We start from the raw sequence: 53,588 nt of genomic DNA, 5'->3' as shown, positions 1-53,588 counted from the left end.
TGAAAAATCGTCGTGCCGATGCGCGCCGCCGCTTCGTGCAATTGCTCCTCGCTTTGCAGGCTGTCGCCGGGCAGATATTCCACCGGTTTGAACGCTTGCAGGGCCGGGGCGCTGACGATGCGGCGGGTCAGGCGGATCGCATCGGCGGCCACGCGCAGGTCTTCGGGATGGCTGAGGTAATTCGGTTGAATCAGCGGTGCTTCCTGCGGGTCTGCCGAACGGATGTCGATGCGCCCACGGCTCTGCGGACGCAGATCACACACCGACGCGGTGAACGCCGGAAAGCTGTGCAACGGCTCGCCAAAGCGCTCCAGCGACAGCGGCTGCACGTGATACTCAAGGTTGGCGGAAGTCTGCTCCGGCCCGGATCGGGCAAATGCTCCGAGCTGACTAGGCGCCATTGACAACGGCCCGCTGCGGTCATACAGATAACGCAGGCCCATGCCCATCTTGCCCCACACGCTGCCGGCGATCTGATTCAGGCTCCGAGCGTTCTGCAGTTTGTAGATCAGGCGCAGTTGCAGGTGATCCTGCAGATTGCCGCCGACCCCCGGCAGCTCATGAATCACCCCGATGCCGAGGCGTTCCAGTAACGGACGCGGGCCGATCCCGGAACGCTGCAGAATGCTCGGCGAGCCGACGGCGCCGGCGCAGAGGATGATTTCCTTGCGCGCCTTGAAGCTTTTCACCCGACCTTCGTGACGTGCGCTGACCTTCGATGCGCGACCGTTTTCCAATAGCACGCGATCAACCTCAACCCCGGTCAGCACCGTCAGATTGGCCCGCTCGCGAACCGGTTTGAGAAAAGCCTTGGCCGCGTTCCAGCGCACCCCGGCCTTCTGGTTGACCTGAAAGTAGCCGCAACCCTCGTTGTCGCCCTGATTGAAGTCATCGATGCTGGCGATGCCGCTCTGCTCGGCGGCGCTGCGAAACGCTTCGAGAATCGGCCACGACAGGCGCTGTTGCTCGACCCGCCATTCACCCTGGGCACCGTGAAATTCAGCGGCGCCGGCAAAGTGATTTTCGCTCTGTTTGAACAGCGGCAGCACGTCGTTCCAGGCCCAGCCCGAATTGCCCTCGGCGGCCCAGCCGTCATAGTCGCCGGCCTGACCGCGCATGTAGATCATGCCGTTGATCGAGGAGCAGCCACCGAGCACTTTGCCGCGTGGGTAGCTCAGGCTGCGGCCTTGCAGGCCGGGCTGCGCTTCGGTCTTGAAGCACCAGTCAGTGCGCGGGTTGCCGATGCAGAACAGGTAACCCACGGGGATGTGAATCCATGCGTAGTTGTCGCGCCCGCCAGCTTCGAGCAGCAACACCCGCTGCTGTTTATCCGCCGACAGTCGATTGGCCAGCAGGCACCCGGCAGGGCCGGCGCCGACCACGATGTAGTCGAATTCTTCAAGGGAAGTCTGCATTCCCTGACCTCGCTTTTTGTTTTTATTGTCGGACACTCTAGTTGTTAGCTTTCGTTAAAAGAATGTTAGTTTTTGCGCAGCCGCTGTGCGTTTTCAAACAGCCTGGATTGACCATAGCTGACAAGGACACCCCATGTTCGACTGGAACGACCTGCGGTTCTTTCTGGAGTTGCAACGCAGCGGCCGCCTGCTTACCGCTGCCCGGCGCTTGAACACCACTCACGCCACGGTGGCGCGACACATCGAGGCGATCGAAAAAAGCCTCGGTACCGCGCTGTTCGTCCAGCACGCCCAAGGCTATGAAATGACCCCGGCAGGCGAGGCGCTGCTCAAGCATGCCGAAGCCATGGAAAATGTCGCGCTGCTGGCCCAGGAAGAAATCACCCAGTCCACCGCACCGCTGGGCAAGATCCGCGTCGGCGTCACCGAAGGGCTGGGGATCAAGTTTCTCGCCAGCCGTATGATCGGCCTGTTCGAACGCTATCCGGGGCTGGAGGTGGAACTGGTCGCTGTGCCGCGCTTTGTCAGCATCCTCAACCGCGAGGCGGAAATCAGCATTCATCTGGAGCGTCCGGCGGCGGACATGCTGGTCACGCGCAAGCTCACCGACTATCGGTTGGCGCTCTATGCCAGCCAACGCTACCTCGACAATGCGCCGCCATTGCGCAGCCGCGAAGACCTTGGGCGGCATGCGTGGATCGGTTATGTCGATGACCTGCTGTTCAGTCAGGAACTGATGTTCCTCAACAGCTTCTGCCGCAGTCCGCGCGTGGTGTTCCATAGCACCAGCGTCATCGCCCAGCAGGAAGCGGCGCGCTCGGGATTGGGCATTGCCGTGCTGCCTTGCTACATGGCCGCGTCGGATCCGGATCTGGTGGCGTTGTTGCCGGATGACAGCATCGAACGCAGCTACTGGATCAGCACCCGGCGCGAGCTGCACAAGTCGGTGCGGCTGCGGGTGGTCTGGGATTACGTCGTCGGCCTTTGCGAGGCGGAGCAGGGCCTGTTACGCGGATAGTCCCGCTCCCACAGGGGGGCTGCGGTGTGGCTTGAATCTGGGGTTGAATAATATATGGATATCCGTATATTCGGTTTTCCATATGTTCGAGCCCGCTTCCATGCTCACCCCCACCGAACTGTTCAAAAGCCTGGCCGACGAAACCCGTGCCCGCGCCACCTTGCTGATTGCCGAGCAGGGTGAGCTATGTGTCTGCGAGCTGATGTGCGCCCTCGACGACAGCCAGCCGAAAATCAGCCGCCACCTCGCGCAACTGCGCAGCAATGGGTTGTTGCTCGATCGCCGTCAGGGCCAGTGGGTCTATTACCGGCTCAACCCGGATCTGCCGGATTGGGTTCACCAGATCCTCAAGATTACCGCGACGGCCAACGCCGACTGGCTCAAGGACAATGCCTGTCGCCTGCACAACATGGACGGCCGTCCTGCCCGCGAAATCGCGTGCTGCTGAACTTCTAATATCCCCGGAGCTATCCATGCGTGTCCTGTTCATGTGCACGGCCAACAGCTGCCGCAGCATCCTTTCCGAAGCCATGTTCAATCATCTGGCGTGCGAGGGTTTCGAGGCGGTGAGCGCCGGCAGTTTCCCCAAGGGCCAAGTGTTGCCGCGCAGCCTGACGACGCTGCAACAGGCCGGTATCTCCATCGACGGTTTGTACAGCAAGGGCAACGACGCCTTCGAAAGCAACCCGCCGGACATCGTCATCACTGTCTGCGACAAGGCAGCGGGCGAAACCTGCCCGGTGTATTTCGGCCCGGCGATCAAATGCCATTGGGGGCTGGAAGATCCCTCCGATGTGACGGGTGACGAAGCCGCAGTGGATGCCGCGTTCCGTGCCACGCTGGCGATCATCGAGCGCCGCTGTGCAACCTTCCTCGGTCTTCCTTTCAAAACACTCAGCCGCGCTGAGCTTCAGCGCGAACTCGATCGCATCGGCTCCCTCTGAGCCGGAGGACGTATGTCAGAGCACCTGCCCAATCTTGATCACACGCTGTTCGAAGGCCGGATCACATCACCTTCGCACGAACACAAACCACGCATCCTGCTGCTCTACGGTTCGACCCGCGAACGCTCCTTCAGCCGTCTGCTGGTGGAGGAGGCCGCACGCTTGCTGGAGCACTTCGGTGCCGAGACGCGCATCTTCAATCCGTCCGGTTTGCCGTTGCCGGATGACGCCCCGGTCGACCATCCCAAAGTCCAGGAACTGCGCGAGCTGGTACTGTGGTCGGAAGGTCAGGTCTGGTGTTCGCCGGAACGCCACGGTGCGATGTCGGCGGTGTTCAAGGCGCAGATCGACTGGATTCCGCTGGAGCTCGGCGCGGTACGTCCGACCCAGGGCAAAACCCTCGCGGTGATGCAGGTCTGCGGCGGTTCGCAGTCGTTCAACGTGGTCAATCAACTGCGCGTGCTGGGGCGCTGGATGCGCATGTTCACCATCCCCAATCAGTCTTCGGTGCCCAAGGCGTTCACGGAATTCGACGAGGCAGGGCGGATGAAACCGTCAGCGTTTTATGATCGCGTGGTCGATGTGATGGAAGAGCTGGTGAAGTTCACCGTGCTGCTACGCGAACGCCAGGATTTTCTGGTGGATCGCTATTCCGAACGCAAGGAAAGTGCTGAGCAACTGATGGCGCGGGTCAATCAGCGCTCGATCTGAAATGCACAAACCTTCTAGCCTCAACCCGCCAATTGTGGATTACTGGCCCCAGCCCATCACCGTATTCAAGCCATGAGCAACTGGATCGACCTTGCCCGCGACCGGGAAACCGGCATCGAAACCCTGCACGCGCATTTCGCCGGGCACGCGCATGCCTACGATCCGCACTGGCACGAAACCTACCTGATCGGCTTCACCGAGCAAGGCGTGCAGCGCTTCAACAGCCGTCGGGCGCGGCATGACAGCACGCCGGGCAAGGTCTTCATGCTTGAGCCTGGCGACATTCATGACGGCGATGCGCCGAGCCCGGACGGTTTCACCTATCGCATGCTCTACCTGCAACCGGCATGGCTGGAGCAGGCGCTGGACGGTTTGCATCTGGGCAGTTATGGCAGCGGCTTGCCGGGGATCGGCAGTGTGCTCAACGATGATCCCGAACTGGCTCGCGCCACCTTGTTTGCCTTTAACGCACTGCATAAGCAGGACGTGCGCATGGTGCGCGATGTGGCGCTCGATGCGTTGCTGGAGCGACTGGCGATTCACCTGTACCGGCGACCGCAACCAACCACCGTATCCCGCGCGCCATTGATCGCCCGGCAGGCACGCGATTACCTGGTGGCCTACCACGAGCAGGACATCAGCCTGCAAACCCTGGCCGACGTCTGCGGCACCGACCGTTTCCGCCTGACCCGCGCGTTCAAGGCCGCTTATGGACTCGCGCCGCACGCGTGGCTGATCCAGCTGCGCCTCAGCCGTGGCCGACAGATGCTTGCCGCCGGCATGCAGCCAGTGGACGTCGCCAGTCGCCTCGGTTTCGCCGACCAAAGCCATCTGGGCCGCTGGTTCGTGCGTGCCTACGGCATCACGCCGGGCGCCTATCAGCAGCGCGCCATTGGCACGTTTCGACGCTGAACAAACGTTCAAGACCACCACGCTGCTCAGCCATCACAGTAGGCCCTGACTTTCTACAGGGCCGTGCCATGCTTGCGTTCATCCTCTTTGCCTTCGTTGCCTCGATCACCCCGGGGCCGACCAATCTCATTGTCCTCAGTACCAGCGCTCGACGCGGCTGGCGACCGTGCCTGCCGATCATTCTCGGCGCGGGGGCGGGCGCCGCGTCGTTGGTTTGGGTGGCCGGGGCTGGCGCCAGTACGCTGATGCTGCCCGGCGTGCGCCCGGTGATCAGTGCTCTGGGGATGGGCTGGATGCTCTGGCTGGCGTGGCAAATTTTCACGGCGCCGGCCACTGCCATCGATCCCGCTGCCGGTGAGGAAAAACCCGAGCTGGGCCTGCTCGGCGCCGCGCTGTTGCAATGGGTCAATCCCAAGTCGTGGATGATGGCGATTGCCGTGATCAGCGTGTTTACCGCGCAAGGGCAGGGCTTGAACGCGTTGTGCCTGGCGTTCTTTCTGGTGTCGTTGCCGTGCCTGGCGCTGTGGGCGTTGCTCGGTCGCGGTGCTGCGCGCTGGCTGAGCAATCCGGCACAGTTGCAGTGGCTGAACCGGATTCTGGCGGTGTTGCTGGTGGTGTCATCCGCCGCTGCGTTGCTGCACAACTGAGGCGATGGTTTGAGTGAGAGAGCAGAGGTTTTTTTCACAAAATTTGCAGGTGAAGTGAGGATAATGAGCGGGCAATCTGCAGGGTCTTGAGGCTGCGAGGGCAGGGTGGTGCAATCGGTTCGCCCTGCCATTGCGACGAGACCGTCGCTCACGACAATCACGAGGCACTTTATGACTCGCGACACCGCCGTCACCCGATATGGAAAACTCTCAATCACCCTGCACTGGCTGATGCTGGCGTTGTTTGTCGGCGTCTACGCCTGCGTCGAAATCAAGGGCTTCATGCCCAAGGGCAGCGAAGCGCGCGGCCTGCTGATGGGCTTCCACGGTCTGTTCGGCACGAGCATTTTCGTGCTGGTGTGGGTGCGCCTGCTCGGCCGCCTGACCCCACGCCCGCCGATCACTCCGAAGCCGCCAGCCTGGCAGACCGGCATCTCGCACCTGATGCACCTGGCGCTGTACGTGCTGATGATCGCCACGCCGATCCTCGCCTGGCTGATGCTCGCTGCCGCCGACAAACCGTTCCCGTACTTCGGCTTCCACGTCCCGGCACCGGTGGCGATCGACCCGGACTTCGCCAAACAGCTCAAGTACTGGCATGAAACGCTGGGCAGCGCCGGCTACTGGCTGATCGGCTTGCACGCGGCGGCGGGGCTGTTTCACCACTACTGGGTGCGGGATAACACGCTGGTGCGGATGTTGCCGGGGCGCACCGAATAACCCTGACCTCCTTCAACCCGCAATCCCTGTGGGAGCGAGCTTGCTCGCGAAGGCGGAGTATCAGCCACTGATGATGTCGGCTGACACGGCCCCTTCGCGAGCAAGCTCGCTCCCACAGTTTTTTGTGGTGTCTGGCAGGACGGGAAAGTTGCTGGAATCGTACTTCGCGTCCACTCTATGGCATGCCGACAAGGAGCGTCGCCGACCCTCCGTCGTGCCCCATGGGAGCTTGCAGCATGAGCGAAGACAACAAGGTAAAAGGCCCAGCGTCGTACTTCCCCTCCATCGAAAAGAAATACGGCCAGCCCATCAATCACTGGCTGAACCTGCTCGCCGGCATCACCGACAAGAAGCACATGGAGCTGGTGGCGTGGCTCAAGGAGGAACACGGCATGGGCCACGGTCATGCCAACGCCTTGGTTGCGCATCATCTGACGGTTAAAAAGTGAGGGCAGGGCAGCGATGAATTTCTCCCACCGGCCAGTGACGGCCGACGACGTCAAAACCCTGTGCGGCTTTCCGCAGGGCGTTCAAGAGTTGTACTTCATGTTCCCGAAAGCGCAGTACCCGCTGACGGAAGAACAGATGCACACCGCGATCAGCCAGCGCTTCGACTCCACGGCTTTTCTGGCCAACGGCGAGCTCGTCGGCTTCGCCAACTTCTACCGTGCCGAGCACGACGGCATCTGCTGCATCGGCAACGTCATCGTCGCGCCTTACGCCCGTGGCCAGGGCGTCGCTCGCTACATCGTCGAAACCATGACTGCGGTCGGTTTCGAAAAGTATCAGGCCAGGGAAGTGCAGCTTTCGTGCTTCAACGAAAACACGGCGGGGTTGCTGCTTTATCCGAAACTCGGGTTTGTCCCGTTCTCCATCGAGGAACGCGCGGCGCCGGGTGGCAGGCGTGTGGCGTTGATCAATATGACCCGCCACCGGCAATAGCCATCCCCCAACCCCTGTGGGAGCCGGGCTTGCCCGCGATGGCGCCAGCCCGGCCAAACGCCCTCCCGAGCCTTGCGCAGAACCTGTGGGAGCTAGCCTGCTAGCGAAGACGCCAGCCCAGTCAAAACGAGTTCCCGAGCCTGACCGCGAACCTGTGGGAGCGAGCTTGCTCGCGAAGACGCCAGCCCAAACGACACCGCACTGCATCCATAAACACGATCATCCAGGCACCCGATGACTCAAACCTCCTCACCCCTAAGCTGACGACTCATCAGATCACAACTCGCCGACCACGACGTCAACCACTCCGGCATCTCCGGCGACTGTTCAGGCAGCCCCAACTCCCTGACAAACTCACCCGGCGCAATCGTGCCTTTCGCCGAACGAAACAGCCCACGCATGACCACCACACCGATCACCCGTCCCTTGCTCACGAAGCGATGCTCCATGAAGCTCCATTTGTCGTCCCAGCCAAGCATCCGGCTGTGAATTTCAAACGTTTCAAACAGCTTCAGCTCACGCCGAAATTTGCCCCACGTATCGCCAACGATCGGCAACGCTTTAGCGCGCAACGCCACCCGAAACGCGCCACTGCGCAACACAAAATCCATGCGCCCGACATCAGCCATGGTGAAGTAGCGACCATTGGTGACATGCCGATTCAAATCGAGATCCAGCGGCCACACGCGCATGCGGATCACGGTGGATTCCAGCGCATTGACCGGCTTGCGCCACGGTCGGCGAAAAAGCATGCAGAGCAATCGAAACCACAGATTCATCAGTACGTCAGCCAGTTGAAAAGAGCGCTGCACTCTAGCGAGCCGGGCGATGGCGAGGTAGGTGCGTAAATGACTTTTTTGGACGGAACAGTGCATTCCGATCATTGCCGGGTGGGTGCTGGATCGGTAGCCCGTTCAACCGGCGGATAAACAGGAAATAATCGGGATGTTTATATGAAGCCTGCCGTTACCACCGAAGCCCTACAACGCCTTGCGCCATCGCCTACGAGTACGCCAGAATCCGCCGGCTTGTGCGTCTAGAGCGCGGGTTCTATCGTCTGTCGGTCACTGAAAATCAGTGATCGGGTTTGGTAGCCCTGAGTTCTCGTAGATTGCATAAGCATCATGATTTGCAGTGTCTGTTCGACACGGCTTTATGGTGGTCATGCACAGGGCGTCTTCGGGCGCGCCGGTTTTCTACGTCCCGGTCTACCAACCTGCGCATGGCCGCCACCCTCGTTTGGTAGCGAGAGTGATGGCTCCCTTTTTTGACGTAGGAGCTTCACCATGATCAAACCAACACCCAACCCGCCAGAAACCGACCTCGCATCCCCCTACGAATCCCTCGATTCGAAAAAACTCCACGAAGCCGCCGAACGCGCCCTCGACCATTACCTGTCCCCGGCCACCCAAATCATGGCCAGCCCCCACAAACCCGAACCCATGTACCTCGCCAACCCGAAGTGCGACACCGAATCCCTGCTCGCCAACGCCAGCGAAACCCTCGGCTCCGCCAGCGAAATGCTCAACAACTTCGCCGCCATGCTCGACACCTCCCACCGCAAAACCGCACTGGGCATCGCCCAAGTCGTCATGCTCGGCGAACTCGCCGTAAACCAGGCCCTCGACAACGTCGAATTACAGGGATAGGCATTAGCCAACTGTGGCGAAGGTGTAAGCGTCGCCACAGTGGAGTGCTGCCGGTTACTAAAAGTTGTTTTTGTCCGTCAGCTATTAATCAAACTGTATTTGTTCTTTTTCAGGTCGCTCTAGTGCTATATCTGTGGGTGGCTGTTCTTTTATCGGGTCTGTTTTAAGTCTTATTTCTCCCGTGACTTTTGCAAGTCTCAACGCGATTGCCGCACCGAGTAAAATTGACGCTGCGTATTTTATTATGTCAAAGATTTTTTCGAAGTGCCTGAAGTCGGATCTTGCTTTCTCAATTGAGTCGCTTTGTATTACATATTTGGCGTGATCTTGGATTAGGTCGTCAAATCTTTCTTTTATCAAAGGGTTGTTAAATCTAATTATTCCTTTGTTCTCATCGGTAAAATAACGGACGATTTTCAAGTCAATTTGCGTTTTAGTCGGCTCATCAGGTCTGATTTTTCTAAACTCCTCGCACGCCGAAGCCAGCTCTTTGGAAAGAGCTGTCACGTGATTGTTTGCTGACGGTGGGAGACAAATCGGGGGGTCGCTAAGCCTCGCAGCTGCCATGTTGAGATTTTGGCTCGTGAGCCGACCGATGCTTTCTTCCATGTTTATAGTGGATTGATTGATCGCTGTTCCCGCTTGGATTGATTGGATGACAAATCCAAAAGCTCCAATTGTAATCCACCAATAATCAGCTTTTTTCCAACCAATATCATCCAGGCGCGTCGGAAGGTACTTGGTTTTCCTGACAAGCCACCAGTAAAAAACATAGTATAGAAAGGCTATGCTTACTGCGATGATGCATGCAATTAACATCATTTGCATGATCGGATCGTACCCCATGTTAGTGCTCCTTTGTTCTTCGAAAATTCGGTAGTTCTCCTTATCGGCAGAGATTTATTTTGCTACAGGCATAGATGCAGATATGGTGCTGTCATCCAGTGGGTGGTCGTTAAATGTAGGTCTCATTAATTGGGGGCTGGGCTGACTTTTCTGAAGCTAAAAAATGATCTGAAGTACGACACCGAATCCATTCTTGCCTACGTCAGCGAAGCCTTCGACACAGACGGTTTTCTCAACTGTGCTGGCACAGAGCCACGCCTTGCGCCTCCAAGCCTCGGCTGTCACCCTTCGGCCCGTTCTTCAAGGATCAGAACAAGGAATCAAGGATTGAGTGGCTACGTTCCCAACCCCCCGAAAAACTACCGCTACGAAGAAGCCAAACCCGTCGATATTCATGCCCAGCGTTGGGCTGAGTATGAGAAACATGGGAAAGAGCCTGCGCGCGAGCCCGAGAAAATCGGGATTGCGTTGAGGATTGGGGTTTTCTTTGATGGTACTGGCAACAATGCGAACAACACGGCAGCAGGGTTGCTGTGTGGTGCGCAGCATCCGATTGCGCCGCAGGATATTCCTGCTAGCTGTCAGCCCTATATGGGGGATCCGGACAGCAGCTATGGTGCTGGCCCTACCAATGTTAAAAAACTGAGTGAGCTTTACGACGCCCCAGAGGGAGCCGAAGGTGAGGGGCTCCGAAAGCAAGCTTTCCGCATGATTTATGTAGAGGGCATTGGTACCCAAGCGGGTAAGCAAGATAGCACCTTCGGAGGTGGCACTGGGCGAGGTGAGACCGGAGTTGCAAGTAGGGTTCAGTCTTCGTTTGCATCGATCAAATTACGTATCAAAGAACTCTTGAACGATAACCCGGGTAGCGAAGTGACTTCGCTGACCTTCGACACATTTGGATTTAGCCGGGGTGCAGCTGCTGCCCGGCACTTTTGCAATGAAGTCGTGCGTGGCAAGCAAGGTCCCTTAGGTGAAGTGCTACGTAGCAATCCTGAAGCGTTCAGCAAGACCTTTATTGATCAATACAATGCCGATATCAGAATGGGCTTTATTGGGCTGTTCGATACAGTTCCGTCTATAGCTGGCTGGTCCAATTTCGGCAACGTGAAAAGCCCCATTGCAACGGGCATCAAGCTTTACCTGGATCGTCGTTTTTTCACCGATGTCGTCCATTTGGTCGCGCGTGATGAATGCCGAGGCAACTTTGCCCTCAGCCGTGTAAAACCTGCTCATCTGGAGATCACTTTGCCAGGTGTTCACTCCGATATCGGAGGTAGTTATCTCGACGAAGCGCAGGAATGTGTGCTTGTCAGCCCTATGCAAGCACTAGAAGTCCCTCTCCAAACGGATGTTCTCACCACTTCGATTTACCGCGATGCGGTGACAGTAAAAAATCAGTGGATCGCGGATGGCTGGCCGTCCGAGATGCTGGAAATCGTCACGCCACCTGCGCTGCTGATGCCGAACAGTCCGCAAGACCGTATGAGCCCACGTGTCAAACACGTGTATGCCGCCGTACAGCTCAAGCGTCCGGTCAGTGGCTTGCTGTCCCGAGTCTATCTGCGTGTGATGCATAAAATGGCGAAGGACAAAGGCGTTCGGTTCAACGACATTTCAGACACGCCTGATCTGGCGCTACCGTCAGAACTTCAAGCTATGTGTGATCGATTTGTCTCTGGTGACTACAGAACTACGCCAGAAGAAGAGCGAATGCTCAAACTCAAGTACATTCACACGTCCGCAAACTGGAACCATCCACTAGGCCGAAGAGATGGAAGCGGTGTGAGAGCGGTGTACATCAACGCCCCCACCCCTGACGGCATACGCGTACAACATCCCCACGTACCCGACTGGACGCTTTTTTGATGAGACTTCTAACAAGCCTGCTCTGTGCAGTCCTCATGACCGGTTGTCATGCCGATCCGCTTTCAACAAAAAATGATCCGAAGTCTCCATGGTGGGAGCTTGCGTTCACCGAGCCTCATTACATGAAGGTTTGGGTAGAGGACACCGCCGTAGAAGACATCAAGGGCGAGACGTTCTTGCACACTGGCGGAGGATCCGCATCAGGCGGCCAACCGGAAGACGGCACCGACTCTGCTCGTGGTTGGCACGGCGTTGGAAGCACCGGAAAAAGTGTTGTTGGTGCGGATCTTCCCAAACGGATCTATGTCCGTTGGCAATCAATTGTTGAACCCCAAACGTACAAGGCCTGGGTAGATATCCCAGAGGAAGCCAGACAACTCATGCTCGAGTCCGTCAATCAGCGCTGCGCAAAAACACCCGAACAAGAGGGGCGCTATAACGCGTCTCTCTACTTGGGTCTGGCGCCCGGTGGTGTCGTGCAAGTCTGGGTTCGAGACTCATGCCACCATCCTGTCAAAGTCGCCAGAGCACAGGCAGAGGTCGAACCGCTGGGGCCTAGTCAAGGTAAGAACCAAGGGCGCTATGCGTATCCCGTCAGCGAAAAGTCCAGGCGGTATATCGATAAATTCGGCATCCCGTACGGGAGTTGGTAATCCTTAAGCCAATGAAACAACTCATAACGATACTTTGCGTTTTGCTGATCTCAGGGTGCCAAGAAACTGATCCACTCTCAGCCAAAAATGACCCGAAGTCCGAATGGTGGGAGCTGGCGTTTATTGAGCCGGACTACATGAAGGTCTGGGTTGAAAACAGTTCTGTTCAAGACGTTAACAACCGGATTTTCTACAAAACCGGCGGCGGCACCGCTGCAGGGGGAGAGCCTGAAGATGGAACAGAGTCAGCCCGGGGATGGACTGGCGGGGTTGGCGGCAGCGGGAGGAGGGTGATAGGAGCAGACCTACCCGTTCGCATCTGGGTCCGTTGGCAATCAATCGTCGAACAGAAAACCTGGCAAGCATGGGTAGATATTCCGGAAGAGGCCAGGCAGTTGATGGTGACGTCCGTCAATCAGCGCTGCCCGCGAACTCCTGATCGGCAGGCAAGATTCATGGCATCGGTTTATCTCGGCCTGGCTCCCGGCGGTGTCGTGCAGGTTTGGGTAAGAGACTCATGTCATCACCCAGTTAAGGTCGCGCGAGCACAGGCGGAAATTGAGCCACTGGGGCCGAGTCAAGGTAAGAACGAAGGGCGGTACGCCTATCCTGTGAGTGAAAAGGCTAAGCGGTATATCGACAAGTACGGCATTCCATATGGAAGTTGGTAGTCGTGACAAATACTTGAATGGATCATTTGTAATGAAAGCAACGATTGCACTGCTGGGCGCATTATTGTTGTCCGGCTGCCAAAGCAGTGGCCCAGAAACAGGCGAAAATGACCCTAAATATCCATGGTGGGAATTAGTGTTCGTTCAGCCGAATTACATGAAGGTCTGGGTAGAGGACAGCTCCGTCCAAGACATCAATAACAGAGTCTTCTTTAGAGCTGGCAAGAGCACTGCAGCCAGCGGAGAGCCCGATATCAGCACAGAGTCTGCCCGTAGTTGGGGGACCGTGTCGGGGAGTGGGATACCTGTGACGGGCGCCGACCTTCCAAAACTGATCTTTGTCCGCTGGCAATCCATAACAGAGCAAAAAACCTACAAAGGCTTCATCGAAATTCCGGAAGAGGGCAGGCAACTGATGGTGAAGTCAACACACCAGCGTTGCCCGGAAACACCGGAGAAAACTGCTCGCTTTATGGCGTCACTCTACGTAGGGCTCGCTCCGGGCGGCGTGCTCAAAACATGGGTTAGAGATTCATGTCGAAAACCGGTTGAGATTTCTCGCGGTCAAGGAGAGATAGAGCCTTTGGGGCCGGAACAAGGGAAGCACGGTGGTCGTTATGCCTATCCGGTAAGTGAGAAGGCTAAGCGGTATGTCGAAAAGTACGGCATTCCGTATGGGAGTTGGTAGGCGACACTTCTCTTGCTTGCCTTTCAGGACGTTTGTCTTGAGTGAGTCACCTTTTTGACAGCTATCGCGTCAATGCTGAGCTCAACGAAGGTTCGCTTTCGGCCAATAGCTGTCTGTCGTAATCGACCGAAACCGACCCAGAGCGGACGTTGTCACTGCACCCTGCGTCTAGTAAAAAGGTCATCTCCAGTTCCAGGCACTGAAACGAATTATGACTACTGACTATGGTCAACGTGTTTGTACTCGATGCGGCGATTCAATTACTGGTTACTGTCCATCAATTGAAACGCTCGCGATCATCGGGGCTTTCCACGAGAAGGGTGATCAGGCAGTAGTAGATGAGATAGTCCGCCGAGAAAATATTGATCCTAATGTTGTCTGGGAATATTTCCGCCATCGGATGAGGCCTCTTTGCGAGCAAAAAAATGCTCGATGCTCATTCTGCGGAGGGCAGTTGAGGACTTGGCGTGCGCGTCAATGCATGCACTGTTTTAGGGAGTGGCACTGACGCACGGTGATTATCGAGCTGAATTTTCAGATTCTGAACTGCATTTGTACGACTTTCGACTGACCGCTACGTGGCCGGAAGCCGCCGTACCTGGCCTACCGTTTTCGGCCAAAAGCTGTACTTGCAAAGGCTAGTGGCAAAACAGTAATTTTAAGATAAGGCCGACGGAAAATGGCCGCCAGCGGGTCATTCGATGGGGATGCCACGTATGCCCACTTCTCTAACCTTTAGGTACCACAATGAGGTCGTATCGCAAGTTGATTTCAGCAATAGAGGCGTTTGATCGCTGGGAGCAGCCATGGGAGTTTTATGAGTCGATATCATCTGCACCATCACTCGACACAAATGACCTCGAACAACTGCGGCGTGCCTGGGGTACTGCGATAGAGAGAGAAGGTTGGCTTGCGAGCAAGGACTTTGCCGATGGCTGCTCGCTTGCAGATGCTCGTCTTGCGTCGCGATTCCCATGGCTATCGAACAAAGCACGACAGCAGCTTGTCAACGGCGCTTCCTACCAATGGCTGTAACGCTTAACAGCTCGCCGAAGGCTGGATAAATGTTGGTGCATCTGGTTCAACAGTCAATTATCTGAATGATAGTCATGGTCGGTTCCAGCCCTTCGCTACAAGGGAGAAACTGGCAGAGATCGGCCAGAAGCGGAGGTTCACAAGCGGCAGCTACCGACCTATAACTGGCTTTCGTTCGGGGCAGCAATCGGCCATAAGCGGTCGTTCGCAAGCGACCGGTTGAATCCGCAGCCATAAGCGGGCAGTTACGAAATATCATGAGAAGTAATGACGGGACTGAGATGGGGGTGGCCTGCCAAAAATTGGACGATTCAAACATTCCGACTACTCTCTCGAAGTGATATCACTTCGATATCTTCTAATCGAATGGAGGCAGCGATGGCATCAGTCTTGATAACGTACGATCTAATTACCCCAGGAAAGAAATACACAGAGCTTCACGATGCAATAAAGGCGTTGGGCTCCTGGTGGCATTGTGTCGATTCAACTTGGATAGTTAAGTCAGATTTTTCACTTGTGCAGATCCGTGACGAGCTAAAAAAGCATATCGATTCGAATGACAAGCTGTTGGTTTTAGGGCTCTCAGGTGCCGGGGCATGGGTTGGATTAGACAAAAATTGTTCTGATTGGCTTACCAATAATCTTTAGATTATTTTGCCCTCTTTGCAGGGGGGATTACCGATGCAAGAACGTATTTTTTCATTATGAAAGCAGCCTCAGAGCAGTGGCTTATGCAGGAGGGGCGTAACTGCTAGAAGCCGACGATTTGAACGCGAAAGGGAACTCCCATCCGCACTCAGCCATCAAGCGTTTAAAAAGTTTTTGCTGATCGTCTAACTCCTTATGGTCAGCTAAATCTAAATAATAATTCAGTCCGGCATGTTCATAATAAACTAGCCATTCTCCTGTTAACGCGCCTCTATTCTTTCTTGCCTCAAATCCTTCATAGACGAGTGCATGGGATATACGATTGGCCTTAGCTATCCAGTAACTTTCGATGTCTGTATCATCTTCGTCCGTCATCAAAACCTCATGTAGTTTCGTCTTCAGCAACCCCTTTTTACTGCGTAATCGCCGAACCATTTATTCAAAAAATTTTGGGGTAGATGCTTCGCGTCGAAGTAATGCTTGTGCCAGAAACTTCCCAGAATGGGCCCTCTGAATTTTTCAGCTGCTTTTGTTCCCGTAGGGCGGCTGGTTGGCGTTTTTTCGAGCAATGCTATCTCATCTAATACCGAAAATTTATTGATCATTCTGCGCGATGAGAGGTATTGGAGTCGCAATGCTAGACATTGACTCATGCGATATGCGTAAGGCTGCGATAGACATACATTTTTTTTCAACAATAGTGATTCATATCGATGCAGCAAGGGCATTAAATTGCTCCTGTCAGTATTTGCAAAGAAGAAAATAAAATATAAGAAAGGGGCTGATTTATTTCTCAGATGCGGAAAATAAATTAGCCTTCTTTTCTTCGTCCAATTTTCTGTCATAGACAGCGATTAACCAAAGCAATCTCGGGAAATACTTCTATCGTCAAATCATATTAGGCCGTGCTTGAGCTGACTACTTTTTCTCTATAGTAATTCGCCAATAGCTGGTTTGCGCTTTCGAAGCGTTCCTTATCCTCACTATCTTGTATTACAGCGTGCCTCAAAGAAGAGATTTCATCTGCAGAGTAATACTGCGACAGTATCTCAAATAATTTATTGTCCTCAAGAAGTTCCTTGAACGTGCTTCTTGAAGAAATCAGTGCCCCCCCACCATGCGGCCTGGTTTTAAAGGTGTCTTCAATTAGTTTGTAAAAAACTTTAATATTGCCTTTTTTACGCTCGCTAAGCGCCAAATAATTCCTGAAGAGGGTTAAGTCCCTCTCAAAACTTCTTTCATGGGCTCTTATAAACTTTGCACACAAATGGTACTGACCTGAGTAGTATAGCCACTGTATTTTATAGATAAATCGATCCCTATCCAATTCGTGATGATTTAACACAAGAGCTTGCAGCAGGGAAAACAACTTATAAATTTCGTAAAAATTACGACGCCGATAGCTTAAAGATGGATCAAATGGACGGAGTATCTGTCCACCAATATTTACCTCACAATCCTTTTTGATATGGCGCTCACTGAAATGGTATATGCGAATTTTTTCCCTTATACTCTCAAGAAGAACAAGCTCTTCAGCGGTGGCGTATGTATGGAATACAAGTACTTTATTACATAGCTCGTCAATATTCATTGAGCGATCCAGTATATCCTCGCCTACGACAAGGAGAGCATCCCTCGTGCGAAGATCATAAAGATAAGTTTCGTTAAGGCATTTGTTCTGAAGCCCTAGCTTTATGTCGTCCTCGGACAGATTTCCTGAACGTATTTTTGCTTGGAAGAAAGAAGGGCTGTGTAAATTATGAGCCATTATTAAATCAAACAATGAGAAAAGCTTCTTATATGTTTCAAACAGCGTCAGCTCAATGATCGGTCGTAGTTTTTTACGTCGCTTCTGCTCTGGCTGATAAGAAAACACCCACCAAAAAATAATTGCCGCGATTACTGATAGAAGAATCGGGAGCAAAATGTTACTTTGCTTCGCCCATAGGTCAGCTGCTCCGAACCACTCTCGCCACTGGTCGTAATTCATTTTAACCCCTCTCGCTCAGTGATCATCTCTGCTCCATTTTTTTAATTTACAACAAAAAGGGGCTGATTTATTCCTCAGCAAATAAATCAGTCCCCTTTTCTGCACTCAAAGATGTGAATGATTGCTTCTGGCTGTTAGCGGTCGCTTGTGAGCGTCCGCTAATGTCCGTAAGCAGCCAGTGGCTCATGAATGCTTTCGGCCCATTGCTACCCTTCACAGAGGACAGCTATGGGCAAAAGCAGTCAGAAGAAAAAATCTAAAGCATCAACTAAACTTGGAGCGATTCAAAGCGCCATAAATTAATAATTAAATTTATTGTAGATGCTTCCATGTTGCGGTGTCTATTACTATAGACAGCTCTTTTGATGTGAACTCAAGATTTTCCAAGTCAGTTGTATCCATTGGGATGTTATTTTTTACCGATATCAGCCTTTGCCGAATTGACACTAAAGAGTAAATCATAGCTTTTTCTGCGGAAAGGATTCTTCTGTGGTACCTGTTTTGATCGTCCTTGCTGAAAGATTCCCCATTATATGCCTTGTTATGAGCGGTATCGCGCATATCCTCATAAATCTGAGTTATTCTATTCTCGATCTTTGATACATGAGAAAGCCCGGAAATAGCTATGTCGATTGAGTATTTTTGATTCTCGGATAATCTCGTATAGGATTTTTCGACATCGTCTTCCATTTTTGAAACTTTCAAGTAAGGCTGCATGAAAGCAGTATCATCATTTTTTTCTTTTTTTATATATTCTTGTCGATCGATAGACGTTTGATTCAGTGTTTTAATTGCCGTACCCAAACTACGTATTGCGCTATCAATCTTAACCATTAGTTTCTTCTTGCAAAGCCATGTCTCGATGTATTTCTTAAGAAGCTCGTTCAGTGGTGATATCATAAAGCCCACGAGCGCAGCAAAAAGTACCTTATATGTCTCGTCCATTTTCTTCCTTGAGAGTTTAAGTAGTGATTAGGTTTCTGGTTAGGATTTATGCTTTCGGCAACAAAGTCAATAGCGTTCTTCTTGACGGCGTGGCAAGGCGTGATTGAAAACTAGTAAACGGTGAGTACTTATCATCCGGGAGAGGTGTAAATCGCTTTCAGGTAGGGGGCCTTTAGTGGCAACTTTACATGAATAATCGGATTGTCCGCTTCTGGCCGAAAGCAGCCCATCCCTAATTCCCTATCAGTCCGATAACTGCCAGATCAACGGAATCTCTTAGCAGTATCAATCAGCAACAATCTCAAACGCAGCACTCCCCAAAACCTCCCCATTCACCAAAACCCTAACCCCATGCCGCCCCAAAAAATGCTTCCGCGTCGTAAAATCCCGAATCACCTGCCGCCTCCCCACAACCACTTCCCCAAACCCCGTCAACTCCACCGTCTTCAATTTAAAAACCTTCCCCGAAACCCCGCCATTCGCCTTCACATAGTCAATCGCATAATCAATCACCAACCGCTGTTCATGCGCCACCGTCGACTTCACCGTAAACGACAACGTTATCGCCTCACCCAACCGAACTACTGCTGGCTCAACCCGCACATCCAGCAACTCAACCTCAGCCTTGGCCCCCGCACCAATCACCGTCAGCGCACGCAGATCTCCCTGTTTGATCAAACTGCGCAACGCATGCTTGGCAATCCACGCCGTGTGTTTGTTTTCCAGCGACCAGCCTTCAATCGTGTCCAGCACCCATTCAGGATGCTCTTTGGTCACGTCATTCAGATGATTCGCCACGGACTTGCGTACGTACAGACTCTCGTCGGTCTTCAACCGATCGAGGATGCCGGCGGTCAGTTGCGGGTTGGCTTGCACGGCTTCCAGGCGGAATGACCAGGGCAGGCGGGGGCGGGTGCCTTCGCTGGCGAGGCGGCGGACGTGGTGGTTTTCGTCTTGGGTCCAGTCGTGCATGAGTTCCAGCGAGCGTTCGAGGTCGCTGCGCAGAAAGTGGCGGATGGCGAATTCGGAGGAGCCGAAGGTGGTGAAGTATTTCAGTGCTTGCATGGAGGTATCGAACGCGTGGCCGCCGTAGCTGGCGACGTAGTGCGGCAGGCACATGCTGACGAATCCGCTGTTGAGGCGGGGGGCGAGTTCGCGCAGGACTTCGAGGGAATCTTCGTAGTCCAGTGGCAGCACGGCGTGCAGGCTTTCGCTGACGCGAGCCATGCGTTGCATCACCGACAATTCCGCCAGCCCTAGGTTGGCGTGCTTGAGAAACGCCTTGGCCTTGAACGCCGGGTACACGGCGCTCATTTCGCTGGCGATGTGTTGCAGGCGTTCGGCGTTGAAGATTTCCTTTAACGCCGGGGCGGCGGTGTCGGTGGTGCTCATGGTCAGGTCATCGGGGTGCTGACGAACGCTTCGAGGGTTTCGGCGTACGCGGTGTATTGGGCGATGTGCGGGTAGCGGCGGGTGTCGATCTGGTCGGGGACGACGAGGTCGGTGAAACTCCACGCCACGGCGAGGCTGATGCCAGCCTGGGTGAGGGTGCCGTCGGTGGGCAGGCCGGTTTTTTCCAGGTCCTGTTCGAGGGCGGTGAAGGCGGCGGCGAGTTGGCCTTCGACGCGTTCGACCCACGGTTGGTATTGAATGTCAGCCGGGCGCAGGTTGCGTTCGTAATAGAGTTGCACGGCTTTTTCGCAGGCGGCGAGGCTGAGGCCGATCAGGCGCAGGGCGTGGGCGCGTTGTTTGAGGTCGCTCGGCAGCAGGCTTTTGCCGCTGGCGGCTTCGAGGTAGTCGAGGATGAGGGTGGAGTCCATCAGGACCACGCCGTCGTCGAGGATCAGCGTGGGCGCCTTGACCACCGGGTTGATCTGCTGGAATTGCTCGAAGTGGCGGAACACCGAGACCGATTCATGTTCGAGGTCGATGCCGAGGCGTTTGGCGGAGATCGCCACGCGGCGCACGTAAGGGGAGTCGAGCATGCCGATCAGTTTCATGACGCGTTCCTTCAAGTCGAACCGGTGGGAAGGCATAACCTAGCCGAGCCTGAGGTAAATGTCAGTCGTCAAAACCGGCTTGTTCGTGAATCTCATCCACATTCAATTCCAGTCGATACGCCACCGCCACGAACAACGCCTGACACAAACACAAGGTCGCGCTCAGCGAACGGAACGCCAGTGCGCTGCCCTCATTCACCAGCAGCAGACTGTTGGCGTTTTTAGCCAAGGGCGAAAGGTGGCTGTCGGTGAGGATCAGGGTGTTGGCCTGTTGCTGGCGGGCGTAGCGCAGGCAGTGTTGGGTTTCCTTGGCGTAGGGGGTGAAGCTGATGGCGATCACCAAATCACCGCTACGCACGCTGCGCATCTGCTCGCGATAGCTACCCCCCAGCCCGGAAACCAAGTGAATGCGCTTGTGAGTGTGTTGCAAGTTGTAAACGAGGTAGTCGGCGACGGCGAAGGAGCGGCGTACGCCGACGACATAGATGTTGTCGGCGTTGACAATCAGGTCGACGGCTTTTTCGAACGCGACGTCGTCGAGTTCGCGGCCCAGGCGTTCGATGCCGGAGCGAGTGGCGTCGATGCATTCGCGGGCGAGGTCGCCGTCGCTGGCTTGCTGCGACTGGTTGGCGATCATGCTGCGGATGCGTTGCTGGTAGTTGTGCACCGGCGAGGCTTTGTGGGTGTAGGCGGCGCGGAACAGCGCCTGCATTTCGCTGAAGCCGCTGAAACCGAAGCGCTGCGAGAAACGTACGATGGCGGACGGATGCACCTCGCATTCCCGGGCGATGTCGCTGATGCGATCGACCATGATCCGGTCGCTTTGCTGGCTCATGTAGCTGGCGATGCGCTTGAGTTGGCGCGGCAGGGTGTCGTATTCGTCGGTGATCAGTTGCAGCAGACGCTCGGCATTGATCGGGGGGCTGGCGAGGGGGCGCTCGTCGTTGGCCGGCAGATCGGGGCGGGGCATAAGTTATCCTTCGGGCTGATCGTTCAACCTGTGGCGAGGGAGCTTGCTCCCGCTGGACTGCGCAGCAGGCCCAAAAATAGGGGCCGCTTCGCGACCCAGCGGGAGCAAGCTCCCTCGCCACAAAGTGCTGGGTTGTGGCTGATGTTAGGAGGGCTTTTGGGGTTCTGCTTGGCTGAAACGATGCACCGGGAGTAGAAAAAATCGCGATGAGACGCCAGCGGTTAGCCGTTTGTCTTCTATATACAGCCGTTGGACTGAATTTCTTGCTATAAACGCACTCCGATGACCGCCATGAAGCCTGTGTCAGACCCGTTTACGGCTGTTGTCGGACAAATTCCCGGTATTTACAGTTGCTGAGGCCTCAAACGGGCCTTAGACTGCCGCCCCTTCGTAAATTGAGTGCCGGGTGGCGTTTGCAATAAACGATGCCTTTTCGTCGACCGGACACGGTTCGCCGGAACGCTCCCTATTTCGCCTTAATGCACGTTTTTTTATAGAGATATCAATGACAAAGGACAAGTTGCTGGCCATGCCGGCAGATGACTACATGAATGCCGAGCAACACGCTTTCTTCACTGAGCTGTTGCAGAACATGAAAGTCGAAACCCACGAGCGCATTGAGCAAAACCGTATCGCCATCGAAAGCCTGGACACTCCGGCCGACCCGGCGGACGCGGCTTCGGTTGAAGAAGAGCGCACCTGGCTGGTGAACGCGATCGATCGCGACCAGCGCATGCTGCCGCAACTGGAACAAGCCCTTGAGCGCATCAAGGAAGACAGTTTTGGCTGGTGCGACGACAGCGGCGAGGCCATCGGCCTGAAACGCCTGCTGATCAGTCCGACCACCAAGTACTGCATCGAAGCTCAAGAGCGTCACGAGCAGATCGACAAGCACCAGCGTCAGGCCTGATTCCATGGCTGCCCCCTGAATCGGGGGCGCCTGCAAAAGATCGCAGCCTTCGGCAGCTCCTACAGTGGTTCACGTAAACCCATGTAGGAGCTGCCGAAGGCTGCGATCTTTGCTTTTGCTCGTCCGCGATATCTTGCGCGTCGTTCCATTGACCTGCTGCAGACTCCACGACTAACGGACCATGGATAATGGCGTTCTAGTGGCGTTTAATGCAGTCACAACAATGAGAACAAGCGTGGGGTGTTGATATGACGAGAGATGGATCTCTGGTTGGGGCTTTGCCCGCACCAGTGCTGTTGCCGAAAAACCGCTGGATCGCTCCGACCCTGCAAAGCATCGCCCTGATGCTGTTGCTCGCCGGCATGACGCTGGGTGGATGGTCGCTGTACATCGGCCTGCCGCTGGCTGTGCTGATTGTCTGGCTGCCACGCCTGCGCTCGCGGGCCATCCCTGATGCTGCGCCTGTCGATGCCGGCAGCGCGATTTCCGGACTCACCCGCGATCTTTCCTACACCACCAGTCATAACGCACTGTCAGCTGCCGGTGTGGCGTTTTCCGTCAAGCAACTGGCGAGCAAACTCGAATCGCAACTCGACGCGGCGGCGCAGATTGTCAGCAACGCCGAAGTGATGATCGCCACCGAACACGCCACTTCGCAGCTCAGCCGTGAAGCGCTGGACGCCGCCAGCGAGGCGCATCACAGCAGCGCGGCGGGGCGCACCGAACTGGTGGACTCGATTGCGCGCATGCATCAACTCAGTCAACGCGCCAATGCCAGCCGTGAGCTGATCGAAGCCTTGAGCCTGCGCAGCGATGACATTCAACGGGTGACGCTGGTGATTCAGTCCATCGCCAGCCAGACCAATCTGCTGGCCCTCAACGCGGCGATTGAAGCGGCGCGGGCGGGTGAGCATGGCCGTGGTTTTGCGGTGGTGGCGGATGAGGTGCGCGGTCTGGCAGCGCGGACGGCCTCGGCGACCGGCGAGGTCGGGGAGATGGTCGCCGATATTCAGCAGCGCACGGCGCAAGTGGTGGAGCAGATCCGCGAGTTGTCCAGCGATCTGCAGATCGGTGTCGAACAAGTTGAAAACACCGGCCAGCATCTGCAAAACATCGCGCGGCTGGCGGCCGGGGTGGAAACTCAGGTCGGTGAAATCGCCCGCGGCGCGGAAACCAATCGCGAGCAGCTCGACAGCCTGTTCAAGGCCATCGAGCAGATGCGCAGTGATCTGGCCATTAGCGATCAGCAGACCCGACGTCTGGCCGAGGCCGCTGTGCAGATGGAAGGGCAGGCGGAAACCATCAGCGAGCGTCTGGCCGAAGTCGGTCTGGATGACTATCACCAGCGCATCTATGACCTGGCGCGTGAGGGCGCGAGTCAGATTGCGGCGCGGTTCGAGGCGGATGTCGAGCAGGGGCGGATCAGCCTTGAGGATTTGTTCGACCGTCAATATCAACCGATTCCCGGGACGCAACCGGCGAAGTTTCAGACTCGTTTCGACCGCTACACCGATCAGGTATTGCCGACGATTCAGGAGCCGTTGCTGCCGCGTCATGAAGGGTTGGTGTTCGCCATCGCCTGCACGCCGCAAGGTTATGTGCCGACGCATAACCTGGCGTTCAGTCAGCCGTTGACCGGTGACCAGCAGGTCGACGCGGTGGGTAACCGCACAAAACGCAAGTTCGCCGACCGCACCGGGATTCGCTGCGGCAGCCATCAACAGGCGGTGTTGCTGCAGACCTACACCCGTGACACCGGGGAACTGATGCACGACTTGTCGGTGCCGATCATGGTCAAGGGCCGGCATTGGGGCGGTCTGCGCCTGGGTTACAAGCCGGAGAATCCGCGCTGATCGATTGTTACCGCTCGCGCAATGAATCTGTGCACGGGCGTTGCTGTTTCCTCTGCGATGAAGTCATTAACATGGCCGTTAGTTAGGTAGCTAATGAAATCGAGAGGTCAGTATGTGCAGAGTCGATGTCGCGGTGATGATTGGCAGTGGTGTGCCCGCCGGATTGCGCGCGATGGGCCAGAGCGTGTGCTGGGTGGTGTTGCTCAATGGTGAGCGGCGCGGCACCGCGTTCGCCAGTCGCGACGAGGCGGAGGAGTGCAAGGCTGCCTGGCTCGCGCAACTGATGGCCGAGCCTGGCGACAGCCTGCACTGACATTTATTAACGTCCGTCGTGCAGGCGTACGTTCAATTCATCGACCATCACCGCTTCTTCGCCGTCGGCGCGCAGCCACTCCTTCAGAAGTTGCGCCTGTTGCGGTGTCCAGAACTCGGCATCGATCAACTTGGTGTTGGCATCCAGCGGATGCGTTTCGATGAAATCGTCGATGGCCCCGTTTTCCGATGGCAGGCCCAGTTGGTCGAACAGGGTTTTCAGATCATATGCAGGCAGTTCCATCGTGTACTCCTTTTGCGTGTGCCGGAATGGCGCTGTCGCTCGCTCTTTATCTGAGGCAACCGTTGGACAAGAGTTCGATTCGTGATTCAAGCGAGCGGGCGAGGGCGCACGCTTCGTTATGGTCTTCGCGGAAACCTCTTACACGACCGGTGGAAGATTCCTTGATATGAAAGAACGCGTTACCCGCCGGAACTACTTGAAATCGCGGTCTGGGACTGCCTGCTCCGTGCTCCGCAAGTTCAGCCAGATCGGTGCCTTGCAGCACGAACGGCGTGTCGATGACTGGTTTGGAGGGTTGGGCAAAGTGAGTCAGAGTGCACATATGAAGTCCTTTTCATGAGATAGCCGACGGTTACAGGTCGGTTCGGGTAGTCGGAAGCAGCATCGCTGCTCTAGAATCGCCAGCGTCTGTTGACGACAGGTGCCTATCTAAAGCAATTTTTTACCGGCGATATGTCGGAAAAGGGCTTTTTTTCGTCAGTTTTTTCCCTAAAGTTTGTAGTCCGTCTTCGTTGCGCTTCAATGAAGATTTTTCCTTCAAGGTTTGGCGAACGTCGAGGCAAGTTTCTCGCCTGACTTTCCAGTAGTCTTGCGAACCCTTGATGAATGGGCGTTCTGCTTGTTTCAGGTTTACTGAAGTCATTCGGTAACAGCATCGGCCTGGCCGTTTTTTTGCCGTGCGCGTTTTGGCGCAGGGTACTTTTCAGATGTGGGGATGTTTCTTTGGCAGTCAGTAATCTCGATATGCATGCTTTGTTCGTGTTGGGTGATTTGCGTGCAAAGCTGGTCAAGCTGTTCCAATCGCGTTTTGTTTACATCACCGAACAGAACGCCGAAGGTATTTACGTGGCCGAGATCGACACCGAAAGTGCATTGGTGGTCGATGACAAACCGGGACTCAAGCTCAAGGTCGGCGATCATTTCAGCGCTGCCGTGCTGCCCAGTCGTGAAGGCGGCAAGATGGACATCCGTTTTCGCGAAATCAAACTGACAGTGTACGGCCTGGGCGATTACGCTTTTGTCGATACAGCGGACGGCCACGCGATCCTGTTCAAGGAAGGCCACAGCGTGGTGACGGTGTTTGCCGCGCACCAGCAACTGCAGGAAGGCCTGACCAAGACCCTGAAAGCCGTTACCGGTAAAGCGGCAAAGTGGCGCAAGGGCGAACTGATCACGTTCAAGGCCAGCGAGTGATCGGAGATTTGAGTCGCGCCGACTTCCATTCGCGGAACCTCGACCGCGCGCGTGAAGAGGCCTTGCGCTTGTTCAACGCCAAAGCCGAATTGCAGGGCGCCTGGCTGAGTTGGGTGGCAGCGCAGATTTACACCTTGCGGCCTGCGGAATACGCCAGCATGGTCAGACGCGAGCTGCAAAGCTTGCAGGAAAAGTCTGAAACGTAACCTCGCCGGGATTGGGCCCCGGAAAAACCAGGAACCTCGGCTACAGTCAGTTGACTGAGTATTCAGAGGCTTGCGGTCTTCTGCCAGGCCATCCTGCTATTGCTGTGAACAGCACGAGGTGCAAAGCATGAAAGGAATTCGACGGCTATTGGCCGCCAGCGTGGTTTCGTTCGGTGTGCTGACGGCCGCGCAGCCGGCAGCGGCGGCACAGGCCCCCATTCATTTTGCCGACCTGAACTGGGAAAGCGGCAGCCTGATCACCGATGTCCTGCGGATCATCGTCGAAAAGGGCTATGGCCTGCCGACCGATACACTGCCGGGCACCACCATCACCCTGGAAACCGCGCTGGCCAACAATGACATTCAGGTCATTGGCGAAGAGTGGGCCGGGCGCAGTCCGGTGTGGGTCAAGGCTGAAGCGGAAGGCAAGGTCGCCAGTCTCGGCGATACGGTCAAGGGTGCCACCGAAGGCTGGTGGGTGCCGGAGTACGTGATCAAGGGTGACCCGGCCAAAGGTATCAAGCCGCTGGCACCGGACTTGCGCAGCGTCAGTGATCTGAAGAAATACAAGGACGTGTTCAAGGACCCGGAAAACCCGAGCAAGGGTCGGTTCCTCAACAGCCCGATCGGCTGGACCTCTGAAGTGGTGAACAAACAGAAGCTGACCGCTTACGGCCTGCAGGACGATTACACCAATTTCCGCAGTGGCTCGGGTGCGGCGCTGGATGCCGAGATCAGCTCTTCGATTCGCCGGGGCAAACCGGTGCTGTTCTATTACTGGTCGCCGACGCCATTGCTGGGCAAATTCAAACTGGTGCAGCTGGAAGAGCCACCGTTCGATGCCGAAGCGTGGAAGACCCTGACCGATGCCGATAACCCCAATCCGAAACCGACCCGTTCGCTGGCGTCGAAGCTGTCGATTGGCGTGTCTACACCGTTCCAGAAGCAGTATCCGCAGATTGCCGATTTCTTCAGCAAGGTGGATTTCCCGATCGAGCCGCTGAACAAGGCGTTGGCCGAGATGAGCGAGAAGCACACCGCGCCACGCCAGGCGGCGGGAGCGTTCATGAAGGCACACCCGGAGGTGTGGCAGGCGTGGGTGCCGAAGGAGGTGGCGGAGAAGGTCTCCGCTGATCTGAAATGAGATGGGCTTCTGTGGCGAGGGAGCTTGCTCCCGCTCGGCTGCGGAGCAGTCGCTATCTCGGAAAATGCGGTTTTAATGATTAACCGCGTCAGCCGATTTCAGGGCTGCTTCGCAACCCAGCGGGAGCAAGCTCCCTCGCCACAGGATAAGTGTCGACTCAGAATCGAGTCTGCACCGCCAATTCAAAGGTACGCGGCGTACCCAGATAGTACGCCGGCGATACATGCGCAAACTCGGCATACACCTCGTTGGTCAGGTTGCGCACCCGGCCAGTGACGGTGGTGTGCGAGTCGACCTTGTAACTGAGGAAGCTGCCGAACAGCGTGTACGACGGCACGGTCATGGTGTTCGCCGTGTCCGCATACACCGACGCCACATACCGGGCATCGACCCCAGCTTGCCATTGCGGCGAAAAATCATAAGTCAGCCATAGATTGCCGACCCGATCCGGGACGTTGGTCGGTGTGTTGCCCTTGCGTGAAACCACCACGCCGGCGGCGTTCTTTTCGGTGAAGTCGTCGTATTGCGCATCGACCCAGGCGAAGTTGCCTTCGGCCAACAGCTTGTCGGTGATCCGCAGGGAGCTGGCGACCTCGATGCCTTTCGAGGTTTGCTGCCCCACTGGAATGCTGCTGGTCGGATCCAGTGGATCGGTCACGGCGAAGTCCTTGCGCTCGATGGTGTAGGCAGCGACTGTCGCCGAGCCACGGCCATCGAGGTAGTCGAACTTGCTGCCGATTTCCCATTGCTTGCCGGTCGACACGTCGAAGTCCTGCGTGCCGTTCGGTTGCTCGGCGGCGGTGCTGTATTGCAGGTAAACGTTGGCGGATGGAATGAACTGGTAGGTCAGGCCGACGCGCCCGGTGACCGGCTCCCAACTGCGCTTGAGGTGTTTGGGATTGCTCGCCGTCACCGTGCGATGGTTGGTCACGTCGAGGTCGATGTCGTCGTATCGCAGGCCGGTGAGCAACGCCAGTTTGTCGGTCAGTGCCAGGCGGTTTTCCACGAACAGCGCCTTGGTCGTGACCTCGTTGGTCTTGTCGCTGATCAGGGTCGGGTTGGTGCCGGGGATGTCATAGAAATGCCCGGGTCGGTAATTGTTCGGATCGACCGTGCTCGCGCCTTTGATGTTCAACGGCGAGTTGGTGGTCTGGTTGACCTTGTACTCGAATCCGCCGGACCAGGTGGTGTCGAGGCCGAACAGGGTGTTGTCGTGGCGCAGTTCGAACTGGTTGCCGTTCTGCTCGCCCTGATGCCGCACTTGATAGGCGGTGGAGCGGTTAACCGCCGAGTTGTCGGCGTTGTACTGATAGGTCTCTAGGTTGCGGTAGTCGCGCTGGCTGTCGAGGTGATACAGCGTATTGCGCAGAGTGGTGCTGTCGTTGATCCGGTAGTCGATGATCGAGCGCACCCAGATCGTGCGCTGTTCGTAGCGCCCATCCTCGACGTTGTAGTTGTTGAAGCGATTGTGTTTGTCGATCTTCAGTTCGCCAGCCTTGGGGTTGAGTACCGGCGTGCCCCAATACGGGCTGTCTTCGTGTTCGTCCTGATATTCCAGGGCCAGGGTGTGGGACAGGTCCGGCGTGAGATCGCTGAGCAACGAGAACGCCACGCTCCAGGCATCGCGCTGCTGGCGGTCGATGTAGCCGTTGCTGGTGTTGTGACTGACGTCGAGCCGCGCGTAGTGCTGCACGTCGGCGCTCGGGTCAGTCAGCGCATGGTTGAGGCCGAACGCAGTTTCGGTGGTGTCGTAACTGCCGTAGCTGACGCGACCTTCGGCGGCTTGTTCGTCGCGAGTTGCCAGTTTGGTCACGTAGTTCAGCGAACCTCCCACCGAGCCTGCGCCGTTGATCAGCGACGACGGGCCGCCGACCAGTTCGACTCGATCATAGATCCATGAATCCACCGGTCGGGCGAGACCGCCGGAGACGTTGATGCCATTGAACATCTGGGTGATCTGGCTGCTGGTGAAGCCGCGATAGGAGACGAATCCGCCAAAGCCTGGCGGCGCGCTGGCATTGACCCCGGGCAGGGTGTTGGCGGCGTCCTGGAAGTTCTGTGCGCCGTGACGTTCGATGTCGTTGCGGTTGGCGACGGCCACCGAGGCCGGCGTGTCGCGCACGCTGAGGCCGAGGCGCGAGGCCATGCCGCTGGATTGGTCGAGGCTCAGGCCTGGTTCGCTGGTGGATTCGCCGTCGATGGTGATTGGCGCCAGGTCCACGGTGGATTGCGCCCAGGCGTTAATGGACAGGCAGCCGCACAGGCTCGCCAGCAGAGGAATATGTTTCATCGTTGAATCCTGAATGCTTGTCTGGGAATCAGCGCACAGGCAAACGCCGCGCGTTGGCGCAGTGGGCTGACAAATCAAAAAGGCAAAGACACTCAGGCGAGCGGCGGGGCGCGAGGGTTGGCCGAAGGCCAGGTGAAGCGGGCGGGGAGGTCGGCGCTGACGATGGGTGCCAGCGGCGGGCTGTGTTGCTCGGGCAGCACCGCGAGGGTCAGGCTGGAGTTGAACGCCGGGCCCATGCCGCCACCGACCGAGCACAGCGGGCAGCCGAACGCCTTGGACAGGGTCGGCAATTGTTCTTCGCTGGGATTACTGGTCAGCGGCGCTTGATTGGCCGGATCGACCGTACAGAACTGGCCGCCGATGCCGTTGAGCTGCATCCCGACCATTTGCCCGTGACCGATGCTGCAGGCGAACACGTTGAACAGGACGCAGCAATAAAGCATCCAGGCCATCAGTGAGCGATCGGAACGGGTGAATTTCATGGGGCGGCACTTTACCGTACCGCTGATCGGTCGTGCACTTCAAAAAATGCCAACTAGGATGTTTTGTTCAAATCCCTCGAAAGGATTCTCGACCATGACCTTTGTGTTGGCTCAATGGCTGGTGACGATATTTGCGGCAATCGCCCTGGTACACGTGTATTGGGCGCTGGGTGGGCAATGGGCGGCGGTGGCGGCGGTACCGCAAGTGCCGGTGCAAGGACTGGTGGTGACGGTGCGACCGGCGTTCAAACCGTCAGGCTGGATCACTTTGTTGGTGGCGGCGGCATTATTGGTGATCGCCGCGCTGGTGTGCATGCGCGTCGGCTGGGGCATGCCGGCGGTGCATCACAAGGCGCTGCAATGGGTGATCAGTGCGATTGCGTTGCTGATGTTTGCCCGGGCGATCGGCGATTCGAATCTGGTGGGGTTTTTCAAGGAAGTGAAAGGGTCGCGGTTTGCGCGACTGGATACCTGGGTGTATTCGCCGCTGTGTCTGGTGCTGGGGGCGGGGTTGTTGGCGGTAGCTTGGGTCTGACCCGGTTCATGTGTTGGCAATACCGGCCTCTTCGCGGGCAAGCCCGCTCCCACAGTGATTGTGGGTGTTCACAAGTAATGGGCTCCATCCAAAACCCTGTGGGAGCGGGCTTGCCCGCGAAGAGGCCTGCCCAGACACCGCCGAATTAACTACCGCTCTCGGTCCTGCGACTGCTCACCTCAGCCGGCACATCATCCCCGGCCATGCGCTTGCGGAACAAAGCCGCCCGCGCCAGCAGCAGGGTAGTCACCGGCACGGTGATCGCCAGCAGGATCGGAATCAGCCAGGCATGCATCACCGGCCCCGACTTGAGTGCCGAGAAACAGATGATCGACGCCAGTGCCACGCACCACGCGCCGATTGTCGAGGCCAGCGCCGGTGGGTGCATGCGCTGGAAGTAATCCTTCATGCGCAGCAATCCGGTCGCGCCAATCAGCGCAAACACCCCGCTGAGCACCAGCAGGATCGCCACCGGAATCTCCACCCACAACGACAATTGCGCATTCATTCGATCACCTCGCCACGCAGCAGGAATTTCGCCAGGGCAAACGAGCCGACGAAGCCGAACAGCGCGATCAGCAGCGCCGCCTCGAAATAAGTGTCACTGGAATAGCGAATACCCAGGGTCAGCATCATCAGCATGGCGATGATGTACAGGTAATCCAGCGCGAGTACCCGATCCTGTGCCGACGGTCCCTTGAACAGGCGAATCAAGGTCAGGACCATTGCCAGCGAGAACAGGAACAGCGTCAGCAGAATCGCGTTCGACAGCAGCGGGCTCATTCGAAAATCTCCATCAACGGCTGCTCGTAGGCAGTCTTGAAGTGGTGGATGAAGTGCGCCTCGTCATCCAGATCCCAAACGTGCAGCAGCAGAATGCTGCGATCCAGCGCCAGCTCCGACCACACGGTGCCCGGCACCACGGTGCAGATCATCGCCAGCGCGGCCAGACCGTTGGCGTCGCGCAGGTCCAGCGGCACTTTGACGAAGCCTGAGCGCGGCGGCCGGCGACCGGCATTGAGCACGCCCCAGGCGACGATCAGATTGGACATCACCACATCACGGCCCACCATTACGAACAGGCGCAAAATCGTCAGCGGGCGGCGGATGCGCACCTGTTTCGGGCGCAGCTTGCGCATCATCAACGGTGCGGCGAAGCCGAGTATTGCGCCGAGCAGCAGGTTGCCCGGGCTGACGGACAGGTTCAGCGTCAGCCACAAAACCCACAACGCCAGTGACAGCAACGGTGCCGGAAATACGCGCTTCATGGCTGCACCTCCAGCATCGCCGCTTTGGCTTCAGGACTTGGCACGGCGCGGGTGCCGAGCACCGCCATCACGTATTGCTGCGGGTTGTTCAGCGCGTCGGCGGTGGCCTGGGTGTAACGCAGCAGCGGTTCGGCCTTGAAGGTCAGCGCGATGCTCAATCCCAGCAACAGGAAGATCGGCGCACACTCAAGCTTGCGCAGCAGCGGCGACGGGCGCTCTTCAGGCGTCCAGAAACGCTGGACGCCCATGCGCGCAAATGCCATCAGCGAAGCCAGTCCGGAGAGGATCAGCAGCGCCAGCAGCGCCCATGCAGCGTTCGAGATCGGCGCTTCGCCGCCCAGCCCCAGCGGATTAAGCAGCGCACCGATCAGGTTGAGCTTGCCGATGAATCCGGACAGCGGCGGCATGCCGATGATCAGCAGCGCACAGGCAATGAAGCTCAGGCCGAGAAACGCCATGGTCCACGGAATGACCTGACCGACCACGGCTTTTTGCTCGTCATCGAGGTTGATGCCTTTGGGCGGTTGCAGCGATTCCTGCGGACGCGGCAGCAACTCGCTTTCATCCTCCAGCGGAATCTCGTTGGCCGAACGCGAGCGCTCGATCAACTCCGCCAGCAGGAACAGTGCACTCAGGGCGAGAGTCGAGCTGACCAGATAGAACAGCGCCGCGCCGATCAGGTTCGGCTGAGCGAAACCCACCGCCGACAGCAGAATCCCGGCCGACACCAGAATGCTCAGGCTGGCCATCCGCTCCAGGCGTTGCGCGGCGAGAATCGCCAGCGCCGCGCAGGCGATGGTCGCCATGCCGCCGTAGATCAGCCAGTCGCCACCGAAGAACGCCGAAGCCCCAGCCTGCCCGGAGAACAGCAGCGTCCACAGACGCAGCAGGGTGTAGACGCCGACCTTGGTCATGATTGCGAACATCGCCGCCACCGGCGCACTGGCCGAGGAGTAGGCCGGCACCAGCCAGAAGTTCAGCGGCCACATGCCGGCCTTGGCCAGGAATGCCACGGCGAGAATCCCCGCGCCGGCATGCAGCAAGCCACGATCGGCTTCCGGCACCAGCGGGATCTTCAGCGCCAGATCGGCCATGTTCAGCGTGCCGGTGACGCCATAGATCAGCGCCGCGCCAATCAGGAACAGCGACGAAGCCAGCAGGTTGATCGAGATGTAATGCAGCCCCGACGACACCCGCGCCCGACCCGAGCCGTGCAGCAACAGGCCATACGAGGCGGCGAGCAGCACTTCGAAGAACACGAACAGGTTGAACAGGTCGGCGGTGAGGAAGGCGCCGTACAGGCCCATCAGTTGAATCTGGAACAACGCGTGGAAGCTTGATCCCGCGCCGTCCCAGCGTGCCATGGCGAACAGCAGGGCGCTGACACCGATGATCCCGGTCAGTACCAGCATCAAGGCCGACAGGCGATCGACCACCAGCACGATGCCGAACGGCGCCTGCCAGTTGCCCGGTAGGTACACGCCAATGGAGCCGGGCACGCCGGTGGTTTGCGTCCACTGCAGCAGCATCACCGAAATGAACAGGCCGACGAGGCTCGAGAACAGGTTGATTTTCGCCTTCAGTGGCCGGTGCTTCTCGCCGAGCATCAACATGATCGCGGCGGTCAGCAGCGGCAGCAGGATCGGTGCGGCGATCAGGTGGGTCATCGCCATCATTCCTTGGGCTCCCGGCCGTCGACGTGGTCGGTGCCGGTCAGGCCCCGCGACGCGAGCAACACCACCAGGAACAGCGCAGTCATGGCGAAGCTGATGACGATGGCGGTCAGCACCAGGGCCTGCGGCAGCGGATCGGTGTAGTGCAGCAAATCCTGGGTCACGCCGTCCTTGATCACCGGTTCTTTACCGATGAACAGGCTGCCCATGCTGAATATGAACAGGTTGACCGCGTAGGACAGCAGGCACAGGCCCATGACCACCTGAAATGTCCGTGGCCGCAATACCAGCCACACGCCGGACGCGGCGAGCACGCCGATGGCGATTGCGATGACTTCTTCCATCAGACGGCTCCTTTGCTGGCGACGGACTTGGGCAGTGACGCGGTCTTGTGACCCCGCACCGATTGGTGGGCGAGGGCGGTCAGGATCAGCAACGTCGAACCGACCACCACGGCGTACACGCCGATGTCGAAGAACAGTGCGCTGGCGATATGGATCTCGCCCAGCAGCGGCAAGGCGAAATGCCAGGTGTGGGTGGTCAGGAACGGATAACCGACCGCCATCGCCCCAAGACCGGTGGCGGTGGCGAACAGCAGGCCAGTGCCCATCCAGCGCAGCGGTCGCAGGCTCATTTGCGCCTCGACCCACTGCGTACCGGCGACCATGTATTGCAGGATGAACGCCACCGACATCACCAGGCCTGCAACGAAACCGCCGCCCGGCTGGTTATGGCCACGCATGAACAGGTAGAACGACACCACCAGCGCAATCGGCAGCAACAGGCGCACCAGCACCGCGGGCACCATCATGAAGCCCAGCGCGGTGTCGCTGGCGCTGCGCGGGTTGACCAGATCGGTGACCACGTCCGGCGCGAGCAGGCGTTGTTGGGCCGGCAACTGCAGGCTTTCTTTTGGCGGGCGGAAACGTCGCAGCAGGGCGAACACGGTCAGCGCCACGGCCACCAGCACGGTGATTTCACCGAGGGTGTCGAAGCCACGGAAGTCCACCAGCATCACGTTGACCACGTTGCTGCCACCGCCCTCGGGCATGGCCCGGCTGAGGTAGAACGAGGAAATGTCGTTGGGCGTCTGCCGCGTCAGCATTGCGTAGGACAACAGCGCCATGCCGGCACCGACGGCAATCGACAGCAGCAAGTCGCGCAAGCGCCGTACCCGGGCCTTGCGCAGGCTCGACGGCAATGGCGAGACTTCTTCGATGCGTCGTGGCAGCCAGCGCAGGCCGAGCAGGATCAGCACCGTGGTCACCACTTCCACCGCCAGTTGCGTCAGCGCCAGATCCGGCGCCGAGAACCAGACGAAGGTCACGCAGGTCATCAGCCCGCAGACGCTGACCATGGTCAGGGCCGCGAGACGGTGATACTTGGCTTGCCACGCGGCGCCGAGGGCGCAGGCAATCGCCAGCAGCCACAGGGTGACGAACACGATGGAACCCGGAATCTTCGGCCGGTCGCCCCAGCTCAGGCTGCTGTGCAGCATCGGGATCAGGCCGGCGAGGACCGCCGCCAACACCATCAGGAACAGTTGCATCTGCAGGCGGCGGGTGCCAAGTCGGCGTTCGACCCGGCGGGCCATGCGCATCATCAGCACCAGACTGCGCTCGAACAGGCGCTTGCCGTTGAAGCGGCCCACCAGCGGCGGGTATTTGAAGCGGCCACGCTTGAGCTGGTTGCGCAGCAGCAGATAGACCACGATGCCGCCGGACATGGCGATCAGGCTCATGATCATCGGCGCGTTCAGACCGTGCCAGATCGCCAGACTGTACTCAGGCAGCGTTCCACCCACCACTGGCAGTGCGGCGGCCGCGAGCAGCGGGCCGACCACTTGCGCCGGGAAGATCCCGACGATCAGGCAGGTGAACACCAGCAGTTCGACCGGCGCACGCATCCAGCGCGGTGGTTCGTGCGGGGTGTGCGGCAGATCGGTAGCGGTCGGGCCGAAGAACACGTCGACGGTGAAGCGCAGCGAGTAGGCGACGCTGAAGGTCCCGGCGATGGTCGCGACAATCGGCAACGCCGCTTCAACCCACGCGGTGGCGTTGATGAACACGGTTTCGGCGAAAAACATTTCTTTCGACAGGAAGCCGTTGAGCAACGGCACGCCAGCCATCGACGCACTGGCAACCATCGCCAATGTGGCGGTGAACGGAATCAGTTTGATCAGACCGCTGAGCTTGCGGATGTCGCGGGTGCCGCTTTCGTGGTCGATGATCCCGGCGGCCATGAATAGCGACGCCTTGAAGGTCGCGTGGTTGAGGATGTGAAACACCGCCGCGACGGCTGCCAGCGGACTGTTCAGGCCCAGCAAAAGAGTGATCAGGCCGAGGTGGCTGATGGTCGAGTAGGCCAGCAGACCCTTGAGGTCGTTCTGGAACATCGCGCAATACGCGCCGAGCAACAGCGTACACGCACCGGCGCCGCTGACGATGTAGAACCATTCTTCACTGCCGGACAGCGACGGCCACAGGCGCGCAAGCAGGAACACTCCAGCCTTGACCATGGTCGCCGAGTGCAGATAAGCCGAAACCGGGGTGGGCGCCGCCATGGCGTGCGGCAGCCAGAAGTGGAAAGGGAACTGGGCGCTTTTGCTGAGGGCGCCGATAAGGATTAGGGGAAGCAGGATAGGGTAGAGGGCATGTGCGCGAATCTGATCGCCGGCGGCCAGGACCTTGTCCAGGTCATAGCTGCCGACGACATGGCCGAGAATCATGACCCCCGCCAGCAGGCACAATCCCCCGGCACCGGTGACCATCAGCGCCATATAGGCGCCACGCCGGGCATCGGCGCGGTGGTGCCAGTAGCCAATCAACAGGAACGAGAAGAGGCTGGTCAGCTCCCAGAAGAACACGATCTGGATCAGGTTGCCGGAGATTACCAGCCCGAGCATGGCGCCCATGAACGCCAGGAAAAAGGCGAAGAAGCGCGGCACCGGATCGTCCGGCGACATGTAATAACGCGCATACAAAGAGACCAGGGCGCCGATGCCCAGCACCAGCAGCGAGAACAGCCAGGCGAAGCCGTCCATGCGCAGGACGAAGTTCAAACCGAGGCTGGGCAGCCACATGAATTCTTCGCGGATCACCCCGCCGTGGGCGATTTGCGGGTACAACAGCGCGACCTGCACGGTGCCGATCAGAGCGACCAGACCTGCCAACAGGGATTCGGTATTACGCGCGTTGTGTGGCAGCACCGCTGCCAGACAGCTGCCAATGAATGGCAGAAGCAGTAGAACTATCAGGGACATAGGCTTCTAATCTGCGGAAGTTTGTGAAGCATCATACGTGCCAGCTCCCTGATTACCAAACGCCAGGATGTCTCAGAATCCTACAAAGTAGTCTGGAATTTTCTGTTTGGCATTGTTTCAGGTAGATGGATGTTGCCTGGGATGGCCTCATCGCGAGCAGGCTCACTCCTACAGGGGAAACGTATTTCAATTGTAGGAGTGAGCCTGCTCGCGATGGCTATGGTTCAGGCTCTCGAGATATTGCGGATTAACCTTGGGTTTCCCGCTCCAGCTCAGCATCCACTTCGTCAACCTTACCCTTGGTCTTCAATTCACTGACAATCACCGCCGCCACAATCAACCCGGCGCCAACCAAGGCAATCGCCGGCAGACGCTCCCCGGCAATCCGCCCGACGATGCCGGCCCACACCGGTTCACCGGCATAGATCAAGGTTGCCCGGGTCGGCGAAACGCTTTTCTGCGCCCAGTTCATCGCCACCTGAATCGCCGCACTTGCCGCGCCGAGGCCCAGAGCAGTCACCAGTAATGTCCAGGAAAAATCCGGGAGTGCTTCACCGGTCGGCACCACCAGCAGGAACGACAGCACCGAGGTCGCCGCCAGTTGCACCACGGTCACCCGGCGCACATCGACCTGACCGGCGTAGGTGCTGATCAAAATGATCTCGGCAGCAATCGCGATGGCGCTGATCAACGTGGCGATTTCACCGGGGCTGAAATTCAGCGACGCCCCGGAAGGCCCGGACAGCAGCATCAAACCGGTAAACGCCAGCATGATGCCAATGCTCGGCATCAGTCCCGGGCGACGGCCCAGCACCAGCCATTGCAGCAACGGCACGAAGGGCACGTACAGCGCGGTGATGAATGCCGACTGGCTGCTCGGGATCGTTTGCAGGCCCACCGTCTGCAGGCCGTAACCGAGCATGATTGCCACACCGATGAAGGCGCCGGCCTTGAGTTCAAATAACGTGAGTTCACGCAAGTGACGCCAGGAGAACAGCGCGACGATGCACGCCGCAGCGGCAAAGCGCAGGCCGACAAAAAACATCGGGCCGCTGACGGTCATCGCGTGTTGCACCAGCAGGAACGTGCCGCCCCAGACCATGGTGATCAGCACCAGCACGCACTCGGCCTTGCTGAAGCGGGAGAAGCGGAGAGAGGTGGAAGATTCGTTCACTGACGTCATGACCTTGCGCACTATAAAAGGCAGGACGCACAATGCGCCCAACGTTGCGCAGTATACTGCCCAACCCCACCGAGTGAGCAATATAGTGCACAAAGATTCCAGCCAACGGGCGTCCGTCCTGCAACACGTCAGTCACAACGTCCGGCGCCTGCGCCACGCTGCCGACATGAGCCAGACCGCGCTGGCGGAAAAGTCCGGCGTCAGTCGGCGCATGCTGGTGGCGATCGAGGCCGGGGAAAAAAACGTCAGCCTGACCACCCTGGACCGTGTCGCCGAAGCGCTCGACGTCGCCTTCAGCGACCTGATCCAGGCCCCCGATGCCCGCGATACCAGCCGCATCAACGAGGTGGCCTGGGCCGGCGTCATTCCGGGGAGTAAAGCGGTGCTGTTGTCCAAGGCCACCGCCACCCGCGAGGTCGAACAGTGGGAATGGTGCCTGCAGCCGGGCGAAATCTATCCCTCACAACCGGACGCCGATGGCTGGAGTGAACAGATTTATGTGTTCGAAGGTTGCCTGACGCTGACGGTCGGCGATGTGACCAACACCATTTCCTCTGGCGAGTTTTTCATGTTTGCCAGCAACCAGCCGCACGGCTATCGCAACGACGGAACGGTCGCGGTGCGGTTTGTGCGTAATGTAGTGATATGAAATGAATCAGAACGCAGACATCCTGATCATCGGCGGTGGCCTCAGTGGCACGATGCTGGCCGTGCAATTGCTGCGACTGCCCGGCCAGCGCCGGATCCAGATCATCGAACCGCGCGCCGAGCTCGGTCGCGGTGAAGCCTACAGCGCCGTCGAGCTGGGCCATACGCTCAACGGCAATGCGGCGCGCATGAGTGTCGACCCGGACAACCCCGATGACCTGACTCAATGGCTGACCGCGCACATTGCCGCCGGTGGCTGGCCGGAATCTGCCGAGCAGAATGTGCCGATCAGTGAGCTGTTCCCGCCGCGCGGGCTGTTTGGCGTTTATGTGCAGCAGCGTTTGGCCGAGGCGCGCGTCGTTGGTGCGCGGCACGGTTCGACCGTCGAGCATGTTTGCGCCGAAGTCGTCGATCTGCAAACCGATACCGATTCGGTGCAAGTGAGTTTGAACAATGGGCAGACTCTGCGCTGTGCCTACGCCGTGCTCGCCACGGGCATGTTCCCCGCCGCTCGCACGCCGCAGAAAGAGTCCAGCGGCCTGAACGCCGCAGCGCTTGATCCGTGGGATGTCGCCGCCATGCGCCAGCTCGATCCGCAGTCGACCGTGCTGATCATCGGCTCCGGTCTGACCATGGTCGATGCGGTGGTTTCGCTGGAGCAGGCCGGGCATCGCGGGCCGATCAAAGTGTTTTCCCGTCACGGACTGTTGCCCCATGTGCGGCGCCAACCACCGGCGTGGGTGGATTTTCTTGCCGAAGATCAGAGCATCCGCACACCGCGACAGTTGTTGCGCGAACTGCGCAGGCATTGCCGCGAGGCGATCGCTCAGGGCATTGATTGGCAGGCGCCGCTGGACACGGTGCGGGCGCATATCGGACGGCTGTGGAGTCAGGCGACTGACGTGCAGCGTCGACAATTCGTACGCCATGTACGGCCGTGGTGGGAGAGTCATCATCACCGGTCACCGCCGTTGAGTGCTCAGTTGGTTGAGCGCTTGTACAACGAGGGGCGGTTGCGGATTCAGGCGGCGTCGTACAAGGGGCTTGAGCCGTCTGCGGGCCAGGGTGTGAGTATTCGCATTCGACGCCGGGGCGAGGCGCAAACCTGTGTGATGCATGGCGCAGCGCTGATCAACTCCAGTGGCATCGAGTACGACTGGCGCCGAGTCGCGCGACCGCTGCCACAGCAGTTGCTGGCGCGCGGACTGGTGCGGCCGGGGCCGTTGGCGCTGGGGATTGCGGCGGCGGTGAACGGTGCGGTGCTGGACGCTGAAGGGCAGGCCGGCCGCCGATTGTTCGCGATGGGGCCACCGCTGCGCGGGATGTGGTGGGAGAGCACGGCGGTGACCGATGTGGCGTTGCAGGCGAAGATGCTGGCGGCGCGGCTGGTGGGTTGAAGCAGCCGGCTTGCACAGATCCCTGTAGGAGTGAGCCTGCTCGCGAAAGCGGTGGGTCTGTCACATCATTGCTGAAGGGGCTGACGCCATCGCGAGCAGGCTCACTCCTACAATTGAACGGGGCGTGTCAGTCAGCGCGGCAGCGCATTCATCAGCCAGCGCTGGCGAATCTGCTCCAGGCGCCCGTCGGCGCGCAAGGTTTCCAGCGCCTGTTGCCAGCGTTTGACCTGAGCCGGATCGTTCTGCAGCGAAAAGGCGATGTAGGTGTCCTGTTTCATCAGTGACATCTGATACTGCAACCGCCCCGGCTCCATGCCCTGGGTGCGGGCCAGGGCGGCGGTGGACAGGGTGTCGGAGACCACGAAGTCGGTTCGGCCCAGACTGAACAGGCGCATCATCTGCTCAGGGGTTTCGACACCGTCGAGGTTTTTCAGGTTTTGCCGTTGCAGGTAGCTGTAGATCAGCCATTTGCGCGGCACGCTGATGCGCCCGGCCTGATCCGCCTCTTGCAGTGAGCGTACCGGTGGCTGGCTGTATGCGTGGCCGTAGAGGGCGGTTTCGACTTCTATCAGCGGCCCGACCCACTGGTAACGATCATCGCGCTCGTCGGTGCGCAAAACCGTGAAAACGCCCGTATTCGGGGTCTCGCTGGCGGTGCGCAGGGCACGCAGCAACGGTACTTGTTGCAGCACGATCCGGTCACCGGTCTGTTCGGCCAGCGCGCGCACTACATCCACGCCATAACCCACCAGTTGATCGCCTTGTTGAAAATGCAGGGGCGGGTGATTGTCGGTGAGCAGTTGCAGGTCCGCCGCATTGGCCGCCAAGGCCAGGAGTGACAGCAGACACGCGGCAATCCGTTTCATGAATCGTCCCTGAAAAATTGAGCGCGAAGCTTAGTACGGGCCGGGGGTGGCTGTCGTGAGGAATGTGCGGGGCTTTTGCGTCAGAAACCAAGGCGGATTGGCAGAGCCAGGCGCAGACAAAACCGTTGCTGGCGATAGTGGTGGAGTCAACATTTGAAGTGACGGACCTGACCTGTTCGCGAGCAAGCTCGCTCCCACTTTGGTTTGTGGTGTGCCTGGCATTTGTGGCTGATACAGGACCTGTGGGAGCGAGCTTGCTCGCGAAAGCGCAGTGTCAGTCAGCATTGATGTCACTGACCGAATGCCTTCGCGAGCAAGCTCGCTCCCACATTGGTTTGTGGTGTGGGGTGTGGTGGCTGGAGGGTTATGCCACCACGCGATAGCACGGCACATACGCCGCGCCGCCCGGCAGTTTCATTCGGTGCTGGGCGACGAAGGCTTTGAGCAGTGCGTCGAGTGGTTGCATGATCGCCGCGTCACCGCGGATCTGATACGGCCCGTGTTCTTCGATCAAACGGATGCCCTTGTCCTTGACGTTGCCGGCGACGATCCCGGAGAACGCGCGGCGCAGGTTGGCGGCCAGTTCGTGAGGCGGCTGGTCGCGGTGCAGCTTGAGGTTGGCCATGTTTTCGTGGGTTGGATCGAACGGGCGCTGGAAGCTTTCGTCGATCTTCAGCAGCCAGTTGAAGTGGAACGCGTCGTTGCGCTCGCGGCGGAACTGCTTCACCGCTTTGAGGCCGGCGGTCATCTGCCGCGCGACTTCGGCCGGGTCGTCGATGATGATCTCGTAGTGCTGCTTCGCCGCATCGCCGAGGGTGGCGGTGACGAAGGCGTCGAGTTGCTCCAGATACGGCGCGGCATGTTTCGGCCCGGTCAGGATCACCGGGAACGGCAGGCCTTCGTTGTCCGGGTGCATCAGGATGCCCAGCAGGTACAGGAACTCTTCGGCAGTGCCGGCGCCGCCCGGGAAGATGATGATGCCGTGGCCGACACGGACGAACGCTTCCAGGCGTTTTTCGATGTCCGGCAGGATCACCAGCTCATTGACGATCGGGTTCGGCGCTTCGGCGGCGATGATCCCCGGTTCGGTCAGGCCGAGGTAGCGCCCGCCATGAATGCGCTGCTTGGCGTGGGCGATGGTCGCGCCTTTCATCGGGCCTTTCATCACGCCGGGGCCGCAACCGGTGCAGATGTCGAGGCTGCGCAGGCCCAGTTCGTGGCCGACTTTCTTGGTGTACTTGTATTCTTCGGTGTTGATCGAGTGACCGCCCCAGCACACGACGATTTTCGGCTCCACACCGGGGCGCAGGGTGCGCGCGTTGCGCAACAGGTGGAAGACGTAGTCGCTGATGCCTTGCGAGGTGCTGAGGTCGATGCGTTGGCTGTCGAGTTCGTTTTCGGTGTAGACGATGTCACGCAGGGCGCTGAACAGCATCTCGCGGGTGCTGGCGATCATTTCGCCGTCGACGAAGGCGTCGGCCGGGGCGTTCAGCAGTTCGAGGCGCACGCCGCGATCCTGCTGGTGAATGCGGATTTCGAAGTCCTTGTAGGCTTCCAGAATGGTTTTTGCGTTGTCGACATGGGCGCCGGTATTGAGGATGGCCAGGGCGCACTGGCGGAAGAGGGTGTAGGTGCTGCCGGATCCGGCTTCGCTCAGTTGCTGCACTTCACGTTGAGAAAGGGTTTCCAGGCTGCCTTTCGGGCTGACCGAGGCGTTGATTACGTGTCGTTGGGTCATGCAATGATCCTTAAAACGATGTCATTCCAATGGCAGGTAAATGGCATCCGAATAGTGTGTATCCATGAATGAAGATGGCACGATCTGCGCTGTACCGCCATGTCCCCGTTGGACGCTGAAGAGATGAAAAGGGCCCCCAGCATAGCTAAATCGCGGAGAGAGGCGATAATGCGCAGCGAGTTTTTTCCGTTGCCCTTTTTATCGCTCAAGGAAGTCATGCCTGATGATCGAGATCCAGCCGATGGACCCAGCAACGTTTCGCCAGCAGACCCGCCGCAGCACGATCATCATCGCGGTGCTGTTCCTGGTGCTGGCGATGGCGCTTTCGACGGCGGCGGTGGCGCTGTTCGGCGAACCCGGCGGCGATAACCTGCGGTTCAATGTCGGCGGAGTGTTTGTCGCGTTTCTGCTGACGGCGGCGCTGATGCGCGGGCAGTTCTGGCAGCAGCCGTGGATGGCCCCGGCGGTTTACAGCTGGCGGCTCAAGCGCAGCCTCATGAGCGTGACCAACGTGATGCACCAAGTGACCCCAGCAGTCGAGCAGAACGATCCGACCGCCATGAAGGTGCTGCGTTTCTATCATCTGGGACTGACCCAGATGCACGAACTGGACGGTAACTCCAGCGATCACGCGCAATTGCACCGTGAAGTCGAAGCGCACAAGGAGCGGATGCTGGCGTTGGGTCTGGAGATCGACCAGAAACGCCTGGATCCGGCCTGGCTGGCAGCCTTGAAACCCACCGCGCGTTAAAACGGAATACGGCTGGCGCGGCGCAGTTTCCACGCACGGGCCAGGCGCCCGTAGACCAGCAGGTTGATCACCAGCACCACACTGCCTAGCATCAATTGAATCTGCGGCGTCAGACCTGCGGGATAGATGATCGGCCAGATGTAGTGCTCGATGAAGCCGCCGGCGTATTCGGTCTGCCCGGCGGCGTGGCGCATCAGGTTTTCCCAGTAGGTCAGCGGACAGGTCAGGTGCAACACCTCGACCGCCACGCCCCATGCAGCCGCCGGCAGATGCAACCACATCAGGCGTGGCCACTTGAGCACCAGCAACCCGCCGAACAGCACGAACAGAATGAATGACAGGTGGAACAGCACCAGCCCGTCGGCTGCGATTCGGTACAGCATGTCGTCTCCCTGACGCGGTTGTGAAGGTCTCCATGGTACGCCGACAGCAACGCCGGGGCGCGGTGATTTGGCGCAAGTGCGCAAGATTGTTCAAGCCGCGAAGGAGCATTTGCTGGCAGAGTCTGCGACCGTTTCCTCGGTTGAAGAGCGTTATGTCTGAATCAATTATGCCGCGCAGTGCGTTTCTTCGCGGCGCTGCGGCGATCATGCCGTTATCGCTGGCGACGGCACCGTGGGGCCTGTTGGCCGGCTCCATGGCGATCGAAGCCAACCTCACGCCGTTACAGGGGCAGGGCCTGTCGAGCATCGTGTTCGCAGGGGCCGCGCAATTGGTGGCAATCGGCATGCTCAAGGGCGGTGCCGGGATTTTCTCGATTCTGTTGACCACGCTGCTGCTGACTTCGCAGCACTTGTTGTACGGCATGAGCATGCGTTCGGTGATTTCACCGTTGCCCGGGCGCTGGCGCATCGGCCTGGGCTTTTTGCTCACCGATGAACTGTTCGCCCTGACCAGCCAGCATGATCGCCAGCAGTTCAATCGCTGGTATGCGCTGGGTGTCGGTCTGACCTTCTACATCGCCTGGAACCTGTTCACCCTCGCCGGCATCGTGCTGGGCAGCAGCATTCCGGGGCTTGAGCATCTGGGACTGGATTTTTCGATTGCCGCGACGTTTATCGCGCTGATCACCCCGGTGGTGCGCAACGTACCGACCGTGGTGTGTGTGGCGGTTTCGCTGTTCTGCTCGGTGCTGTTCAGTTATTGGCAGTGGGGCTCGGCACTGGTGTTGTCGGGCCTGGCCGGGATGACCGCAGGATTTGTCTGCAACAAGCTGTATCGGGGGCGCACATGATGGTCTGGGCAGTGATTTTCGGCATGGGGCTTCTGGTGTTTCTCAACCGCTACGTGTTTCTCGAACCGCGCCTGCCGCTGCGCTTGAGCAGCAACGCACGACAGTTTCTCGGTTTTGCCGTGCCGGGCATGTTGACCGCGATCTGCGGACCGATCGTGTTCATGCCGGATAAACAGTTGAATCTGCAGTGGGATAATCCGTATTTACTGAGTTCGCTGGTGGCGATCGGGCTGGTGCTGTACACCCGCAATACCTTGCTCAGCATGCTCTTGAGCATGGCGTTTTTCTTTTTGTTGCGTTGGTGGCTGTAAGTTGCCGGGGAAAAACTGTTCTACGCTTGTTGGATGACTATTTTCGACAAGGCGAGGTGCACATGACGACCGAGCAAAAGCGTCCGGATGAAGACGAAGAAGCAGACGAGCCCAGCGAAGAAGAAATCGAGCGCGAGAAACGCAAGGAACAGACGTGGAAGCACGACGATGACAAGGAACTCACCGGGCCGGATGTGAAATTCTGATGGCGACATGCAAAAAGCCCCGCGATTGCGGGGCTTTTTGTTGTTTCAGAGGTCTTCCAGCTGCGGGAAGTCCGGGTGTGACGCCCGATAGCCCAGAGTCTTGTCGATCCATGCATTGAGCTCGTTGACCATCACCGGCGGATGCCCGGGATAGCTCTCGAGGGTCGTGCGCAAGACGCGTTCGATGTCCGGCACTGAACGCAGGTTTCGGGTCTTGATGTAGTGGCCGATAAAACAGTCGAGTTGAAAGCGTTCTGTCATGGACAGATAGATACACTCCAGGCCGTTGGCCTGTTTGATTGCAAAATCGTCGCGCAACTTAGTTCTCTGCAAGGCTTGTTAAAGTTGTAGGGGATTCCTGGTTTTGCTGACTCTTTGGTCAACTGGTATGCCAATTGGAAATGCGGCGCGCATGCTATCCGTAGCGCATCTAAATGTATGTATGACGGTTGAAATGTCAGACAGGCGGTTAGTTCGCTCAAACGACTGTTCTTTTCGGGTTGTCTCAACAATGAAACACCCTCTGTAAAGATCGAGTGTCACCTGTATTCACCTGAAATCACCTGTAGGAGCTGCCGAAGGCTGCGATCTTTTGATTCTTTTTTTGAAAGCAAAATCAAAAGATCGCAGCCTGCGGCAGCTCCTACAGGGTAAACGCGTGAGATCACGGATCTTTAAGCCACTTCGTCAATCAGTCCGGCGCCCTGATTGCGTGAATTGCCGACCGCCTTGCCGACTTTATGCCAGGCGAAGGCATCACTGAGTTCGCCTTCGAACAGCAGCATTTGTTCGGCGCGCTCCGCAGGTGTTGCCGGATCAAGCCATTCGGCAGCCATGTCAGCGCGAAAAACCACCGGTCGGCGATCATGAATATCGAGCAGGCCGCCGACGCTGTCGGCGGTGATGATCACGAAACCATCGTCCTCCCGAGCATCGCTGCCGGATGTCGGACATTGGCCGATGGCTGCACAGAAAACCGGCCCGTGATCGGCCCGACGGATCAGCCACGGCTGTCGGGTTTTATCCGGGCCGTCGACCCATTCGAACCAGTTGTCGACCGGCACGATCAGCCGATGCCGCCAGATCGCCCGAAAAAACGGTCCATGAGCGACTTTCTCCACCCGGGCATTGATCGGCGCCGCACGGTCCTTGGCCCAGTGCGGGCGCCAGCCCCAGCGCAGGTTGTCGGCATACAGCTGTTGATCATGTTGATGGAGCACCGCGAGTGACGTGGTCGGCGCCGCGTTGTAGCGTTCCAGCGCGGCGTCGCCGACGTGATTGATCAGCGCATCGGGAATGCTCAGCACCGCGACAAAGTCGTGAATGCCGCGGTATTGCGAGAGTCTTCCGCACATGCGCCGAATCTCCGGTTGGACGCTTTCAGCTTAGTCGGCTGCGGCCAATCAATCCTGCGCCTCCTGACCGGTGAACGTGTCGCGCCAGGCCAGCCAGCGGCGCTCAAGCACCGCGAGCAGGCCGTCGCTGAGTTTACCGAGCACGGCGAGCACGATAATCGCCGCCAGCACGATGTCCGGTCGCGAGGTTTCGCGGCCGTCGCTGAGCAGATAACCGAGGCCCTTGGTCGCGGCGATCAGCTCGGCGGCCACCAGAAACATCCACGCCAGACTCATGCCGCTGCGCAGTCCGGTGAACAGGCCGGGCAGGGCGGCGGGCAGCAGAATCCGCCGCACCAGTTGCCAGCGGCTGAAGCCATAGATGTGCCCGACTTCGACTAGTTTGCGGTCGATATTGCGAATCGCCGCGACCACGTTGACGTACACCGGAAAAAACGCGCCGATGGCGATCAGCACGATCTTCGAGGTTTCATCGATGCCCAGCCACAGCAGCAACAGCGGCACCCAGGCCAGGCTCGGAATTGAACGCAGTGCGGCGAACGTCGGCTCCAGATACGCCTCGGCCTCGCGGCTCAAACCGACCCAGGCAGCGAACACCAGCGCCAGGCTCGCGCCGATGGCAAATCCGAGCAACACCCGCAGCAGGCTGGCGCCGATGTGTTTCCACAGGGCGCCTTCGGCGAGGTCGGTGAGGGTCAGGGCGATCTCGCTGGGCGCCGGCATTTGGTAGGACGGCAGCCAGCCGAGGCGCACGATGCATTCCAGGGCGACCACGATCAGCAGCGGCAGGGCCAGACCTTTCAGGCGTCGGCGCCATGTCGGATTGAGGGATGAAGGACGCGGCCTCGACAAGCTCTGAGGCGGCGCAGGCAATTCGTTACTGCGAGTGGTCATACGTGGGCTCCACTCACAGCGAATCCGCGTCGGGCGCGGATGGGCTGTGAGTCTGGTCGGTTACTGGCGGGCGACGGCTTGCTGCACACCGCTGTCGAGCAATTGATCAATGACCTGATCGACATTCACCCCACGCCGCACCAGTTCCTCGGACACCAGAATCGGTGCCGCAGCCTTGGATGCCTGCACGTCGTTGGCGGTCAGTTGCGGGCTGCTCAGATCAGTGCGCGACAGCTGCAGTTTGGCCACGTCCAGCGGCAGACCGGATTCCTTGGCGAGCAACGCGGCGAACTCGTCGGGATTTTTCAGCGCCCATTGCCGCGCCTGCTCGTAGGCTTTGATCACGGTGTCGATGGTTTGCGGATGCTCCTTCGCGTACTGCTCGGTGACGCTGACCACACCGTAGCTATTGAATGCCGGGTTGCGATACAGCAGACGCGAACCGGCCTGTACCTGACTGGCGGCCATGTGCGGATCGAGCCCGGCCCAGGCGTCGACATCGCCTTTTTCCAGCGCGGTGCGGCCGTCCGGGTGTTGCAGGTGCACCAGTTCCACGTCGTCTTTCTTCAACCCGGCCTGTTGCAGGCTGCGCAGGGTGAACAGATACGGGTCGGTGCCTTTGGTGGCGGCGATTTTCTTGCCCTTGAGGTCGGCGACGCTCTGGTACGGCGAATCCTTGCGCACCACCAGCGCAGTCCATTCGGCGCGGCTGTAGACGTATACCGATTTGATCGGGCTGCCGTTGGCCCGGCTCAGCACCGCAGCGAGGCTGGCGCTGGAGGCGAAATCGACGCCACCGCTGTTCAGGTATTCCAGCGAACGGTTACTGCCCTGGCTCAGCACCCAGCTGACTTTGGTCTGTGGCAGGGCCTTTTCGAGAAAACCGAAATGTTTGAGCACCAGACTCACGGGTGAGTAGTAGGCGTAATCCAGATGGACTTCCGCAGGCGGCGCTTCGGCGGCTTCGGCCAGCGGTTGCAGGCTCAATGCCATGGCGCTGGCGACCAGCAGCGTTTTGAGGCGGGTAAACGGTAAGAACGATGTCATGGGGCGCTCCGGCAAAGGCACTGGTTGTTATGTCCAAAAATATATTTTTATCGGCTGCGTCCTGCATGAATGGAATATTGCAGGCTCTGTGCCATGTGTGTTTCGACCCATGTTTACGGGGTTTTCCCCGGTTTTAGCGCCTTTCAACTGTTGCTTGGGAAACATTGTGGCAAGGCACTGTTGCGCAGCGGACAGTGAGCATCCCGGGCGATGAGCTTATGCATTAATCGAATTTAAAATCGGTTTATCAACAGCGTTATGGTCTATGCAAAATCCCGTCGCAGGACCTCCCATGAAGCTCTCCCGTTTGCTCCGCAGCACACTGATCACCGCCTTGTTCGCCGCTCCGTTTGCCTACGCTACCGAGCCGTTGGTCCTGCATGTCGGTGACCAGAACTACTACAACATCCGCGCCTCGGTCGAAGCCTCTGGCGTGCTGAAAGACGCGCCTTACAGCGTCGACTGGAAGCACTTCCAGGCCGCCGCGCCACTGGCCGAGGCGTTGCAGACCGGTTCGCTGGATCTGGGCTTTCTCGGCGATTCGGGTTTTCTGTTTCTCGCCGCCAAACAGGCACCGGTGAAGCTGATCGGGGTGTCGCGGCAGAACCCGGACACCATCGCCTTGCTGGTGCCGAAAGATTCGCCGGTGAAAACCATCGCTGATCTGAAGGGCAAGAAAGTCGCCTACTGGCCCGGCGCCTGGAGCCAGCAGCTGACCTTGCGCGCCCTGGAGCAGGGCGGTCTGCCGGAGAATTACGTCGATTTCGTCAAACTGATGCCGATTGATGCGGCGGCGGCATTGCCGCAGGGCAGCATCGACGCTTTCCCGGTATGGGAACCGTACATCTCCCAGCAAATCGTGTTCTCCGGTGCGCGGCCGATTCTCACGGCGAAAAACCTGATGCCGGGCCTCAGCGCGATTGCCGCGTCGGCGCCGTCGATCGACAGCAAGCGTGCAGCGATTGCCGATTTTCTCGGGCGTCTGAAACAGGCGCGGGCCTGGGTCGACAGCCACACCGACGAATACGCGGATCTGTGGGCGAAGAAAGCCAATCTCGATCAGCAGGTGTCGCGACACTGGTTGCGTCAGGCGCACATGACGGTCGGGCCGGTGGATCAGCAGGCGGCGATCGACTTGCAGGGCACCGCGGACTTCCTGTTCAAGGTCAAGGCACTGCCGGCGCCGCTGGCCACCGCCGGGGTTATCGATACCTCGTTTCAACAGGCACTGGCTGACTGAGCGAGCGCCGGAACCAAAGCCTGTGTACCCTGTCCAGATCTGGCTCGCGAAGCCGGGCGCAGGGACGGATCAGGGCGAGGGAGTTTTGCCAGTCGACAACAGGGCCGCAACGGTCAGGCGCAAGGCAAAACATGAAATACGCGTTCAATCTTCTCTGTGCAGCGGCCATCGCGTTCGGGCTGGCCGGCTGCATTGCCGCGCCGATCGAGATGACCGCGCAAACCGAAACCCGGCTCAAGGCCCAGGCGCCGGTGCGCTTTTTGCTGACCTTCGATGACGGCCCCAGCGCGTCGAGTTTGTGGAACCCTTCGGCGACGGTCCTCGACAGCCTCAAGGTCAACCCGGTGCAACCGGCCATCAAAGCGGTGTTCTTCGTCCAGACCCGCGCACCTCGCGCCGGCAACAGTGAAATCGGTCGCGGCATCATGCGGCGTGAGCACGCCGAAGGGCACATCCTCGGGTTCCACACCGCCACCCATTGGCACACCAATCATCGCTCGCTCGATCCGCAAGAACTGGAGCAGTCGTTGCGCAACGGCACCGCGGATATCGCCGCGATCACCGGAGCTGCGCCGATCCTGCTGCGTCCGCCGTTCTGGAATTACGACAAGCGCACCTTCGCCGCCTATCAGCAGCATGGCTTGCATGTGTTGTTGACCGATTTGAGCGCCAACGACGGCAAGATCTGGGGCTTCAACGCCAGTCCCCGACGTCGGGCGAACATGCTGCGCCAGCTATCGGAAGTCCGCGAGCGCATTGCCCTCGGCGAATTTCCCACCGTGGACGGGGTGATTCCGGTGGTGGTGACGTTTCATGACCTCAATCGCTATACCGCGCGGCATACCCGCGAATACCTGCAGATTCTCCTCGAGAGTGCTGCCGCCACGGGCGTGAGGCTGGCGGACAAGCCGTTTTACGATGATCAAGCGGCACTGCAGAAAGCAGCACTGGCGCGCACCGTTCAGCAGAGTTCGCAGCCGGTGCAATTACCGGGGATGTGGAACTGGATCTGGGATCATGACGCGCACTGAGGCCGCGCTGGAAATGTGATCGGGTTGGCAGTCGTCGGGGCGGCAGATTATTGATCGCTCATCTATGCTGAATCGGTCGACCGACTCATCGCCTGCGAGGCGTGCGCCCATGCTAGCCATTGCCGACATCTGCCGGATTGTCGAATCCGGCTTTCCGTCGCTTGAATGCGAATGCACACAAGTGGAGCAGGGACTGCTGCGGATCAAGGTTTATGAGCCTGACTCCGGGCGAGTCGAGTTGTTGCTCAATGGCGTCTCACCGGAACACCTGGTGACCATCCGCGATATTTCCAACTTCATCGGCGAATTGCGCACGGAAATGAGCGCCGGGCGCCGGGCATTCGCCGGCTGATGCCTCACAAACGCCGCTGAAACGCCTGCACGATGCGTAACGTCGCGTCGCTGGTGGGCAGATTCTGCACCGCGTCCAGCGGATGCCAGATGCATTCGATGATCTCGTTTTGCGGGCGCAACTGCTCAAGGTCGAGCACTGAGGCCTCGTAGACATGATGCTGGGTGCTGCCGCTGTGCAGTTCCATCAGATACAACATCTGCTCGGCATCCAGTGCCGTTTCTTCCTGCAACTCGCGCGTCGCCGCCCCGGCTTTGGTTTCCCCAGGCTCGACCTTGCCGCCGGGCAAGGTCCAGCGACAGCGGGGTTTGCGCACCAGAAGTACGTGTCGATCCTGCTCGCAAATAACGGTTGCGCGTACTTTCATCTGTTACCTGTTTACTGCGTGTCACATAAATGAAATAAAACTGCAATATTCGAGCCGGGCCCGGATTCAGAGGTTCCGTCGGGGTTTTGAGTGTTTGGCAAGGTTGAAAGTGCCAGAGCCTTGGCACATGGCTATCCGCGACATCTGGTCGGCACATCTCCGGCAACAGGGTGTAAGGTAAAAAAGCAGAGCTGAATCCACTGTCAGCAAAAAGGAGGTCCCCATGAGCATTCCTGTCCTGAACAAGATGCACATGAACGGCTACGACGTACTCCGTGTGAACAACGGCCCATGGCGGGTTTGTACCCAAGGCGATCGGCTTGCGTCGTTTGGTAGCAGAGAAGAAGCGCTGGCCTATGCCGCTGCGTTGCCAAGTTACAGACAACGCTCGGCGCGGGCTCGAAGTCACACTGCGAGTTGAAGCAGATGTAACGAATGAGCCCCGGTAATTGCCGGGGCTCTTGTTGAGGGCAGGGTCGCTATCAGTGAACCTTGCTTCGGCTGATGGAGCGCGTTTTCACTTCCTTGGCATAGGACTGCAATCGTTCTTCATCACTTTGCAGCACCTCGCAGGACCTGAGTACCGCCTGGGCATCCGCTTCATTGCCGCTTTTGCGCAGTTGTTCGGCGATGCGCTTGAGGTCGACCGCCGACCATCTCAAATCAGATGCAACGGCTTGCAGGTCGCGCTGAAGTTCGTGTTCGTATTCATTGAGCCGCATGATCACCTCCGGTCATTCTCGGTAAAACAGAGTAGCCGCATTTTTCATCGCCGATGTGCAACTCGTCTGTCACCGGGTGAATGGATGTAAATATTTGTCCAAATGCCCTTGTAGCGGGGCGTCGGGATGGATGTACAACCGGTTACACGTTACATTCGCTTTTTTTCAGATCAGGGAAACACCATGCGGATATGGATCGGGAGTTTGGCGTTGGCATTGCTGGCGGGTTGCTCATTGCCAGCATCGCTGGTACCGGGCGAGCCAAACCTCAGCAAGACCACCACCAAAGCGCCTAAAGACTATGCCGCGTGCTTGTTGCCGTTGTGGCAGCAGGACATTCCGAAGACCACGCAGACCTCCATTTCCAACGGCTACCGGATCAAGGCACCGAGCCTCGTCACCGCTGACGAGATTCTCGACATCATCAAATACAAGGACGGCAGCCGCGTTTCCCTGTATCAGGGACCGCCATGGGCCAAGTCCGGGTCGTTGCGCAAATCGGTGCGTGACTGCCTGTAAAGCCCAGCCTCCGCTGCAAAAGCCAGCCGCACAAAAAGCAGAAACCGGATCAATGGTTTCTGCTTTTTTTTGCTTTGCGAAATGCGCTGTGACAGATCGGCACGAGACGTATACCAGTGTGCGCTAGGCTTTGATTGCCGGTCACTTATCAGGCCGGCAAGTCTTTCAAAGAGCCACGGATCATGGATGATCTGGTCAAGGAAGTTATTCCGTTGTTGCAGTATTTGATTCCCGGATTCGTTTCTACCTGGATTTTCTACACGCTCACTTCATTCAAGCGGCCTGATACGTTTGGGCAGATTGTGCAGGCGTTGATTTTTACATTTGTTATTCATGGGGTGGTAACAGGTATTGGCGTGATCTTTTTGTGGGTCGGGACGAAGGGTTTTTCTCTAGGAATATGGGATGGCAAGGCGCAGACGTCATGGGCATTCTTTTGTTCGCTGGTACTTGGATTGCTGTCCTGTAGTCTGGCGACCAATGACAAGCTACATGGTTGGCTGCGTCGCAGAAACGTAACGAAACAATCTTCTTACCCAAGCGAATGGTTCTGCGCATTCGCGCAATTTGATCGGCTCATCACCCTGCATTTGCATGACGAAAGGCGCGTTCTTGGCTGGCCGGCCGAGTGGCCGCCGGAATCAGCCAACGGCCAGTTCGTGATCCATAAGCCACATTGGCTGCATGAAGATGGCAAAGTGGCGCCTTTTGGCGCCGAATATTTGTTGATAGATTCCGCGAAGGTTAAATGGGTTGAGTTCAGCCCGGCATCAGAGGATTGATTATGAGCGCCCGAGCACCACAACCAATGCCCAAGAAATATGAACACCTGTTCTTTGGGCCAGACGGAAAACCGTTGGATAGTCCACTGTTGAGAGGGCCGAGTGCGCCTCCACCTTTGAAAAAACAGTGCTGCTGTTCAGAGCGTATGCACCAACCAGTCCCTGAACGCTTTCAGTGACGGTAGCGCCTCATTGCGCGGCGGATACACCAGGTAATAGCTGCGCCGGCTGGTGATCGGCTCCCCCAGTTGCAGCAGTTCGCCGTTAAGCAATTCGTCCTCCACCAGAATCCGTGGCAC

The 53,588-nt window shown here is 58.2% G+C and carries 64 protein-coding genes (2 of these 64 cut by a window edge); 34 read left to right on the top strand and 30 right to left on the bottom strand.

All coding sequences use genetic code 11. The annotated features are described in order from the left end of the window. Positions 1-1,415, bottom strand: partial view of a GMC family oxidoreductase gene (locus PMI25_RS14930; RefSeq protein ID WP_007966862.1) — the 5' portion only. Its footprint begins 238 nt before the window's first position; 1,415 of the gene's 1,653 nt are visible here — the first part of the coding sequence; its start codon is at positions 1,413-1,415; its stop codon lies off the left edge, out of view. 133 nt (positions 1,416-1,548) lie between these two features. Here PMI25_RS14930 and PMI25_RS14925 point away from each other — a divergent pair, with 133 nt between their 5' ends. The 9 genes from PMI25_RS14925 (at position 1,549) to PMI25_RS14885 (ending at position 7,309) form a co-directional block, all read left to right on the top strand. After that, a complete protein-coding gene (locus PMI25_RS14925) occupies positions 1,549-2,433 on the top strand; it encodes a LysR family transcriptional regulator (protein ID WP_007966865.1) in 885 nt (294 codons plus the stop codon). Between the two features lie 100 nt (positions 2,434-2,533). After that, entirely contained in the window at positions 2,534-2,881 is a 348-nt protein-coding gene (locus PMI25_RS14920) for a metalloregulator ArsR/SmtB family transcription factor (RefSeq protein ID WP_007966868.1), read from the top strand. 25 nt (positions 2,882-2,906) lie between these two features. Next, a complete protein-coding gene (locus PMI25_RS14915) occupies positions 2,907-3,377 on the top strand; it encodes an arsenate reductase ArsC (protein WP_007966870.1) in 471 nt (156 codons plus the stop codon). A gap of 12 nt (positions 3,378-3,389) precedes the next feature. Next, positions 3,390-4,088 (top strand): arsenical resistance protein ArsH, encoded by a 699-nt coding sequence (gene arsH / locus PMI25_RS14910; protein WP_007966871.1) that lies wholly within the window; start codon positions 3,390-3,392, stop codon positions 4,086-4,088. A 72-nt stretch (positions 4,089-4,160) separates the two neighbouring features. Next, entirely contained in the window at positions 4,161-5,000 is an 840-nt protein-coding gene (locus tag PMI25_RS14905; RefSeq protein ID WP_007966872.1) for an AraC family transcriptional regulator, read from the top strand. A gap of 68 nt (positions 5,001-5,068) precedes the next feature. Continuing rightward, positions 5,069-5,647 (top strand): LysE family translocator, encoded by a 579-nt coding sequence (locus PMI25_RS14900; RefSeq protein ID WP_007966873.1) that lies wholly within the window; start codon positions 5,069-5,071, stop codon positions 5,645-5,647. A gap of 171 nt (positions 5,648-5,818) precedes the next feature. Beyond that, positions 5,819-6,367 (top strand): cytochrome b, encoded by a 549-nt coding sequence (locus PMI25_RS14895; protein WP_007966874.1) that lies wholly within the window; start codon positions 5,819-5,821, stop codon positions 6,365-6,367. 236 nt (positions 6,368-6,603) lie between these two features. Then, complete coding sequence (locus tag PMI25_RS14890) at positions 6,604-6,816, top strand: DUF4287 domain-containing protein (protein ID WP_007966875.1); 213 nt, start codon at positions 6,604-6,606, stop codon at positions 6,814-6,816. Between the two features lie 13 nt (positions 6,817-6,829). After that, the gene (locus PMI25_RS14885; protein WP_007966876.1) at positions 6,830-7,309 is read left to right on the top strand and encodes a GNAT family N-acetyltransferase; all 480 of its coding nucleotides are present in this window, start codon (positions 6,830-6,832) and stop codon (positions 7,307-7,309) included. Between the two features lie 239 nt (positions 7,310-7,548). Here the strand turns inward: PMI25_RS14885 and PMI25_RS14880 are convergent, their stop codons facing one another. Next, entirely contained in the window at positions 7,549-8,088 is a 540-nt protein-coding gene (locus PMI25_RS14880; protein ID WP_045122070.1) for a thioesterase family protein, read from the bottom strand. Positions 8,089-8,595: 507 nt separating this feature from the next. Here PMI25_RS14880 and PMI25_RS14875 point away from each other — a divergent pair. Continuing rightward, complete coding sequence (locus tag PMI25_RS14875; protein ID WP_007966878.1) at positions 8,596-8,958, top strand: DUF6124 family protein; 363 nt, start codon at positions 8,596-8,598, stop codon at positions 8,956-8,958. An 84-nt stretch (positions 8,959-9,042) separates the two neighbouring features. Here the strand turns inward: PMI25_RS14875 and PMI25_RS14870 are convergent, their stop codons facing one another. Continuing rightward, a complete protein-coding gene (locus tag PMI25_RS14870; RefSeq protein WP_007966880.1) occupies positions 9,043-9,804 on the bottom strand; it encodes a hypothetical protein in 762 nt (253 codons plus the stop codon). Between the two features lie 327 nt (positions 9,805-10,131). Between PMI25_RS14870 and PMI25_RS14865 the strand changes: the two genes are divergently transcribed. The 5 genes from PMI25_RS14865 to PMI25_RS14845 all read left to right on the top strand — a co-directional run bounded on the left by PMI25_RS14865 (position 10,132) and on the right by PMI25_RS14845 (position 15,368). Then, positions 10,132-11,673, top strand: coding sequence for a T6SS phospholipase effector Tle1-like catalytic domain-containing protein (locus PMI25_RS14865; RefSeq protein WP_007966883.1), 1,542 nt, complete (start codon positions 10,132-10,134; stop codon positions 11,671-11,673). Beyond that, entirely contained in the window at positions 11,673-12,326 is a 654-nt protein-coding gene (locus tag PMI25_RS14860) for a DUF2931 family protein (protein WP_007966885.1), read from the top strand. Before PMI25_RS14865 ends, PMI25_RS14860 begins: the two co-directional genes overlap by 1 nt. An 11-nt stretch (positions 12,327-12,337) precedes the next feature. Then, a complete protein-coding gene (locus tag PMI25_RS14855; RefSeq protein WP_007966887.1) occupies positions 12,338-12,997 on the top strand; it encodes a DUF2931 family protein in 660 nt (219 codons plus the stop codon). 31 nt (positions 12,998-13,028) lie between these two features. Next, positions 13,029-13,685: a DUF2931 family protein gene (locus tag PMI25_RS14850; RefSeq protein ID WP_007966889.1), complete on the top strand. Its 657-nt coding sequence runs from the start codon at positions 13,029-13,031 to the stop codon at positions 13,683-13,685. 1,413 nt (positions 13,686-15,098) lie between these two features. Continuing rightward, positions 15,099-15,368, top strand: coding sequence for a SinR family protein (locus PMI25_RS14845; protein ID WP_045122069.1), 270 nt, complete (start codon positions 15,099-15,101; stop codon positions 15,366-15,368). 81 nt (positions 15,369-15,449) lie between these two features. Here the strand turns inward: PMI25_RS14845 and PMI25_RS14840 are convergent, their stop codons facing one another. From PMI25_RS14840 to PMI25_RS14815, 6 genes are all read right to left on the bottom strand, one after another. Then, on the bottom strand, positions 15,450-15,743 hold the full coding sequence (locus tag PMI25_RS14840) for a hypothetical protein (RefSeq protein ID WP_007966893.1): 294 nt from the start codon (positions 15,741-15,743) through the stop codon (positions 15,450-15,452). A gap of 523 nt (positions 15,744-16,266) precedes the next feature. Then, complete coding sequence (locus tag PMI25_RS14835; RefSeq protein WP_007966898.1) at positions 16,267-17,358, bottom strand: hypothetical protein; 1,092 nt, start codon at positions 17,356-17,358, stop codon at positions 16,267-16,269. Between the two features lie 312 nt (positions 17,359-17,670). Beyond that, positions 17,671-18,303 carry a hypothetical protein gene (locus tag PMI25_RS14830; RefSeq protein ID WP_007966900.1) on the bottom strand — a complete coding sequence of 211 codons (633 nt, stop codon included), beginning with the start codon at positions 18,301-18,303 and terminating at the stop codon, positions 17,671-17,673. A gap of 285 nt (positions 18,304-18,588) precedes the next feature. Then, the gene (locus PMI25_RS14825) at positions 18,589-19,695 is read right to left on the bottom strand and encodes a DNA alkylation repair protein (RefSeq protein ID WP_007966902.1); all 1,107 of its coding nucleotides are present in this window, start codon (positions 19,693-19,695) and stop codon (positions 18,589-18,591) included. Between the two features lie 2 nt (positions 19,696-19,697). Continuing rightward, on the bottom strand, positions 19,698-20,303 hold the full coding sequence (locus PMI25_RS14820; RefSeq protein WP_007966904.1) for a glutathione S-transferase: 606 nt from the start codon (positions 20,301-20,303) through the stop codon (positions 19,698-19,700). A 61-nt stretch (positions 20,304-20,364) separates the two neighbouring features. Continuing rightward, a complete protein-coding gene (locus tag PMI25_RS14815; RefSeq protein WP_007966905.1) occupies positions 20,365-21,273 on the bottom strand; it encodes a MurR/RpiR family transcriptional regulator in 909 nt (302 codons plus the stop codon). Between the two features lie 505 nt (positions 21,274-21,778). Here PMI25_RS14815 and PMI25_RS14810 point away from each other — a divergent pair. From PMI25_RS14810 to PMI25_RS14800, 3 genes are all read left to right on the top strand, one after another. Then, entirely contained in the window at positions 21,779-22,183 is a 405-nt protein-coding gene (locus tag PMI25_RS14810) for a TraR/DksA family transcriptional regulator (RefSeq protein ID WP_003225981.1), read from the top strand. A gap of 248 nt (positions 22,184-22,431) precedes the next feature. Further along, positions 22,432-24,036: a methyl-accepting chemotaxis protein gene (locus tag PMI25_RS14805; protein WP_007966906.1), complete on the top strand. Its 1,605-nt coding sequence runs from the start codon at positions 22,432-22,434 to the stop codon at positions 24,034-24,036. A gap of 112 nt (positions 24,037-24,148) precedes the next feature. Beyond that, positions 24,149-24,349, top strand: a complete 201-nt coding sequence (locus tag PMI25_RS14800; protein WP_007966907.1) for a hypothetical protein — start codon at positions 24,149-24,151, stop codon at positions 24,347-24,349. A gap of 6 nt (positions 24,350-24,355) precedes the next feature. Here PMI25_RS14800 and PMI25_RS14795 read toward each other — a convergent pair whose 3' ends face one another. Next, positions 24,356-24,592: a DUF2789 family protein gene (locus PMI25_RS14795; protein WP_007966908.1), complete on the bottom strand. Its 237-nt coding sequence runs from the start codon at positions 24,590-24,592 to the stop codon at positions 24,356-24,358. 46 nt (positions 24,593-24,638) lie between these two features. Beyond that, complete coding sequence (locus PMI25_RS29670; RefSeq protein ID WP_007966909.1) at positions 24,639-24,914, bottom strand: hypothetical protein; 276 nt, start codon at positions 24,912-24,914, stop codon at positions 24,639-24,641. Positions 24,915-25,315: 401 nt separating this feature from the next. On the opposite strand from PMI25_RS29670, the gene PMI25_RS14790 reads away from it, so the two are divergent. The 3 genes from PMI25_RS14790 to PMI25_RS14780 all read left to right on the top strand — a co-directional run bounded on the left by PMI25_RS14790 (position 25,316) and on the right by PMI25_RS14780 (position 27,136). Further along, a complete protein-coding gene (locus PMI25_RS14790; protein ID WP_007966910.1) occupies positions 25,316-25,786 on the top strand; it encodes a hypothetical protein in 471 nt (156 codons plus the stop codon). Between the two features lie 8 nt (positions 25,787-25,794). Beyond that, positions 25,795-25,992 (top strand): hypothetical protein, encoded by a 198-nt coding sequence (locus PMI25_RS14785; protein ID WP_045122078.1) that lies wholly within the window; start codon positions 25,795-25,797, stop codon positions 25,990-25,992. Between the two features lie 127 nt (positions 25,993-26,119). After that, positions 26,120-27,136, top strand: coding sequence for an ABC transporter substrate-binding protein (locus PMI25_RS14780; RefSeq protein WP_007966912.1), 1,017 nt, complete (start codon positions 26,120-26,122; stop codon positions 27,134-27,136). Positions 27,137-27,293: 157 nt separating this feature from the next. On the opposite strand, the gene PMI25_RS14775 is transcribed toward PMI25_RS14780, so the two are convergent. Further along, the gene (locus PMI25_RS14775; RefSeq protein ID WP_007966913.1) at positions 27,294-29,426 is read right to left on the bottom strand and encodes a TonB-dependent receptor; all 2,133 of its coding nucleotides are present in this window, start codon (positions 29,424-29,426) and stop codon (positions 27,294-27,296) included. A gap of 92 nt (positions 29,427-29,518) precedes the next feature. After that, a complete protein-coding gene (locus tag PMI25_RS14770) occupies positions 29,519-29,908 on the bottom strand; it encodes a DUF2946 domain-containing protein (RefSeq protein WP_007966914.1) in 390 nt (129 codons plus the stop codon). A gap of 94 nt (positions 29,909-30,002) precedes the next feature. Between PMI25_RS14770 and PMI25_RS14765 the strand changes: the two genes are divergently transcribed. After that, positions 30,003-30,443 carry a DUF3995 domain-containing protein gene (locus tag PMI25_RS14765; protein ID WP_007966915.1) on the top strand — a complete coding sequence of 147 codons (441 nt, stop codon included), beginning with the start codon at positions 30,003-30,005 and terminating at the stop codon, positions 30,441-30,443. Positions 30,444-30,588: 145 nt separating this feature from the next. Here the strand turns inward: PMI25_RS14765 and PMI25_RS14760 are convergent, their stop codons facing one another. The 7 genes from PMI25_RS14760 to PMI25_RS14730 form a co-directional block, all read right to left on the bottom strand. Continuing rightward, complete coding sequence (locus PMI25_RS14760) at positions 30,589-30,951, bottom strand: Na+/H+ antiporter subunit G (RefSeq protein WP_007966916.1); 363 nt, start codon at positions 30,949-30,951, stop codon at positions 30,589-30,591. Beyond that, positions 30,948-31,226, bottom strand: a complete 279-nt coding sequence (locus tag PMI25_RS14755) for a K+/H+ antiporter subunit F (RefSeq protein ID WP_007966917.1) — start codon at positions 31,224-31,226, stop codon at positions 30,948-30,950. Before PMI25_RS14755 ends, PMI25_RS14760 begins: the two co-directional genes overlap by 4 nt. After that, positions 31,223-31,711: a Na+/H+ antiporter subunit E gene (locus PMI25_RS14750; RefSeq protein WP_007966918.1), complete on the bottom strand. Its 489-nt coding sequence runs from the start codon at positions 31,709-31,711 to the stop codon at positions 31,223-31,225. Before PMI25_RS14750 ends, PMI25_RS14755 begins: the two co-directional genes overlap by 4 nt. After that, the gene (locus PMI25_RS14745; protein WP_007966919.1) at positions 31,708-33,387 is read right to left on the bottom strand and encodes a monovalent cation/H+ antiporter subunit D; all 1,680 of its coding nucleotides are present in this window, start codon (positions 33,385-33,387) and stop codon (positions 31,708-31,710) included. Before PMI25_RS14745 ends, PMI25_RS14750 begins: the two co-directional genes overlap by 4 nt. Continuing rightward, entirely contained in the window at positions 33,384-33,728 is a 345-nt protein-coding gene (locus tag PMI25_RS14740; protein ID WP_003225953.1) for a Na+/H+ antiporter subunit C, read from the bottom strand. The genes PMI25_RS14745 and PMI25_RS14740 overlap by 4 nt, the downstream gene beginning before the upstream one ends. Continuing rightward, on the bottom strand, positions 33,728-36,646 hold the full coding sequence (locus tag PMI25_RS14735) for a monovalent cation/H+ antiporter subunit A (protein ID WP_007966920.1): 2,919 nt from the start codon (positions 36,644-36,646) through the stop codon (positions 33,728-33,730). The genes PMI25_RS14740 and PMI25_RS14735 overlap by 1 nt, the downstream gene beginning before the upstream one ends. 247 nt (positions 36,647-36,893) lie before the next feature. Beyond that, positions 36,894-37,829, bottom strand: a complete 936-nt coding sequence (locus PMI25_RS14730; RefSeq protein WP_007966921.1) for a DMT family transporter — start codon at positions 37,827-37,829, stop codon at positions 36,894-36,896. An 85-nt stretch (positions 37,830-37,914) separates the two neighbouring features. Here PMI25_RS14730 and PMI25_RS14725 point away from each other — a divergent pair, with 85 nt between their 5' ends. Both PMI25_RS14725 and PMI25_RS14720 read left to right on the top strand, forming a co-directional pair. Next, complete coding sequence (locus tag PMI25_RS14725) at positions 37,915-38,478, top strand: helix-turn-helix domain-containing protein (protein ID WP_007966922.1); 564 nt, start codon at positions 37,915-37,917, stop codon at positions 38,476-38,478. Position 38,479: 1 nt separating this feature from the next. Beyond that, a complete protein-coding gene (locus PMI25_RS14720; protein ID WP_007966923.1) occupies positions 38,480-39,874 on the top strand; it encodes an FAD/NAD(P)-binding protein in 1,395 nt (464 codons plus the stop codon). 131 nt (positions 39,875-40,005) lie between these two features. Here the strand turns inward: PMI25_RS14720 and PMI25_RS14715 are convergent, their stop codons facing one another. After that, positions 40,006-40,740, bottom strand: a complete 735-nt coding sequence (locus tag PMI25_RS14715; RefSeq protein WP_007966924.1) for a substrate-binding periplasmic protein — start codon at positions 40,738-40,740, stop codon at positions 40,006-40,008. A gap of 364 nt (positions 40,741-41,104) precedes the next feature. Beyond that, positions 41,105-42,478: a nucleotide 5'-monophosphate nucleosidase PpnN gene (gene ppnN / locus PMI25_RS14710; RefSeq protein ID WP_007966925.1), complete on the bottom strand. Its 1,374-nt coding sequence runs from the start codon at positions 42,476-42,478 to the stop codon at positions 41,105-41,107. 223 nt (positions 42,479-42,701) lie between these two features. Here ppnN and PMI25_RS14705 point away from each other — a divergent pair, with 223 nt between their 5' ends. Then, entirely contained in the window at positions 42,702-43,229 is a 528-nt protein-coding gene (locus tag PMI25_RS14705) for a DUF3087 domain-containing protein (protein WP_007966926.1), read from the top strand. Here PMI25_RS14705 and PMI25_RS14700 read toward each other — a convergent pair. Beyond that, positions 43,226-43,612, bottom strand: a complete 387-nt coding sequence (locus PMI25_RS14700; protein WP_007966927.1) for a DUF2784 domain-containing protein — start codon at positions 43,610-43,612, stop codon at positions 43,226-43,228. The genes PMI25_RS14705 and PMI25_RS14700 overlap by 4 nt on opposite strands. Positions 43,613-43,764: 152 nt before the next feature. Between PMI25_RS14700 and PMI25_RS14695 the strand changes: the two genes are divergently transcribed. The 3 genes from PMI25_RS14695 to PMI25_RS29490 all read left to right on the top strand — a co-directional run bounded on the left by PMI25_RS14695 (position 43,765) and on the right by PMI25_RS29490 (position 44,980). Continuing rightward, on the top strand, positions 43,765-44,463 hold the full coding sequence (locus tag PMI25_RS14695; protein ID WP_045122068.1) for an AzlC family ABC transporter permease: 699 nt from the start codon (positions 43,765-43,767) through the stop codon (positions 44,461-44,463). Continuing rightward, the gene (locus PMI25_RS14690) at positions 44,463-44,774 is read left to right on the top strand and encodes an AzlD domain-containing protein (protein ID WP_177325723.1); all 312 of its coding nucleotides are present in this window, start codon (positions 44,463-44,465) and stop codon (positions 44,772-44,774) included. The genes PMI25_RS14695 and PMI25_RS14690 overlap by 1 nt, the downstream gene beginning before the upstream one ends. Before the next feature lie 62 nt (positions 44,775-44,836). Further along, the gene (locus PMI25_RS29490) at positions 44,837-44,980 is read left to right on the top strand and encodes a hypothetical protein (protein ID WP_007966933.1); all 144 of its coding nucleotides are present in this window, start codon (positions 44,837-44,839) and stop codon (positions 44,978-44,980) included. A 45-nt stretch (positions 44,981-45,025) separates the two neighbouring features. On the opposite strand, the gene PMI25_RS14685 is transcribed toward PMI25_RS29490, so the two are convergent. The 4 genes from PMI25_RS14685 to PMI25_RS14670 form a co-directional block, all read right to left on the bottom strand. Then, entirely contained in the window at positions 45,026-45,298 is a 273-nt protein-coding gene (locus tag PMI25_RS14685; protein ID WP_007966934.1) for a hypothetical protein, read from the bottom strand. Positions 45,299-45,654: 356 nt separating this feature from the next. Beyond that, complete coding sequence (locus PMI25_RS14680) at positions 45,655-46,335, bottom strand: SOS response-associated peptidase (protein ID WP_007966820.1); 681 nt, start codon at positions 46,333-46,335, stop codon at positions 45,655-45,657. A gap of 48 nt (positions 46,336-46,383) precedes the next feature. After that, entirely contained in the window at positions 46,384-47,229 is an 846-nt protein-coding gene (locus tag PMI25_RS14675) for an ABC transporter permease (protein WP_007966818.1), read from the bottom strand. Positions 47,230-47,289: 60 nt separating this feature from the next. After that, on the bottom strand, positions 47,290-48,276 hold the full coding sequence (locus tag PMI25_RS14670; RefSeq protein WP_007966816.1) for an aliphatic sulfonate ABC transporter substrate-binding protein: 987 nt from the start codon (positions 48,274-48,276) through the stop codon (positions 47,290-47,292). Between the two features lie 292 nt (positions 48,277-48,568). On the opposite strand from PMI25_RS14670, the gene PMI25_RS14665 reads away from it, so the two are divergent. The 3 genes from PMI25_RS14665 (at position 48,569) to PMI25_RS14655 (ending at position 50,899) form a co-directional block, all read left to right on the top strand. Beyond that, positions 48,569-49,516 (top strand): ABC transporter substrate-binding protein, encoded by a 948-nt coding sequence (locus PMI25_RS14665; protein WP_007966814.1) that lies wholly within the window; start codon positions 48,569-48,571, stop codon positions 49,514-49,516. 131 nt (positions 49,517-49,647) lie between these two features. Then, on the top strand, positions 49,648-50,547 hold the full coding sequence (locus PMI25_RS14660; RefSeq protein WP_024164464.1) for a polysaccharide deacetylase family protein: 900 nt from the start codon (positions 49,648-49,650) through the stop codon (positions 50,545-50,547). Positions 50,548-50,656: 109 nt separating this feature from the next. Next, on the top strand, positions 50,657-50,899 hold the full coding sequence (locus PMI25_RS14655; protein ID WP_003225919.1) for a DUF1652 domain-containing protein: 243 nt from the start codon (positions 50,657-50,659) through the stop codon (positions 50,897-50,899). A 4-nt stretch (positions 50,900-50,903) separates the two neighbouring features. Here PMI25_RS14655 and PMI25_RS14650 read toward each other — a convergent pair whose 3' ends face one another. Further along, a complete protein-coding gene (locus PMI25_RS14650; RefSeq protein WP_007966809.1) occupies positions 50,904-51,266 on the bottom strand; it encodes an NUDIX hydrolase in 363 nt (120 codons plus the stop codon). A gap of 223 nt (positions 51,267-51,489) precedes the next feature. Here PMI25_RS14650 and PMI25_RS29665 point away from each other — a divergent pair, with 223 nt between their 5' ends. Beyond that, entirely contained in the window at positions 51,490-51,687 is a 198-nt protein-coding gene (locus PMI25_RS29665; RefSeq protein WP_007966807.1) for a hypothetical protein, read from the top strand. Positions 51,688-51,748: 61 nt separating this feature from the next. On the opposite strand, the gene PMI25_RS14645 is transcribed toward PMI25_RS29665, so the two are convergent. Beyond that, positions 51,749-51,988 (bottom strand): hypothetical protein, encoded by a 240-nt coding sequence (locus PMI25_RS14645; protein ID WP_007966805.1) that lies wholly within the window; start codon positions 51,986-51,988, stop codon positions 51,749-51,751. 183 nt (positions 51,989-52,171) lie between these two features. Here PMI25_RS14645 and PMI25_RS14640 point away from each other — a divergent pair, with 183 nt between their 5' ends. Then, entirely contained in the window at positions 52,172-52,507 is a 336-nt protein-coding gene (locus PMI25_RS14640; RefSeq protein ID WP_003225912.1) for a hypothetical protein, read from the top strand. A gap of 182 nt (positions 52,508-52,689) precedes the next feature. Continuing rightward, positions 52,690-53,289, top strand: coding sequence for a DUF6338 family protein (locus tag PMI25_RS14635; protein WP_007966801.1), 600 nt, complete (start codon positions 52,690-52,692; stop codon positions 53,287-53,289). A 137-nt stretch (positions 53,290-53,426) separates the two neighbouring features. Here PMI25_RS14635 and PMI25_RS14630 read toward each other — a convergent pair whose 3' ends face one another. Then, on the bottom strand, positions 53,427-53,588 hold the 3' portion of the coding sequence (locus PMI25_RS14630) for a LysR substrate-binding domain-containing protein (RefSeq protein ID WP_045122067.1). Its footprint extends 723 nt past the window's final position; 162 of the gene's 885 nt are visible here — the last part of the coding sequence; its start codon lies beyond the right edge, outside the window; its stop codon occupies positions 53,427-53,429.

Source organism: Pseudomonas sp. GM30 (assembly GCF_000282275.2).
Taxonomy (GTDB): domain Bacteria; phylum Pseudomonadota; class Gammaproteobacteria; order Pseudomonadales; family Pseudomonadaceae; genus Aquipseudomonas.
Note: the sequence above shows the minus strand (reverse complement) of the source record. Positions and strands in the feature narration are given on the sequence as shown.

Excerpts from the sequence above, each read along its gene's own strand:
- PMI25_RS14795 (WP_007966908.1), bottom strand. The coding sequence starts at position 24,592 with ATGGAACTGCCTGCATATGATCTGAAAACCCTGTTCGACCAACTGGGC.
- PMI25_RS29670 (WP_007966909.1), bottom strand. The coding sequence starts at position 24,914 with ATGTGCACTCTGACTCACTTTGCCCAACCCTCCAAACCAGTCATCGAC.
- PMI25_RS14835 (WP_007966898.1), bottom strand. The coding sequence starts at position 17,358 with ATGAATTACGACCAGTGGCGAGAGTGGTTCGGAGCAGCTGACCTATGG.
- PMI25_RS14705 (WP_007966926.1), top strand. The coding sequence starts at position 42,702 with ATGATCGAGATCCAGCCGATGGACCCAGCAACGTTTCGCCAGCAGACC.
- PMI25_RS14850 (WP_007966889.1), top strand. The coding sequence starts at position 13,029 with ATGAAAGCAACGATTGCACTGCTGGGCGCATTATTGTTGTCCGGCTGC.
- PMI25_RS14880 (WP_045122070.1), bottom strand. The coding sequence starts at position 8,088 with ATGAATCTGTGGTTTCGATTGCTCTGCATGCTTTTTCGCCGACCGTGG.
- PMI25_RS14760 (WP_007966916.1), bottom strand. The coding sequence starts at position 30,951 with ATGAATGCGCAATTGTCGTTGTGGGTGGAGATTCCGGTGGCGATCCTG.
- PMI25_RS14655 (WP_003225919.1), top strand. The coding sequence starts at position 50,657 with ATGCTAGCCATTGCCGACATCTGCCGGATTGTCGAATCCGGCTTTCCG.
- PMI25_RS14695 (WP_045122068.1), top strand. The coding sequence starts at position 43,765 with ATGTCTGAATCAATTATGCCGCGCAGTGCGTTTCTTCGCGGCGCTGCG.
- PMI25_RS14750 (WP_007966918.1), bottom strand. The coding sequence starts at position 31,711 with ATGAAGCGCGTATTTCCGGCACCGTTGCTGTCACTGGCGTTGTGGGTT.
- PMI25_RS14800 (WP_007966907.1), top strand. The coding sequence starts at position 24,149 with ATGTGCAGAGTCGATGTCGCGGTGATGATTGGCAGTGGTGTGCCCGCC.
- PMI25_RS14825 (WP_007966902.1), bottom strand. The coding sequence starts at position 19,695 with ATGAGCACCACCGACACCGCCGCCCCGGCGTTAAAGGAAATCTTCAAC.
- PMI25_RS14690 (WP_177325723.1), top strand. The coding sequence starts at position 44,463 with ATGGTCTGGGCAGTGATTTTCGGCATGGGGCTTCTGGTGTTTCTCAAC.
- PMI25_RS14660 (WP_024164464.1), top strand. The coding sequence starts at position 49,648 with ATGAAATACGCGTTCAATCTTCTCTGTGCAGCGGCCATCGCGTTCGGG.
- PMI25_RS14925 (WP_007966865.1), top strand. The coding sequence starts at position 1,549 with ATGTTCGACTGGAACGACCTGCGGTTCTTTCTGGAGTTGCAACGCAGC.
- PMI25_RS14755 (WP_007966917.1), bottom strand. The coding sequence starts at position 31,226 with ATGAGCCCGCTGCTGTCGAACGCGATTCTGCTGACGCTGTTCCTGTTC.
- PMI25_RS14770 (WP_007966914.1), bottom strand. The coding sequence starts at position 29,908 with ATGAAATTCACCCGTTCCGATCGCTCACTGATGGCCTGGATGCTTTAT.
- PMI25_RS14810 (WP_003225981.1), top strand. The coding sequence starts at position 21,779 with ATGACAAAGGACAAGTTGCTGGCCATGCCGGCAGATGACTACATGAAT.
- PMI25_RS14735 (WP_007966920.1), bottom strand. The coding sequence starts at position 36,646 with ATGTCCCTGATAGTTCTACTGCTTCTGCCATTCATTGGCAGCTGTCTG.
- PMI25_RS14845 (WP_045122069.1), top strand. The coding sequence starts at position 15,099 with ATGGCATCAGTCTTGATAACGTACGATCTAATTACCCCAGGAAAGAAA.
- PMI25_RS14875 (WP_007966878.1), top strand. The coding sequence starts at position 8,596 with ATGATCAAACCAACACCCAACCCGCCAGAAACCGACCTCGCATCCCCC.
- PMI25_RS14730 (WP_007966921.1), bottom strand. The coding sequence starts at position 37,829 with ATGACGTCAGTGAACGAATCTTCCACCTCTCTCCGCTTCTCCCGCTTC.
- PMI25_RS14635 (WP_007966801.1), top strand. The coding sequence starts at position 52,690 with ATGGATGATCTGGTCAAGGAAGTTATTCCGTTGTTGCAGTATTTGATT.
- PMI25_RS14650 (WP_007966809.1), bottom strand. The coding sequence starts at position 51,266 with ATGAAAGTACGCGCAACCGTTATTTGCGAGCAGGATCGACACGTACTT.
- PMI25_RS14670 (WP_007966816.1), bottom strand. The coding sequence starts at position 48,276 with ATGACATCGTTCTTACCGTTTACCCGCCTCAAAACGCTGCTGGTCGCC.
- PMI25_RS14915 (WP_007966870.1), top strand. The coding sequence starts at position 2,907 with ATGCGTGTCCTGTTCATGTGCACGGCCAACAGCTGCCGCAGCATCCTT.
- PMI25_RS29490 (WP_007966933.1), top strand. The coding sequence starts at position 44,837 with ATGACGACCGAGCAAAAGCGTCCGGATGAAGACGAAGAAGCAGACGAG.
- PMI25_RS14855 (WP_007966887.1), top strand. The coding sequence starts at position 12,338 with ATGAAACAACTCATAACGATACTTTGCGTTTTGCTGATCTCAGGGTGC.
- PMI25_RS14645 (WP_007966805.1), bottom strand. The coding sequence starts at position 51,988 with ATGCGGCTCAATGAATACGAACACGAACTTCAGCGCGACCTGCAAGCC.
- PMI25_RS29665 (WP_007966807.1), top strand. The coding sequence starts at position 51,490 with ATGAGCATTCCTGTCCTGAACAAGATGCACATGAACGGCTACGACGTA.
- PMI25_RS14675 (WP_007966818.1), bottom strand. The coding sequence starts at position 47,229 with ATGACCACTCGCAGTAACGAATTGCCTGCGCCGCCTCAGAGCTTGTCG.
- PMI25_RS14870 (WP_007966880.1), bottom strand. The coding sequence starts at position 9,804 with ATGGGGTACGATCCGATCATGCAAATGATGTTAATTGCATGCATCATC.
- arsH (WP_007966871.1), top strand. The coding sequence starts at position 3,390 with ATGTCAGAGCACCTGCCCAATCTTGATCACACGCTGTTCGAAGGCCGG.
- PMI25_RS14740 (WP_003225953.1), bottom strand. The coding sequence starts at position 33,728 with ATGGAAGAAGTCATCGCAATCGCCATCGGCGTGCTCGCCGCGTCCGGC.
- PMI25_RS14920 (WP_007966868.1), top strand. The coding sequence starts at position 2,534 with ATGCTCACCCCCACCGAACTGTTCAAAAGCCTGGCCGACGAAACCCGT.
- PMI25_RS14780 (WP_007966912.1), top strand. The coding sequence starts at position 26,120 with ATGAAAGGAATTCGACGGCTATTGGCCGCCAGCGTGGTTTCGTTCGGT.
- PMI25_RS14895 (WP_007966874.1), top strand. The coding sequence starts at position 5,819 with ATGACTCGCGACACCGCCGTCACCCGATATGGAAAACTCTCAATCACC.
- PMI25_RS14860 (WP_007966885.1), top strand. The coding sequence starts at position 11,673 with ATGAGACTTCTAACAAGCCTGCTCTGTGCAGTCCTCATGACCGGTTGT.
- PMI25_RS14805 (WP_007966906.1), top strand. The coding sequence starts at position 22,432 with ATGACGAGAGATGGATCTCTGGTTGGGGCTTTGCCCGCACCAGTGCTG.
- PMI25_RS14830 (WP_007966900.1), bottom strand. The coding sequence starts at position 18,303 with ATGGACGAGACATATAAGGTACTTTTTGCTGCGCTCGTGGGCTTTATG.
- PMI25_RS14820 (WP_007966904.1), bottom strand. The coding sequence starts at position 20,303 with ATGAAACTGATCGGCATGCTCGACTCCCCTTACGTGCGCCGCGTGGCG.
- PMI25_RS14775 (WP_007966913.1), bottom strand. The coding sequence starts at position 29,426 with ATGAAACATATTCCTCTGCTGGCGAGCCTGTGCGGCTGCCTGTCCATT.
- PMI25_RS14890 (WP_007966875.1), top strand. The coding sequence starts at position 6,604 with ATGAGCGAAGACAACAAGGTAAAAGGCCCAGCGTCGTACTTCCCCTCC.
- PMI25_RS14715 (WP_007966924.1), bottom strand. The coding sequence starts at position 40,740 with ATGAAACGGATTGCCGCGTGTCTGCTGTCACTCCTGGCCTTGGCGGCC.
- PMI25_RS14905 (WP_007966872.1), top strand. The coding sequence starts at position 4,161 with ATGAGCAACTGGATCGACCTTGCCCGCGACCGGGAAACCGGCATCGAA.
- PMI25_RS14815 (WP_007966905.1), bottom strand. The coding sequence starts at position 21,273 with ATGCCCCGCCCCGATCTGCCGGCCAACGACGAGCGCCCCCTCGCCAGC.
- PMI25_RS14680 (WP_007966820.1), bottom strand. The coding sequence starts at position 46,335 with ATGTGCGGAAGACTCTCGCAATACCGCGGCATTCACGACTTTGTCGCG.
- PMI25_RS14700 (WP_007966927.1), bottom strand. The coding sequence starts at position 43,612 with ATGCTGTACCGAATCGCAGCCGACGGGCTGGTGCTGTTCCACCTGTCA.
- PMI25_RS14665 (WP_007966814.1), top strand. The coding sequence starts at position 48,569 with ATGAAGCTCTCCCGTTTGCTCCGCAGCACACTGATCACCGCCTTGTTC.
- PMI25_RS14900 (WP_007966873.1), top strand. The coding sequence starts at position 5,069 with ATGCTTGCGTTCATCCTCTTTGCCTTCGTTGCCTCGATCACCCCGGGG.
- ppnN (WP_007966925.1), bottom strand. The coding sequence starts at position 42,478 with ATGACCCAACGACACGTAATCAACGCCTCGGTCAGCCCGAAAGGCAGC.
- PMI25_RS14765 (WP_007966915.1), top strand. The coding sequence starts at position 30,003 with ATGACCTTTGTGTTGGCTCAATGGCTGGTGACGATATTTGCGGCAATC.
- PMI25_RS14745 (WP_007966919.1), bottom strand. The coding sequence starts at position 33,387 with ATGATGGCGATGACCCACCTGATCGCCGCACCGATCCTGCTGCCGCTG.
- PMI25_RS14640 (WP_003225912.1), top strand. The coding sequence starts at position 52,172 with ATGCGGATATGGATCGGGAGTTTGGCGTTGGCATTGCTGGCGGGTTGC.
- PMI25_RS14885 (WP_007966876.1), top strand. The coding sequence starts at position 6,830 with ATGAATTTCTCCCACCGGCCAGTGACGGCCGACGACGTCAAAACCCTG.
- PMI25_RS14840 (WP_007966893.1), bottom strand. The coding sequence starts at position 15,743 with ATGACGGACGAAGATGATACAGACATCGAAAGTTACTGGATAGCTAAG.
- PMI25_RS14720 (WP_007966923.1), top strand. The coding sequence starts at position 38,480 with ATGAATCAGAACGCAGACATCCTGATCATCGGCGGTGGCCTCAGTGGC.